The following is a 55,793-nucleotide window of genomic DNA, read 5'->3' on the forward strand; positions in this document are numbered from 1 at the left end:
TGTCGAGCCGGCGCAACAGCAACAGCGCGCTTTCGGGCGAATCGACACCGATCCACGCCGTCCGCCGGGCAGCCGCGGCGGGAACCAGATGCAGTGCGGCAGCCGTGACGATGCCGAGCGTGCCTTCGGCACCACAAAACAGGTGCCGCAGATCGTAACCGCGATTGTCCTTCTTGAGCGGGGCGAGGCCCTTGAAAATGCTCCCATCGGGCAGCACCGCCTCGATTCCAGCAACCAGCGCCCGCATCGTCCCATGGCGCAACACCTGCGTTCCCCCGGCGTTGGTCGATACCAGCCCACCAATGGTCGCCGACCCCTTGCCGCCCAGCGTGAGCGGAAAACGGAGCCCGCGCGCCAGAACGGCGTCATGGAAATTTTCCAGGATGACACCGGCTTCGGCAACTGCCATCCGGGCATCCACGTCGATATCGCGCACGCGGTTCATGCGGCGCAGGCTGATCAGCAGCTGGTCGCCGCTGGTATCGGGCGTGGCGCCGCCCACCATGCCGCTGTTGCCGCCCTGGGGGACGAGCGCAGCGCCCGCGTCGGCGCAAAGCCGCACGACAGCCGCCACCTCCTCGGTCGTCGCCGGCGAGAGCATCGCTGCGGCCGCCCCACGATATTTCCCGCGCCAGTCGGTCAGCCAGGGCGCCATGACGTCGGCATCGACGCTGAAACCCTTTGGTCCGAGCAGATCGGCGAGGCGCGCGAGCAACGTGGTCGACGGCCGGCGCGTCATCCCCTTTCGCCTTGGAAATCTCCGGCGCCATAACAGGGCAGGGGTCGACAGCAGTTCATTTGATGTTCAATCATCCTTGTTAGAAAGCGCGATGGACGAATAGCATATTTTCGTCCAGCGGGCATGAAAGCGGGAGCCACGGGTGAGCAGCATCTTCTGTCAGGACGCCGAGAGAGCGGCAACGCGGCTGTGCTGACGGCAACATTTCTGTGGATCGCGATCGCACCGGCAAGCGAAGCGACGGCGCCCGTCCCGCTGCCCGAACCGCTTGTCCCGATCTCGGCGCCGCTTCCCGAGCAAAGCGCATCCTTTTGGCAAATGGTGATCGAACAGCAGTTGATCATTCGTGTGCCCGCCCGGCGCTCGCCGCTCAACAATTTTGCCGCGGGCCCCGCGCCATCGCGGCGCGCGACCGAAATCCCGATCGTCTGGAAAGAAAAAAAGGCGCCGAAATGCATTTCGATGCGCAATATCATGGGCATGCAGGCGGTTCAGCGCGATAGCATCGACCTGATTACCCGGCATAATCAGCGGTTGCGCGCGCAGCTCAATCGCGGGTGCCGCGCGCTGGACTTTTATGCCGGTTTTTACATGCAGGGCAGCAAGGACGGGCAGCTTTGCGAGGATCGCGACCAGATCCACGCGCGGACCGGGGCCAAGTGCGAGATCGACAAATTCCGGCTTCTGGTACCGGTGCCCGACGAAGATTGATCGCGTTTATCGCGGCCTTTCCTTGACTTTTCCTCACCATTTGCCCTAGGCGCGCGGCAACGTTCGCCTGCGTGGGTGGCCGGACGCCACCTCTTTTTCCGGACATGCGATCTTATGAAATTTGCCGACCTCGGCCTTTCCGACGAACTTTTGCGCGCCATCGACGACGCGGGCTATAGCGAAGCGACGCCGATTCAGGCGGGAGCGATCCCGTCGGTACTGATGATGCGCGACATGATCGGCATCGCCCAGACCGGCACCGGCAAGACCGCATCCTTCGTGTTGCCGATGATCGATATTCTTGCGCACGGCCGCGCCCGCGCGCTGATGCCGCGGTCGCTGATCCTCGAACCGACGCGCGAACTCGCGGCACAGGTTGCGGAAAACTTCGAAAAATACGGCAAGCATCACAAGCTTTCGATGGCATTGCTGATCGGCGGCGTACAGATGGGCGACCAGGTCAAGGCGCTCGAAAAGGGTGTCGATGTGCTGATCGCCACCCCGGGCCGCCTGATGGACCTGTTTGAACGCGGCAAGATACTGCTCACCGGCTGCAACCTGCTCGTCATCGACGAAGCCGACCGCATGCTCGACATGGGCTTCATCCCCGACATCGAGAATATCTGCACCAAGCTGCCCGCGAATCGCCAGACCCTGCTTTTCTCGGCAACGATGCCGCCGCCAATCAAGAAGCTGGCCGACAAGTTCCTGTCGAACCCCAAAACGATCGAGGTCGCGCGACCGGCCAGTCGGAACGAGAATATCGAGCAATTCATCGTCAAGACGTCGGAACGTGGCAAGCGCGACATGCTCCGCAGCCTTATCGAAGCCGAGGATATCCATACCGCGATCATCTTTTGCAATCGCAAGACCACCGTACGCGAACTGGCCAAATCGCTTCAGCGTTATCGCTACAAGGCGGGTGAAATCCATGGCGACATGGATCAGTCGAGCCGCATTGCCGAACTCGACCGGTTCAAGAACGGCACGATCAACATCCTCGTCGCGTCGGATGTCGCCGCGCGCGGGCTCGACGTCAAAGGCGTCAGCCACGTTTTCAATTTCGACGCGCCTTGGCATCCCGACGATTATGTCCACCGTATCGGCCGCACCGGTCGCGCGGGCGCCAAGGGGCGGGCCTTCACGCTCGTCACGCCGTCGGACGACGAGGCGATCGACAACATCCAGAAGCTGACCGGATACAAGATCCCAGTGCACGCCGCCGATGAGTCGGGGGCGGAGTCGGCCGGCAACGAACAGAGCGACGACACCGACGAATCGCGGCGCGGCCGCTCGGTGCGTGGTGGACGCGGCAAGAGCGCGGCCAAGCCGGAAAAGACCGAAGCGCGTCCTGCAGCCAAGGCCGAGCCCAGGTCCGCAGCCAAGGCCGAGCCCAGGTCTGCAGCCAAGGCCGAGACCAAGCCGGCCAAGCCGCCCCGTGGCGACCGCAAGCCGGCGCCTTCAGCGCGTCGGGACGATCAGGATGGCCCAGACGACGGATGGAACGGCCCGATGCCGGACTTTCTGTCGGTGGGCTTCGGCAGCTGACATCCGGCTGCCGGCCTGGACCCGGTCAGAGCCTGACCAGCATCTTTCCGATGTTGCGCCCCGAAAACAGCCCGAGGAAGGCCTCGGGCGCCGATGCCAGCCCCTGGTGGACCGTTTCGCGGATGGTCACCGCGCCACTGGCAATCAAGCTGCCCATGTCGGCGTAAAATTCTTCCATGCAGTCGATGAACTGGTCCGTGTAGATAAAGCCTTCCATCTTTATCCGCGCGGGGATCGACCGGATCAGATATTTCATCTCCTGGGGCTTTCCGTCGTTATAGACGTCGATCATGCCGCAGATCGCGAAGCGTGCGAAATCGTTTGCGGTCGCAAAGGCGGCGTCGAGGTGCTCTCCACCGACATTGTCGAAATAGACGTCGATGCCCGATTTCCCGAGCCTTTCCAGCGCCGCGCCAAGTTGCGGCAGCACCGGCCCCGCCTTGTAATCGATGGTCGCGTCGGCGCCGAGGTCGTCAACCCACGCGCATTTGTCCGCCCCCCCCGCCGATCCGATCACGGTCATTTCGCGGGCCTTGGCGATCTGGACGACGGCCGAGCCGACCGCCCCTGCCGCAGCTGACACGAAAACCGTGTCGCCGGGCTTCGCCGCCGCGATGCGCAAGAGGCCGATCCAAGCTGTCCCGCCGGTCAGGCCCATGTTGTGAAGAAAGGTTTGCGGCGTCATGCCTGCCGCCAACGCCGCCGCCGGCAGCTTGTTCGGCATCATGTCGAGACCGATGACGCCGCCGTCGCGCCAGCCGCCCATGTGAAGGATCAGGTCGCCCGGCGCAAAGCCTTCCATTCGGCTTTCGATCACCTCGCCGATCGCGCCGCCGGTCATCGGCTGGTCGATCTGAAAACTGGCCGAATAGCTTTTGGCGTCGTTCATGCGGCCGCGCATATAAGGATCGACCGACAACCACAGGTTACGCACGCGGAGCTGGTCGGCTTCGAGCGGGCCGTCCGGCAATTCTCGCAGCGAAAAATTATCCATCGTCGGCAGCCCGTGCGGGCGGCTGGTCAAATGCCATGCTTTGGTCATCGGAATCCCCATTCCCATATTCGACGACGATCGCCAGAAAGCCGTTGCCACCGCCAAGCGGTGCCGTTAAGACCCCGCCCGTCGCGGGGCCGTAGCTCAGATGGGAGAGCGCTGCAATCGCACTGCAGAGGTCAGGGGTTCGATTCCCCTCGGCTCCACCAGCGACCTTTTGTCCCGCACCCCGTCGATGTTTGCGATCGCTAGCGGCAGGGTGTGCGCCAATCCCTCCCGAATTCCGTAAACCCGGCGATTACGATAAGGGCATTGGGCGTGAGCGTCGCTGGCCGATCCAGCCTGAACCGTGCAAACGACGCCCCCTTTACCTCAAACGGCGGCCGATGGCACCACATCGGCGGGGTTCACCACGCCGCGAAGCCATTGTCGCGCCGCGCGGATCGCCCGGGTTCGCCAAGCAACGAGCAGCAGCGCGAGGACCGCCGCCCACGGCAGCACGGCCGCGCCAAGGACGAGAATGAACGACAACATCGCGCTACCGCTGTGAAAGAGCATATTGAGCGCGTCGCTGAACGGGTTGCCATAACCGATCCCCGGCAAGCCGCCGGTACCGACATAATCGAATTGCACCGGGGTCGTGGCGAGCATCGCCTCGCCGGTGCGGCGTGTGTCGCGTTCGCCGTCGAGTTGCTGGCGCATTCCGATAATCTGCTGTTGCAATTCGGCGCCCTCGCGATCGCCAAGACCGCCTTGTCTGAGCCGGGCTTCGAGGCGCGCGATTTCGGCGTTCAGGTCGACGCTGCGTCGCTGCGACTCGCTGATCCGGGTTCCGACATCTTCGCCGCTGATCCGCGTCGCCGCGAGCACGCCTTCGGCCTTTTCGACGCTGGAAAGCGCGTCGCGGCCGAACTTGCGGGCGATCGCCGGATCGAGCTTGAACAGAAGCTGCGCCTCGACCTCATTCTCACGAACCAGCCGGTAGCTCATACCGGCGATGCGGCAGCGGTTGGTGCCCAGCGCTTCACAGGCGGCAGCATGGTCTTCCTGGACCTTGGCGATGCGATCGTCGTCGAGACGGAAAGTGTAGGAATAATTGAACGCAACGCCGGGCGCGGCGGTAACGCCGATATTGGGGCTGCGCATTGCGGAGGGAAGGGCGTCCGCTTGGACCGGAACGGCGCGAGCGGAGGGCGACACGGTTTCCGACGGTTCCATCGGCGCCATGTCATAGGACGGGGCATGGCTAACGGGTTCCGAGCTTTTTTCCGAACAGCCGATCACGGCGAGCGCCATCGCGCCCGCTAAGAGCTTGGTTTTCATGAAATCTCTCCCAACATACGACTCGCAGCCGCATGTAATGTCATATCACTATTGAAAGAGTAGACAATCCATTTCAGTCAGGCTTGACGAAGCTGTCCAGCACCCGTTTGCTACCGGCCTGATCGAACTCGACTTCGAGCTTGTTGCCGTCGATGTCGATAATTTCGCCATAACCGAATTTTTCGTGGAAAACGCGCATCCCGATGGCGAGGTCCGATCGAGGCTTGGCTCCGACCGACGCTGCCGGTCCCTTCTCGCTGGGCGCGGGCGCGCGCGTAATCGTCGAGGATGAGGCGAGGGCGCGCTGCCACGCTGGGCCGCGGGTCATCGTGCGGGCGGGCTGACGCTCGGCAACATGGGCGAATGGATCGCCCTGCGCCGACCAGTTGGCGCGCCAAAGGCTCTGGCCGCCGCCGAAGCTGTTTTCACTGTCGACATGTTCGGGCGGGATTTCGGCGATGAAGCGGCTGGGGATACTGCTCATCCACTGGCCATAGATGCGGCGGTTCGCCGCATGATAGATGCTCGCCCGCTGCCGCGCGCGCGTGATCGCAACGTAAGCGAGGCGGCGTTCTTCCTCGAGGCTGGCGGTACCGCCTTCGTCCATCGACCGCTGCGACGGAAAAACCCCGTCCTCCCAGCCCGCGAGGAAGACATGGTCGAATTCCAGCCCCTTGGCGGCGTGGATCGTCATGATCGTCACCGTCTCGGTCTGGTCGTCATTGTCGCGGTCCATGACAAGGCTGACGTGCTCAAGAAATTCCTCGAGCGTTTCATATTCCTCCATCGCGCGGACGAGTTCGGAGAGGTTTTCGAGGCGGCCGGCGGCCTCGGCGCTGCGGTCGGCCTGCAGCATCGCGGTATAGCCCGACTCGTCCAGGATCAGCTGTGTCAGCTCGGGGTGCGACAGCTCGTTTGCCTTCGTCTGCCAATTCCGCATCTGCGCGACGAAATTGGCGAGCTGGCGGCGCGCCTGCGGGGTCAATTCGTCGGTTTCGGTGATCCGCGATGCCGCGTGGAACAGCGGCGCGCGTTCGTGGCGCGCGAACTGATGGATGCGTTGCAGCGCCTTGTCACCGAGCCCGCGTTTGGGGACATTGACGATGCGCTCGAACGCGAGGTCGTCGGCGGGCGACTGAACAAGGCGCAGATAGGCCAGGGCGTCGCGGATTTCGGCGCGTTCGTAGAAGCGGAAACCGCCGACGATACGATAGGGCATGCCGATCGCGATGAACCGGTCTTCGAACTCGCGCGTCTGGAACTGCGCGCGGACGAGGATCGCGGCGTGGTCGAGGCTGATCTTGCGGTGCTGGAGCGTCTCGAGCTCCTCACCGATCCGCCGCGCCTCCTCGGGCCCATCCCACACGCCGACGACGCGCAGCTTGTCGCCCGGTTCGAGTTCGGTCCAGAGCGTCTTGCCAAGACGGTCGCTGTTCTGCGCGATCAATGCCGATGCCGCCGCCAGAATTTGCGGGGTCGAGCGATAATTTTGTTCGAGCCGGATCACCGTGGCACCGGGGAAATCCTTCTCGAAGCGCAGGATGTTCGCCACCTCGGCGCCGCGCCACGAATAGATCGACTGGTCGTCGTCGCCGACACAGCAGATATTCTTGCGCGCCTGCGCAATCAGGCGGAGCCAGAGATACTGGCTGGCGTTGGTGTCCTGATATTCGTCGACGAGCACATATTTGAAGCGCTCCTGATATTGTTCGAGCACGTCACGGTGCGTCTTCAATATCACGAGCATGTGGAGCAAAAGGTCGCCGAAGTCACAGGCGTTCAGCGTCTTCAGCCGCGCCTGATAAAGCGCATAGAAATGCTGCCCCTTGCCGTCGGCATAGGCGTCCTTGTCGGCGGCATCGAGGTCGGCGGGGATCAGCCCGCGATTCTTCCATTTGTCGATGAGTCCCGCGAGCTGGCGCGCCGGCCAGCGCTTCTCGTCGAGCCCTTCCGCCTGGATCAGCTGCTTGAGTACGCGAAGCTGGTCGTCGGTATCGAGGATGGTGAAATTGCTCTGCAATCCGACCAGCTCGGCGTGGCGGCGGAGCATCTTCGCCGCGATGCTGTGGAAGGTGCCGAGCCAAGGCATGCCCTCGACCGCATCGCCGATCATTCGCCCGATCCGCTCGCGCATCTCGCGCGCTGCCTTGTTGGTGAAGGTTACGGCAAGGATTTCGGATGGCCAGGCCCGGTGCGTCGCGATGATATGGGCAAGGCGCGCGGTCAGCGCCGCGGTCTTGCCGGTGCCCGCCCCCGCGAGCATCAGCACCGGTCCCTCGGTTGTCAGCACCGCCTGCCGCTGCGGGCCATTGAGGCCTTGCAGATAGGGCGGGTCCGACGGATCGGGGCGGGTCAGGTCGGGCGTCGAGGGAGGCGGCATGTTCACGCGCGAACGATTAGGGAACAGCGGCCGCGCTGTCCAGCATGGGCGATGCGCTTTTCGCCTTGCGCGCGGCACCCCATCGTGCCCAAAGCGGGCCGAGCCAAAACCGGGAAGGGCCATCGACCTTGGATCTTGCACCCTATCGCACGCATCGGCGTATCCTGACCGCGAGCCTCGTCGGCACCGCGGTCGAATTTTATGATTTCTATATTTACGGCACCGCGGCGGCGCTGGTCTTCGGACCGCTGTTCTTTCCGGAAAGTTCGGATTCGGCGCAGCTGATGTACAGCTTCATGACTTTCGGGCTCGCGTTTTTCGCGCGGCCGGTCGGCGCGGTCGTGTTCGGCCATTATGGCGACCGGATAGGACGCAAGTCGACTCTTGTCGCATCGCTGATGCTGATGGGCGCGTCGACTTTGCTGATAGCCTTCCTGCCCACCTATGCGATGGTCGGGTGGGTTGCGCCGCTCCTGCTCTGCATATTGCGCTTTGGGCAGGGTTTTGGCCTGGGCGGCGAATGGGGCGGCGCGGCCCTGCTGGCGGTGGAGAATGCGCCGCCGGGATGGAAGTCGCGGTTCGGCATGTTCCCGCAATTGGGTGCGCCTGTGGGCTTCATTGCGGCCAACGGCCTGTTCCTGCTGCTCGGTCTGGGGCTGAGCGACGCCGATTTCACGGCATGGGGCTGGCGCATCCCGTTCCTTCTGTCGGCGATCCTCGTCGGGCTGGGGCTGTGGGTGCGGCTCAAGATCGGCGAGACGCCCGATTTCGCCGCGGCACTCGATAAGAAGGCGCCGGTGGCGATGCCGCTCGGCGACCTGCTCCGGCACCATCTGGTCGCAACGCTTGCCGGGACTTTCGCGGTCGTCGCCTGCTTTGCCATCTTCTATCTCGCGACGAGCTTCGCGCTCGGTCACGGGACGATGGCGCTGGGATATCCGAAGGAGCAGTTCCTGCTGGTCCAGCTCGGCGCGATCCTGTTCATGGCGATCGGTATCGTCTTCGCGGGCTATTGGAGCGATGCGTCGAGCGAACAAAAGGTCCTGACATGGGGCTGTGCCGCAACGATGCTCGTCGGCTTCCTGTTCGGCCCCGCGCTGGGCTCGGGAAGCTGGCCGCTCGTCTTCCTCGGCCTCGCGTCCGCGCTGTTCGTCATGGGCCTCGTTTATGGGCCGCTGGGCAGTTGGCTGACGGGACTCTTCCCCGTCCAGCTTCGCTACACGGGCGCGTCGGTGGCGTTCAACGCCGGCGGCATATTGGGCGGCGCTATGGCGCCGATCATCGCGCAGGCGCTTGCCGAACGCGGCGGAACCGCGACGGTCGGGCTGTACCTCGCGCTCGCAGGCGTGATAAGCTGGCTAGGCCTGCTGATGGTTCGCCGGGCCCCTAAGCCGGCCTGAGCAGCGTCAGTTTCGCCTTGCCGACCTTGCGGGTCGCGTCGATCTCGAAGCCTGCGATATCCACGCCCTCATCGTGCGCAGTCTCGATCGATATCCAGCTGTCGGGGCCGATCCAGCCAAGGCGATTGAGCTTGTCGAGCGCGACGCTGCCCGCGCCCGTGTCATAGGGAGCATCGATCATCAGCAGGTCGTAACTGCGCCGCGCCGGGCCAAGGCCCAGGACCGAGCCGGCACGAATATCGGCGCGCGCCGCGGCGCCCAGCGTCCCGAGATTCTTGCGCAGCGCATCGAGCGCATCGCGGTCCTGTTCGGCGAACAGGCATTGTCCGGCACCGCGCGACAGCGCCTCGATGCCGAGCGCGCCCGAACCCGCGAAGAGATCCGCGACGACGAGCCCCTCGAAACTGCCGAGGCGGCTCGTCAACATGGAGAACAGCGTCTCGCGGGTCCGGTCCGCGGTCGGGCGTGTCGCATCATTTTTGGGCGCGAGCAGTTTGCGGCCGCGCCATTCCCCCGCGATAATCCGCATCACCCCATCTGCCGCCGGAATTTGAACAATTCGTCGCGCGGTACGACATCGACGGCGCCGATCGGCATGCCGCCCAGTTCGAAAGCGCCATAGCGCGTCCGGATGAGCCGGCTGACCTGCAGGCCGAAATGTTCGAGCACCTTGCGGACTTCGCGATTCTTCCCTTCGGTCAGCGTCATTTCGATCCATTGGTTGCGCCCCGTCCGGCGTTCCAGATTGGCATCGATCTTGCCGTAACGGACCCCGTCGATCTCGATCCCCATCGCAAGCTCCTCGAGCTCCGCCTGGCTGATATCGCCGAAGGCGCGCGCGCGATAGGTACGCTCGACCCCGCTCGCAGGCAATTCCAGCCGCCGCTTGAACTCGCCGTCATTGGTGAGCAGCAGTAGCCCCTCCGTATTATAGTCGAGGCGCCCGACCGGCATGAGGCGCGGCAGATCCTTGGGCAACAGGTCATAGATCGTCTTGCGCCCCTTCGGATCGCGCGCCGCGGTGATGCAGCCCGCGGGCTTGTGGAAGCGATAGAGGCGCGTCGACACGGGCTTCGCAACTGGATTTCCATCGACCGTCAGCCCGTCGAGCGACGCGAGCAGGGGGGCGGGCTGGGCGACCGTCTCGCCGTTCAGCGCGATCCGGCCTTCTTCGATCATCCGTTCGACGTCGCGGCGCGAACCGACACCCGCGCGCGCCAGCAGCTTCGCGATCCGCTGCGGCCCGTCCTCGCGTTCGGCCTCGGCCGGTTTCGGTTTGAGCACGGATGCGGCGCCGCGCGCGGCGCGGCGACCTTTCGGAGCGTCGCGATCGCCGGCGGATTTGGGCGCCGGGCGCGATGCGGTACGGGGTGGGCGGCGGGTGTTCATGGGAACGGATGCGGCTTTCTTGTCGTTATTGTCGGAGAATAGTGTTGCCTTGTGAGCACGCTCATAGCCGGAAAAGTGTCGCTTCGTCGATGGCAAGCAGAAGCAATCTTGCACGGAGGAACGGAGCGAGTCATGGCGACGTTAAAGGGAGTCCTCATGCTCTTTGGCCACCGCCCGACCTGCATCAAGCGCCTGCTGATCATCGAAGATGATCCGCTGACGGCTTTCGACAATGAGCATACGCTGAAAATCGGCGGGTACGACATTGTCGCGACGGTCGATTCGGGAGAGGCCGCGGTCGCAATCTTGGCCGCAGAGGCAGTGGATGCGGTGGTTCTCGACCTTGGTCTTGCCGGGCATATGACCGGACGCGAAGTGGCCCGGCTCGCGCGCGACCGAGGGATTCCGGTGCTGCTGGTGACGGGGCAGTGTCCCGCCGACGCCGAAGAGATCGCGATCGCCTGTCTCGGCAAGCCGCACAGCGCATCGGCGCTCGTTTCGGCGCTGAAGGCGGTCGAGACAATGGCCTGCAAGAATCAGGCACCGCGCAAGGTGGCCGGGCTGACGACCTTCTGGCGTCCCGCCGCGGCCTGAGATGCGGCGGGGCGAGCGCAGAGGACCGATCGACGGCGATTTAGCCGCTTCCAATTTATCCCCGAAGCTTTAGGCCGTTGGTAAAACCGGCGATGACCGATCGGCGCGCGGCAAAGGGGAATATCATGTCGACAGATGCGGCGATGCCGGCACCGAAGAGCTGGCGCGACAGTTTGCGCCCCTATCTCGAGCCAGCCCCGCTCGCCGCGCTGTTCCTCGGCATATCGTCGGGTTTCCCGTTTGCGATGATCGGCGCGACGCTGACGACGCGCCTCGCGCAGGACGGGATCGAGAAATCGTCGGTAACGGCCTTTGCACTGACCTTCCTGGCCTATAATCTCAAATGGGCGTGGGCGCCGGCGATCGACCGCTTTCGCATTCCAGTCCTCGGGCGCATCGGCCAGCGGCGGTCGTGGCTGATTCTCGTCGGCGCGTTGGTCTTCCTCGCGGTCACGGTGCTGGGCAACCTAGATCCCACGGCGTCGCTCGCGGTCGTGGCGCTGGCCGCGATCTCGGTAGGTCTGGCCGGCGCGACGTTCGATATCGTCATCGACGCCTATCGCATCGAACTGCTTGCGCCCGAACAATTGGGGACTGGGTCGGGCATGTCGCAATATGGCTGGCGTATCGGCGCGGCAGTGGCGGGCGCGCTGGCGCTGGTCGTTGCCGAGCGCGCGGGCTGGGGCGTCGCCTATATGGTGTGCGCCGCTCTGGTCCTGCCCGCGATCATCACCGGGTTGGTGATGGGCGAACCCGAACGCAAGATCGAGCGTCATTGGCCGGCTTATCTCTCGCGCAGATATTACGCGATCTTCATCCTCAGTTTCCCGATTGCTTTCCTCGTCGCGCGGCAGGTCGATCAATGGCTCGATGTCGACATCCTCACGCTGATGGTGCTTGTCGGCTATCTGTTCCCGCTGTTCGACCTCTCGGCCCGCCGCGCGCGCGATATCGGGCGGAGCGGGCAGGTGAACTGGATCATCGCGCTGCCGGCGCTGGCGCTCGCCGCCGTGCTGGCGATCGACTGGGCGACGATCGCCGCCTATGTCGGCGCGACGCTGCTGGGCACCGCACTGGCCGTCGGCGCGCTCGTCATCGCGGCGCTCGTGGTTCTGCCGACCAGGTCGCGCGAAGGGCAGGCGCCCGACAAGGGCGCGGTCGGCCCGCTCGCCGAGTTCTTCTCGCGCGAGGGCGCGATCCTGATCCTCTTCTTCCTGCTGCTCCACAAGATTGGCGACACGCTCGCCAATTTGACCTTCCGCCTGCTGTTCGAAGATTTGGGCTATACCAACGACGAAATTGCCTTCTACGACGTCGGCCTGGGCTTTTGGGCACTGCTCGCCGGGGTGTTCGTCGGCGGCATTATCTATGCCCGGCTCGGCATGAAGCGGTCGGTGCTGCTCAGCCTTGTCCTGATGGCGATTTCCAATTTCAGCTTTGCGGGGCTGGCCGCGGCGGGGCACTGCAATTGGGGGATGGCCGGCGCGATCGGATTCGAGAATTTCGCAAGCGGGATCGGCGGCGTTTGCGTCGTCGCCTATCTGTCGGCGCTTGCCGACCTGCGCTTCACCGCGACCCATTTCGCGCTCTTTTCTGCGGCGGCGAGCATTCTCGGGCGCTTCCTGACCGGGACCAGCGCGGGCAAATTGATCGAAGCGTTCGGCTATGTGGACTTTTACCTGCTGACGACTGCGCTAGCAGTTCCCGGTATCCTGATCTTCTGGTGGATGATGCGCTCGGGGCTGGTCGATCGCTCGATCGGGACCGCGGGGGAGGTCGAGGTACCGGAAGCTTCGGCGCAGGCCGTCAGTCCGGAAACTGCCGGTTCGCGCTGAGGACTTCGCCGGCGAGATAGAGCGAGCCGGCGATCAGGACGACATCTCGCGCCGGATCGGCGTCGAGCCCGCGCAGCGCGTCGGCGACTGATGCGGCGGCTTTTGCGCCGGCGCCAAAAGCCTCGGCGGCATGATACGCGTGCCCCGGCACGGGAACGACCGTGACGCTGGCGAGATGGGCCGCCAATGGCGCGACGATCGCGGCGGGATCCTTGTTCGCGAGCATGCCCGTGATCAGGTGGATACGCCGCGTCTCGCCCGCGAACTGGCGCGCGAGCGCGAGGCCGGCGTCGATATTGTGCGCGCCATCGAGCCAGATATCCGTGTTTCCGCGAAGCAGGCTGGCGAGGGGACCGGCTTCGAGGCGTTGCAGGCGGCCCGGCCAGAAGGCGTCCGCGACGCCGCGCGCGATCGCTTCGTCGCTCGGTTGCGGACCGGGCGCCAGGCGCAGCATCGCAATGGCAAGCCCCGCGTTGTGCATCTGGTGCCCGCCCGGCATCCGCGGGTGCAGCAGCGATGCGATCGAGCCCAGTTTCGACGTCCAGCGAAACCGATCGCCGTCGGCCTCGACTGCCCAGCCTTCGCCTTCGGGAAAGATCGTCGCACCGACCTCGGCAGCTTTCGCGGCGATGATCCCCTGCACGTGCGGGGGGTAAGCGAGCGTTGCCACCGGTGTGCCGGCTTTGACGATGCCCGCCTTTTCCCATGCGATGCGCAAGGCGGGATCATCGGGGGTCCCCGCCTCGGGCGCGAGCAGGAAGGCTTCGTGATCGATACCGAGCGAGGCGATGCCGGCGGCCGAAGGGGGCGGGATGATATTCGTCGCATCGAGCCGTCCGCCCAGCCCGACTTCGACGATGCAATCGTCGGCGGGGATACGCGCAAAGGCGAGAAAGGCGGCGGCAGTGGTGACTTCGAAGAAGCTCGCGCGAAGATCGGCGGCTTCGTCGAGCACCTCCTCGAGGAGAACGGCAAGCAGGCCATCGTCGATCAGCGTCCCGGCGAGACGGATGCGTTCGTTAAATCGCACAAGATGCGGGCTGGTATAGGCGTGAACGCGGCGGCCCTGTGCTTCGAGGATCGCGCGCAGGAAGGCGCAGGTCGATCCCTTGCCGTTGGTCCCCGCCACGTGGAAGGTGCGCGGAAGCTGATTCTGCGGATTGCCGAGGCGGGCGCAGAGTTCGGCGATGCGTTCGAGACCGAGGATGTCGCGCCCCGGCGACAGCGCGGCGAGGCGATCGAGCTGTGCCTGGACCGCGGGGTCCGAGGAGTGGGCGTGGTCGGGCATTGTTGAGCCTTTGTCGTCGAGCCTCTCGCCTTCGTCATGCCGGACTGATCCGGCATCCATTTCCGCGCCGTCCAATGGTCCCCGAATCAAGTCCGGGGCGACGAAAAACTTGTCCCGGTTGCGCTTGCCTAAGCCGCCTTCTCGGGCGCCAAATAACCGATCAACCGCCCCAGCGTTTCGGGCAGATCCTTGCGATGCACCACCATGTCGATCATGCCGTGATCGAGCAGATATTCGGCGCGCTGGAAGCCTTCGGGCAGCTTTTCGCGGATCGTATTTTCGATCACGCGCTGGCCGGCAAAGCCGATCAGCGCCTTGGGTTCGCTGATCTGGATGTCGCCCAGCATTGCGTAGCTGGCGGTGACGCCGCCCGTCGTGGGATCGGTGAGCAGCACGATATAGGGCAGGCCCGCACGGCGCAGGCGCGCGAGCGCCACCGTCGCACGCGGCATCTGCATCAGCGACAGCGTGCCTTCCTGCATGCGCGCGCCGCCCGCGGCGGTGATCGCGATATAAGGAGTGCCGCGCTTGATCGCCTGCTCGACCCCGGCGACAAAGGCCTCGCCGACGGCGACCCCCATCGACCCGCCCATGAAGGCAAAGTCCTGCACGCCGATCACGACACCCTGGCCCGAAATGCGACCGAAGGCGTTCTGATAGGCGTCGCGGTCGCCGGTCTGCGCGCGCGCCGCCTTGATGCGGTCGACATATTTCTTGGTGTCGCGGAACTTGAGCGGATCCTCGGGTGCGGCGGGGGCGGCGATCATCTCGTGCAGCCCGCCGTCGAACAATTGCGCGAAGCGTTCCTTCGCGCCGATGCGGTCGTGATGGTCGCAGCGCGGGCAGACGTTCAGATTATCTTCCCATTCCTTGACGAACACCATCTGCTGACACTGGCGGCATTTGTGCCACAGATTATCGGCGGTATCGCGCTTGGCGGTGAAGGGCAGGGCGTTGCGAACGCGGTCGAGCCAGCTCATGCGGCGATCTCCTTGGCGCTATGGATAGCATCGGCGAGGGTGCGGGTGAAGGCTTCGACGTGCGGCGCCGCGGCGTCGCCATGCTCGGCAATGATGTCGATGAAGGCCGATCCGACGACGACGCCATCGGCAACGCGCGCGATCTGCGCGGCCTGATCGGGGGTGCGGACGCCGAAGCCCACCGCGACCGGCAGGTCGGTCGCGGCCTTGAGCCGTGCGACGGCTTCCTCGATGCTCGCCTGCGCGGCCTGTTGCTGGCCGGTGATGCCGGCGACCGAGACATAATAGAGAAACCCGCCCGCTCCGTCGAGCACGGCGGGCAGCCGCGCGGTGTCGGTGGTCGGGGTCGCGAGGCGGATCAGGTCGACGCCCGCGGCGCGGAGCGCGGGGCCGAGTTCGGGGTCTTCCTCAGCCGGAACATCGACGCAGATGACGCCATCGACGCCGGCTTTGGCGCATTCGGTCGCGAACCAGTCACCCCCGCGGATCGTCATCGGGTTGGCATAACCCATCAGTACGAGCGGAGTTTCGGGATGGCGGCTGCGGAAGGCGGCAGCGATGGCGAAGATGTCGGCGGTGGTCGTGCCCTTGGCAAGGCTGCGCAGGTTCGCCTGCTGGATCGCCGGGCCATCGGCCATCGGATCGGTGAAGGGCATCCCCAACTCGATCACATCGGCACCCCCCTCGACGAGCGCGTCGAGGTTCGCGGCGGTATCGCCGTCGCCGGCTGTGATGAAGGCGACGAGCGCGGGGCGCAGTTTGGCGAAGGCGGTGGTGAAGCGGGTCATTCGGCCCATCCTTCTTTACGCTTGGGCCACAAGCGGTCGAACTTCGGAAGAAGGAAGAACTGGACGGCGATAATGACTATGACCAGCATAAGATATCGATCAAGACGGTCAGGAAGCAGGTCGGGCAGTGATCGCTCCACCCAGACCCCAAAAAGCGCAAGCGCGATCACCACGCTCCATTTTACGAACGCGCGAATCACAATCTCACCCCCAGCGCATCGGCCACGGTGAAGATATCCTTGTCCCCCCGGCCCGAGCAGTTGACGATGATGATCTTGTCCTTGCCCAGCGTCGGCGCGATGCGTTCGGCGGCGGCGATGGCGTGCGCGCTTTCGAGGGCGGGGATGATGCCTTCCAGCTTGGTGAGCTTCTGGAAGCTCGCCAGCGCCTCGTCATCGGTGACGGGTTCGTAGCGGACGCGGCCGATGTCGTGGAGCCAGCTATGTTCGGGGCCGATGCCCGGATAGTCGAGGCCTGCCGAGATGCTGTGCGCCTCGGTGATCTGGCCGTCCTCATCCTGGAGCAGATAGGTCTTGTTGCCGTGGAGGATGCCCGGGCGCCCGCCCGCGAGGCTGGCGGCGTGCTTGCCGTCCAAGCCTTCGCCTGCGGCTTCGACGCCGACGATCTCGACACCTTCGTCGTCGAGGAAGGGATGGAACAGCCCGATCGCGTTCGACCCACCGCCGACGGGAGCGATCAGCATGTCGGGAAGGCGGCCCTCGGCTTCGAGGATCTGCGCGCGCGCTTCATCGCCGATCACCGACTGGAAATCGCGGACGAGCTGCGGATAGGGGTGCGGCCCCGCCACCGTGCCGATGATGTAGAAGGTGTCGTGGACGTTCGCGACCCAGTGGCGAAGCGCTTCGTTCATCGCATCCTTCAGCGTCTTGGCGCCGCTCTCGACCGCGACGACTTCGGCGCCGAGCAACTTCATGCGGAACACATTGGGTTGCTGCCGCGCGACGTCGACCGCGCCCATGAAGATGGTGCAGGGGAGACCGAACAATGCGGCGACGGTCGCGGTCGCGACGCCATGCTGGCCGGCGCCGGTCTCGGCGATGATCTTGGTCTTGCCCATCCGCTTGGCGAGCAGGATCTGGCCGATGCAATTGTTGATCTTGTGCGCGCCGGTGTGATTGAGGTCCTCGCGCTTGAGGTAGATTTTCGCGCCGCCGAGATGGTCGGTGAGGCGCTGCGCCAACCACAGCGGGCTGGGGCGGCCGACATAGTTTTTGAGCAAGTCATCGAATTCGGCCTTGAACGCCGGGTCGGCCTGCGCCGCACGATAATGGCGTTCGAGGTCGAGGATCAGCGGCATCAGCGTTTCGGCGACATAGCGGCCGCCGAACTGGCCGAAATGGCCGCGGTCGTCGGGCCCCGAGCGAAGGCTGTTGGGCAGGGTGGGGGCGTCGGTCATCGTCATATCCATCGGTTACGGGTGGGCATTCACTTGGAGAGCAGGTCTCAAGCGATCAGCGCCATCGGTTCCCGATGCGCAGGACGAGGGATTGCAACGTCGTCATCGGCCGACCGCTTTAAGGAAAGCGGCGATCTTGTCCACATCCTTGACGCCCGGTGCGCTTTCGACCCCCGAGGAGACATCGACGAGCGGCGCGCCGGTTTCGGCGATCGCTTGCGCGACATTGGCCGGGGTCAGGCCGCCCGCGATACCCCAATCCATTATATGCCGGTGATGTTTGAGCAGCGACCAGTCGAAGCGCGTTCCCGTGCCGCCGGGCAGCGCCGCAGCGGGTGCGTCGAACAGGATGCGGTCGGCGATGCCACGATATTGCTGCATCCGTTCGAGCGTGCCTGCGTCCTTCAGCCCCACCGCCTTCCATATCTCGGCGGGAACCAGTCGCTTTACGACCGCAAGCCATTCGGGCGTCTCGCTGCCGTGGAACTGGATGATGTCGGGCCGCACCATGCCCAGCGCCTCGCCGGTCAGCTTTTGCGACGCGTTGACGAGCAGCAAAGCGACTTTCACGCGCGAACCGGCGTGCTTGCGGAGGTCCGCCGCCGTTTTCAGGTCGACGTGGCGCTGGCTCGGCTCATAATGGACAAGGCCGATATGGGTGGCGCCCAGCCGAATGGCGTCATCGACGCCTTGGGGCGTGGTCAGCCCGCAAATCTTCACCAAAGGAGGCATAAAAGCTCCTAAAGCGTCGCTTCGATCTCGCGCGCGGCGAGATCGGGATCGGCCGACTGGCTGATCGGGCGACCGACGACGAGGATCGAGGCTCCGTCCGACATAGCCTGCGCGGGCGTTACGACCCGCTTCTGGTCGCCGATTTTGCCGTTCGCGGGGCGAACGCCGGGGACGACGAAAAAGCCGCCGGGCCATGCCTTGCGCGCGGCCTTCACTTCCTGTCCCGAACAGACGATGCCGTCACATCCGGATTCGCGAGCGAGAGCGGCGAGGCGCACGACCTGGTCGTGCGGGGTGCCGCCGACGCCGATGTCATCGAGATCGGGGGCGTCGAGGCTGGTCAGTACCGTGACCGCGACGACCTTTGTGTTGAGGCCGGCGACCGCCTTCGCTTCTTCGAGCATCGCGCGGCCGCCCGCGGCGTGGACCGTCAAAACTGCGGGTTCGAGCGGGCGAAGCGCCTGGATCGCCTTGGCGACCGTGTTCGGTATGTCGTGGAGCTTGAGATCGAGGAAGATCGGCAGACCAAGCTTTGCCATTTCATGCACGCCATGATGCCCGTTGGCACAAAAAAATTCGAGTCCCAGCTTCAGCCCGCCGACGTGGCGCCGTACCTTTTGCGCCAATGTCAGCGCAGCATCGAGATGCGGGGTATCGATGGCGAGATAAAGCGGAGAGGTCATGGCTTGTCCGATGGAAAAAGGTCGGTGGGGGCGGGCGGGATATCATTCACCGGCGCCGTCGCGGGCGTAACCTCGACGGGGCGATTGGCGAGCGCGCGGAGGTCCGCCGCCTGCCGCTCGCTGGCGTCGAGACGGCGCTTCAGCGACCAGCGCGTCGTGCGGAGCGCGATCCACATCGGCACGCTCCCGATCAGGAAGCTTGCAAGGATGACGAGGGGCAGCTTGGTTTCGGCTTCCCAGCCGGGCCAGATCGTGACGGTCACAACGCGCCAATTGGCCATCGCGAAAATGACCAGTACGGCAGTCAGCAAAATCCAGATGATCGTCCGCAGGATTCCCACTTGTCTCGCTCCTTCACTGGTCCCGCGCCGATCCTAAGACAGATCAGCGCGGGATTCCAGCGCCACTATGCCGCGCCAAAGACCCGATCGAAGATCGTATCGACATGCTTCATATGATAGCCCAGGTCGAACAGCGCGGTCAGGTCCTCGGCCGACAGCTTTGCCCCGACATCGGCGTCGGCCTTGAGCAGCTCGAGCAGCGAGAGCTGGCCGTCCGATTCCCAGACCTTCATCGCGTTGCGCTGGACGAGCGCGTAGCTGTCTTCGCGGCTCGCGCCCGCCTGCGTCAGCGCGAGCAGCACGCGCTGCGAATGGACGAGCCCACCCATACGGTCCAGATTCTTCTGCATCCGTTCGGGATAGACGAGCAATTTGTCGATGACGCCAGTCAGCCGCGCGAGCGCGAAATCGAGCGTGATCGTCGCGTCGGGACCGATGAATCGTTCGACCGACGAGTGGCTGATGTCGCGCTCGTGCCACAGTGCGACATTTTCCATCGCGGGGATGGCGGCGCTGCGCACCATGCGGGCGAGTCCGGTCAGATTCTCGGTCAGCACCGGGTTGCGCTTGTGCGGCATCGCCGACGAGCCCTTCTGGCCGGGCGAGAAATATTCTTCGGCTTCGAGCACTTCGGTGCGCTGAAGGTGGCGGACCTCGACCGACAAGCGCTCGATCGACGATGCGATGACGCCGAGCACGGCAAAGAACATCGCATGGCGGTCGCGCGGGATGACTTGCGTCGAGACGGGCTCGATGGACAGCCCAAGCTTTTCCGCGACATGCGCTTCGACGCGCGGGTCGATATTGGCGAAGGTGCCGACCGCCCCCGAAATGGCGCATGTCGCGATTTCGGCGCGCGCTGCTTGCAGGCGCTGCTTGCAGCGCGAGAATTCGGCATAGGCCTCGGCGAGCTTGAGGCCAAAGGTCACGGGTTCGGCGTGGATGCCGTGGCTGCGGCCGATCGTCGGGGTCAGCTTGTGCTCGTAGGCGCGGCGCTTGATCGCTTCGAGCAGCGCGTCGAGATCGGCGAGCAGAATGTCCGCCGCCTGACTGAGCTGGACTGCGAGGCAGGTGTCGAGCACGTCGCTCGACGTCATGCCTTGATGCATGAAGCGCGCCTCGTCGCCGACATTCTCGGCTACCCATGTGAGAAAGGCGATGACGTCGTGTTTGGTGACCGCCTCGATTGCGTCGATCGCGGCGACGTCGATAACCGGCTTTGTTGCCCACCAGTCCCATAGCGCCTTGGCGGCGGATGTCGGGACAGTGCCGAGTTCTGCAAGCGCGTCGGTCGCGTGCGCTTCGATCTCGAACCAGATGCGAAAGCGATTCTCGGCCGACCAGATCGCGGTCATTTCCGGCCGTGCGTAACGCGGAACCATTGAATTTCCTTCCTTTTCGGGCGGCTTGTCGCGGAATCCCCGCGTAACCGGGTCGGGGCGCCCCGTAGCAGGGACGGGGCGTTTCGCCAAACCCCGCGGATTCGCAACTCAGCCCGAACATGGCGGGTTGGTCGTTCGCCCCATCAAAAATGGCAACCGATCAATCAAGGTTGCCGATACAGGAGAATGAATGTGTTGAAACAAGTGCTTTTGATCGGCGCCGCCGCCATCAGTTTCCCCACTCTCGCCCAGACCACGCCCCCGGCGAACGAGGATCAGGCTCCGACGACCCAGACGCCGCCGGCTCCGGTCGATACCACCGCTCCGGCGCCCGACAGCACCCCCATGGACGAAACCAACCCCACCGACGAGGCACCCACCGAGGACGCCGTTCCCAGCGACACGCCCCCTGCGGCCGATCCGGCCCCGCCGGTCGATCAGCCCGCTCCGGACGACGAGGAAAAGCCTGAATCGGAACCGGAATAATCGCTAAACTGGAGATAAATCATGTTGAAACAGATGCTTTTGATCGGCGCTGCCGCCGCGAGCTTTCCGGCGCTGGCACAGACCACTCCGCCGGCTTCGGATCCGATGAACCCGACGACGACCCAGCCGGCCCCCGCGCCGGATACCGCGACCCAGCCGGCCCCGGTGCCGGATACCGCGAACCCGGCTCCCGCGCCCACGCCCGATACCTTGGCTCCGCCTGCGGCGAGTACGCCGGCACCGTCGGGCACCGCAGCGACGCCGACGCAAATCGCACAGATCGTCGAGCAGGAGTTCCCGACCTATGACGGGGACAAGAATGGCGATCTCAACGAGGCGGAATTCGGTGCGTGGATGAAAAAGCTTCGTACCGCGACCGACCCGAGCGTCGATCCCGAATCGGCCGACGTCACGTCTTGGATCGGACAGGCCTTTGCTTCGGCGGACGCCGATAAATCGGGCGGTGTGAACAAGACCGAATTGACCGGTTTCCTGTCGCGCGGCGCGTAAGCCAGGTCTCGCAGGACGATGCAGCCGCCGGTGCGATCCGGCGGCTGCATCACTGTTTGCGGGCGTCTATCCCGGCTGGTGTACCGCGACGATCGTAAGCCGATGTTCGGTTCCGCCTCGATCGGGCCAGTTGATCGATTGCCCGACGCTCAGGCCGATAAGGCCCGCCCCGACAGGGGTCAAAATCGACATTCGCCCCTCTGCGATATCCGCCTCGGCGGGATATACCAGGCGCACGGTGCGCTCGGCACCGCTCATTTCGTCGACGAACGTGACCCTCGCGCCCATGGTGACGACGTCGGAGGGGATTTCCGACCGCTCGCAAATCGCGGCGCGATCGATTTCGTCGAGGAGCAGGTCATAGAAGCGCGCCGACTCGCGTTGCTGTTGCAGCGTCAGTTCCGTCAGCGCGTCGGCCTCGCTGTCGATCATGCGGATATGGGGCATTGCCGCCCCCTTTTTCTTGGGACTCATGGCACGGACTTTCCGGTTTGCGCGCGGCGTCGGCCGCATGCGGTCAATCAAGTGGAAGGTGCCCCGGGGCCCGGGGCAATCACGCCGGAACCCGGGGCTGAATGCCCGCGAGAAGCTGTCCCCCATGATGGCGGAAGCGGAAGAGGCCGCATCGAATCTGCATGGCGGTGACGATGTCCAAGATGTCCGCCGAAGTCAAATATGCGGTCAGAGCAGTCCCATCGCCCGGAAGCTGCGATAATCCGATCCGCCTATGACGATATGATCGTGGAGCGCAATCCCCAGCTTCGCGGCGGCGCTCGCGATATCCTTGGTGATTGCTATATCCTGTCGGCTCGGCTCGGGGCTGCCGCTCGGATGGTTGTGAACGAGGATGATCGCCGAGGCGCCGAGTTCCAGCGCGCGTTTGATCACCTCGCGAACATAGATCGCCGATTGGTCGATCGATCCCTCGCTCGCCAACTCGTCGCGGATCAGCATGTTGCGTGAATTGAGATAGAGGACGCGGACACGCTCGATGTCGATCGGCCCCATGTCGGCGCGCAGCCAGTCGAGCAGCGCATCCCAACTCGAAAGGAGGGGCTTGTCGCGAAATTCGTCTTTCAGCAGCCGCAGACTCGTTGCCTGCGCTATCTTGAGTGCGGCGATACCGGTGTCGCCCAGCCCGTCGATCCGGCGCAGCGAGTCGGGATCGGCGCTGACGACCTGCGCCACCGACCCGAATTCGCGCAGCAAGGCTTTGGCCAAGGGCTTGGTGTCGCGGCGCGGGATCGCGAGAGCGAGGAGATATTCGATCAGTTCATAGTCGGCCAGGCCGCCCGGATCGTCGAGCAGACGCGAGCGCAAACGCGCACGATGACCCACATGATCCGGCATATCCCCCATGCGTTCGCAATAACCGCCTTGTGACGCGCACTCAACGCTCATAGGACAAGACGATGGCGAACCGGACCAATTTCCTGCATCGAAACGGGATTTCCGGCGTTCGTGCCTTGAACGGGATGCGGGTCGAGGGACAAGATTTGCTGCCATGACGTCATCGGCCAACGATCATGACTGAACCGGCGGACGGGATGGAACCGCGCCGGAAGCGCCGGACATTGTTGTTCAAGAAGCGCTGGATGACGGCCGGAGCGGTCGTACTGGTTGTTGCGGGTGTGTGGATCGCGCGCGAACCGATCGCCGACGAATTCATCCGCGACCAGCTCGGCAGCCGCGGCGTCCCGGCGCAATACCGCATCGACCGCATTGGCTTTCGCAGCGAAATCCTGTCGAACATCGTCATCGGCGACCCGAAACGCCCGGATCTCACCGCCAAGAAGGTCGAGGTGCTGCTAGGCTATGGCTGGTCGGGCCCCTATGTCTCCGAAATCCGCGCCGAGGGGGTCCGGCTCTACGGCCGCTTCGTCGACGGACGGCTTTCGTTCGGCGCGCTCGACAGGTTTCGCGATCCCGACAGCACCGATCCCTTCGCCTTGCCCGACCTGTCGGTCGCGTTGCGCGACGCGCGCGCGCGCGTCGAAACGCCGTGGGGCGATATCGGCGCGGCGCTGAACGGCCGCGGCAATCTGAGGCGCGACTTCGACGGAAAACTCGCGCTGGTCGCGCCCGAGGTGGCGGCCGCGGGGTGCAGCGGCAGCGGCATCAGCTTTTACGGCACCTTGCGCGTCCGCGCCGTCCGGCCGCAACTTGTCGGACCGCTGCGCGGGCGGACGCTACGCTGCGCCGGCGGCAGCGTCGCCGCATCGGCGCCCCAGATCGCACTCGACCTGTCGCTCTCCGAAGACCTGCAACGCTGGAAAGGCAGCGCCGATGCCAGCATCGCGCAGCTTGTCGCGGGTCCGTTGCAGGCCGAGCGCCTCGGCGTGGTGGCGCGTTTCGATGGCAGCGACGTCAAAACCGATCTCGACATCGACGCCGATATGGCGCGCCTCCGCGGAACCGATTTCGCCGCTGCCACGATCAGCCTCGACGCCAGGGGCAGCGTGGGCAGCGCCGCGCCCAAATTCGACGGTCGAATCAGCTTCGGGCGCGCAAGCGGCAGCGCGGCCCTCCGCCGTTCGATTGCGGACGGCGCGCGCGGACTTGCCGGAACGCCGGTCGGACCGCTCGCAGCGAAAGCTGTCGGTGCGCTGAGCCGCGTGCTGGCCGATGCGAGCGGCAGCGCCGGTTTCGAACTGGCGGGCGAGGGGCCGACGGCGCGCATCGACCTGATCGCTCCCGAACTGACGAGCGCGAGCGGCGCACATTTCGTGGGCAGCGCCGACAGCCGTGTCGGTTATCTCTATGGGGCCGACGAGCGTGCCGTGATCGCGACGGGGCGCTGGAGTATCGCTGGCGGCGGACTGCCATCGGGCACGCTGAGCCTCGATCGCAGCGCCAAAGGGAAGGTGACGGGACTGGCCAGTCTCGATCCCTACAGCGCCGGCACTGCGCGGCTCGCCATGACGCCGGTGCGTTTCTCGGGCGGCGCGGGCCACCCGATGCGCTTCGAAGCCGTAGCGACGCTGTGGGGTCCGTTTGCGGGCGGGCGCGTCGAACGGCTGAGCGTGCCGCTGCGCGGCTATCTTGCGCCGACCGGCACGTTCGCGCTCGACGGCGGGTGTAGCCGCGTTGCCGCCGACCGGATCGAGATCGGCGGCATTCGGTTGGTTCGCAACGCGGTCGACTTGTGCAGCCGGTCGGGGGCGCCCCTGCTTAGCGCCGGTCCCGAGGGGCTGCGCGGCGATATCCATATTCCCGGCATCGCCCTGCGCGGATCGAGCGGAAGTTCGCCATTCCGCCTGAAAAGCGGGCCGGCCGCCATCGACCTGTCCGCGATGCGCTGGTCGGCGTCGCGCGCCGACATCCGGCTGGGTGAGGGCGAAAGCGCGACATATTTTACTGCCGACGGCCTGACCGGGCGATCGACGCCGCAAGGAATGGCCGGCGACCTTCGCGGCGCGAGCGGCAAGATCGGTGCAGTACCGCTCGATATGCGCGAGATTACCGGGCAATGGCGCTTTACGGAGGGCGCGCTGACCCTCGATGGCAGGCTGCTGCTCACCGACTCGGCGCCAGAGCCCCGTTTCTTTCCGCTTGTAAGCGACGATGCGACGCTTCGTTTCGCTAATGGCGTCATCGAAGCGAAAGCAGGCTTCAACGAACAAAAGACGGGAACCAAGATCCTCGACGCGCTGATCCGGCACCGGCTGGCCGATAGCAGCGGGTCGGCCGACCTGACGGTGAAGGAACTGCGCTTCAACGAGGCGTTCCAGCCCGATCAGCTTACCGGCCTCGCGCTTGGCGTCGTCGCCAATGTACAAGGTTCGGTAGTGGGCGACGGACGGATCGACTGGACCGCCGAAGGCGTCACCAGCCGAGGGACATTCGCCACTGCCGATGCCAGCCTGGCGGCGGCGTTCGGCCCGGTAACCGGGCTGACGACGACGATCAGCTTCGACGACCTGATCGGCCTCCGGACCGTGCCGGGGCAGATCGCGAAGATTCGCGACATCAACCCCGGCATCCCGGTGCTCGACGGCGAGATCGAATATCGCCTGCTCGGCGACAATCGCGTGCGGATCGAGGGCGGAAGCTGGCCCTTTGGCGGCGGCAAGCTGCTTCTCCATCCGACGATGCTCGATTTCAATACGGACAATGCCCGCCGGTTGAGTTTCGATATCGTCGGGGTCGATGCCGCGGTATTCCTGCAGAGCTTCGGTTTCGACAATATCAATGCGACGGGCGTGTTCGACGGGACGCTGCCCGTCGAATTCGACGGGTTGGGCGGTCGCATCGTGGGCGGCCGCATCGATTCGCGCGCCGGCGGGGGCACGCTCGCCTATGTCGGCGAATTGTCGAACCGCAATCTGGGCACGATCGCCAATTTTGCCTTTGGCGCGCTGCGCAGCCTGAAATATGACGATCTGACGATCATATTGAACGGGGACCTCGATGGCGAAATGGTGACCGATATCCGCTTTGGCGGCGTGGGGCAGGGGGAAGGCGCGGCGCGCAATTTCCTGACCAACCAGATTGCCAAGCTGCCTCTCGTGTTCAACGTGAAAATTCGCGCGCCTTTCCGCCAGTTGCTGACGTCGGCCAAGGGGTTTTACGACCCCTCGCTGTTGATCGAGCAGAATCTTCCAACGTTGATGCGCGCGCAGGAAGAAGCGGACAAAGCAAAGGTCGTCCCCGTTCAGCCCCCAGAAAGCGAGCCCGTGCAATGATTATGACCAAGACTGGAGCAAGGAGGCTGGCCACAGGCGGTCGCTGTCTGGCGGTAATGACGGGAATGTCGGCCCTTGCGGGCTGCGTCCAGATCGATACGCCCGACAAGCCGATCGAGATCAATCTGAACATCAACATCCGTCAGGAAGTGGTGTACAGGCTGGATGGCGATGCCAAGAAGCTCATCGAGCAGAATAGCGAGATATTCTGATAGGGAAGAATGCGATGCGTATGACGAAGTGGAATCCGACCGGACTGGCCCTTGCCGCGATCGCGACGACGGCGGCGGTGGCTCTTGCGGTCCCCTCGGCGATGGCCCAGCGCGATCCGGCTTATGCCGCGGCGCGTGCCGCCGGCCAGATCGGCGAGCAACCCGACGGCTATCTTGGCTTTGCAACCGCGCCGACCCCCGCGATCCGCGCGCTGGTTCAGGACCTCAACATCAAGCGCAAGGCGGCCTATACCGCGAGCGCGCAATCGACCGGGAGCACGGTGGAGCAATTCGCCTTTACCAGCGGCTGCAACCTGATCGCAAAGACGAAGCCGGGTGAGAAATACCAGACCCCGGGCGGCGCGTGGAAAACGCGCGATGGGAGCGCGCCCGAGCGCGACGCGCGCTGCCCCTGATTCCAACGGGATAACGGAGCCCGAGGGCTCTCAGATGCCGCCGCGCCCCTAAACGCGGCGGCATTTTTGTGCGCACAAGCAGAGGCATTGACTTAATGGGGCCGCGTTCCTAAACGGACCGCGCCTTAGGGGTCCCCCGAATTTTCGGGCCTTTTTTTGCAGGCGGAATCGGGAGTTTCCGGTTCCGTTTCAGGAGGATGGCGCAAATGACGGGGAATGGCAGCGATCCGGAACTTGGCTCTGAGGATTCGCGCCTGGTCTCGCTCGAAGAGCGATTGGACCGGGCCGAAGCCGCAGAAGCAAGGCGGACCGCAGCGACCGCCGGACCGGAGACCGATGCGAATTACAAGCTCGGTAATCGCGTTCTGGCCGAGCTGCTGGGCGGGATCGGTGGCGGCGCGCTGGTCGGTTGGACGATCGACCATTTTGCCGGCACGTCGCCCTGGGGCCTGTTGGTGGTGCTATTCCTCGGAATAGTCGTCGCCTTCAGGAACATATTTCGGATTGCGAACGTCCGGCCCAAGAAGCCGGATTGATTGGATTTTAGGCGAGGTATCGCGTGGCGGATCAAGGCAAAGTGGACCCGATGCACCAGTTCGAGGTGCAGAAGATGTTCGACATGTTCCATGTCGGCAATCATGAGGTTGCCTTTACCACCAGCGCGCTCTGGATGGTGATCGCCGGCCTGCTGCTGTGGGCCTTCATGATCGGGGGAATGAAGCGCCAGCTCGTTCCGGGTCGCTGGCAGGTCGCCGTCGAGGGTTTCACCGGCTTCATCTCCAGCATGATGAACGCGAATATCGGTCCCGAAGGCCGTAAATATACGCCCTATGTCTTCTCGCTCTTCATGTTCATCCTTATGTTGAACGTGTTGGGCCTTATGCCCTTCGGCCTGTTCGGTTTGCATCCCTTCACCGTGACGAGTCATTTTGCGATCACCGGCGTGCTCGCGATTCTCAGCTTCGCGATCGTGTTGATCGTCGGTTTCTGGCGCCACGGCTTCCATTTCTTCTCGCTCTTCGTGCCGCACGGCACCCCGATCTGGCTCATGTGGCTGATCCCGGCGATCGAGCTGGTGTCGTTCCTCGTTCGGCCCTTCAGTCTCGCGCTGCGACTGTTCGTCGCGATGACCGCGGGCCACGTGCTGATGAAAGTGTTCGCGTCGTTCATCATCGACGGTATTGCCGCCGGCCCCGCGATCGGACTCGGCGTCGGTCTCCCCAGCATGGCGTTGATGATCGGGATCAGCGGTCTTGAGCTGCTGGTGGCGGGCATCCAGGCCTATGTTTTCGCGCTGCTCACGTCGCTCTATCTGAATGACGCGATCAATCTACACTGATTTTTCAACTGCATAATCTACGTTTTTCCCAAGGAGTATAAAATGGACGTTCAAGCTGCTTCGCTCATCGGCGCCGGTCTGGCCGCTATCGGTGCCGGTATGGCCGCCATCGGTGTGGGCAACGTGTTCGGTAGCTTCCTCGAAAGCGCGCTGCGCAACCCGGCGGCAGCCGACGGCCAGCAGGGCCGCCTGTTCATCGGCTTCGCGGCCGCCGAACTTCTCGGCCTGCTGTCGTTCCTGATCGCGATCCTGCTGTACCTCAAGGCAGCCTGATCCCGTTTGCGGGGCCGGCCCGGTCGGTTCGGCCCCGCGACTGAAATTTTCCTATTCGGTCGAGTATATCCATGCCTCAAATCAGCCAATTCGCTGAAAGCTGGTACGCCGCATCGCAGATATTCTGGGTGCTGCTGACCTTCGGCTTCGTCTTTTTCGTCATCGGCCGCGGCATGCTGCCGAAGATCGAGGCGACGGTGGACGCGCGCGACCGCAAGGTGGCCGACGATCTCGCGGCGGCGAAAGCCGCGCACGCGGCGGCCGACGGTCTCGAGGAAAGCTACCGGCAACAGAGCGAAGCGAGCCGTGCCGCAGCGCAGAAGGCGGTGACCGACGCCAAGGACAAGGCTGCAAGGGACGCCGAAAAGCGTCTGGCCAAGGTCGATGGCGAACTCGCCGACAAGCTGGCGGCGGCCGAATCCGAAATCGGTGCCGCGCGCACGTCGGCGATGGCGGAAATCGAGGCGGTCGCGGCCGAAGCGGCGGGCGACCTCGTCGCCAAGCTGTCGGGTGTGAAAGTCGCTGTAGCGGATGCTAGGGCGACGGTGAAGGCGGTGCTCCATGGCTGATTTCCTCATGATCCTGTCCGAAGCGGCGGCGGAACCGAAATCTTTCGGCATCCTCACGGCGACTTCTTGGGTCTCGATCGCGATGGCGATCTTCATCGCGATCCTGCTGTGGAAGAAGGTGCCGGCGATGATCGCGGGCATGCTCGACAACAAGATTGCCGAGATTTCGAAGCAGCTCAAGGAAGCCGAGCAGTTGCGCCTCGACGCCGAGTCGCTGAAGGCCGAATATGAGGCGAAACTGGCGGACGCCGCCAAGGAAGCCGACGAGATGCGCGCTCGCGCTGACGCCGAGGCCGAAGCGCTGGTCGCGAAGGCCAAGGCCGACGCAACGGCGCTGATCGCGCGCCGCAAGCAGATGGCCGAAGACCGCATCGCCGCGGCCGAAGCCGGCGCGCTTGCCGAAGTCCGTACCGCCGCCGCCAAGGCGGCGACTGAAGCCGCGGCAAAGCTGATCGCCGACAAGCATGACGCCGCCGCCGACAAGGCGCTGATCGACCGGGCTATCGCAGACGTCGCCAAGGCCTGAGCCTATTAGGCATCGCCCGAAACAGAACGCCCGCGGAAATCCGCGGGCGTTTTGTTTGCGGGCTTGATGATTGTCCGCTGGCGACCAGTTGCGGTCCTTAATCCTCCCTGTGCCGCAGGCATGGGGAAGTGGCAGCCCGCAGGGCTGACGGAGGGGCCAATGGCACACCGTCGCAGCCCCTCCACCACCGCTTCGCGGCGGTCCCCCTCCCCAAGGCTGCGCCACAGGGAGGATATTCCACGCCTCGTCATCCCGGACTTGATCCGGGATCCATCGCGGCGTCGAAGTCATGGACCCCGGATCAAGTCCGGGATGACGAGGGGGGCTGACTGTGACAGCTTCCCACGCCCGTGCGGACAACCGCCGCGCAAAAAAACACTGTCCTACATTATTCGGCTGTGCCAGCCTTCGTCCCGGCTCTTTCTATATGCAGGCACAGGCAGGCGCTGCCTCGTTTATGGATGCGGCAGGAACCCGCGCGGCATGGCTGCGGAGTGCGAAAAGCGAGGGCTGCACAAGGCTGACTTTTCCTGACCTTTGGATCGAGATGCGGTCCTGGCACCGCACCGATCCCGGATCAAATCCGGCTTAAGTCGCGCGGCTTCCCATCCCAGGCGGGCATGGCGAGGCCAATTAAAACCGGATCATGATCCGCCGCGCCAGTGCGGGGGAAATGCTGTGGACGAGCTGCAATATCTTGACCATCCCGGCGTTGACCTCGCTTTTGCCGGTGCGAATGCCGCGGACGATTTCGGCGGCGCAATCATGGGCACTCATCTTCTTGCCCGTACGGCCCGCTGTCATGTTCGTTGCGACGACCGGGGGCAATGCCTCGATCACGCGAACATTGCTGCCTTTCAACTGGTGCCGGATGGCCTGCGTATAGCTGCGCAGTCCCGCCTTGGTCGCGCAATAGACAGACCCGGCGGCGCGCGGCGCGATCGCAAGGCCCGAGGTAACATTGACGATAGCCGCTTCGGGCTGGGCGCGCAGGACGGGGAGCAGCCGGGTGCAGAGCGCGATCGGCGCGTCGAGGTTGGTGCGGATGCAATGCGCCGCGCTGTCCAGCGTTTCGGGCCGGTCGAGCTCATATTCGCTGCCCACCCCCGCGTTGTTGACGAGCAGCGCGATCGGTTTGCCCGCCACGCCGTTAACAAGCGCATCGACGCCCGCCGGCGTCGAGAGGTCGCTAATGATCGTGCCGAAACCAAGCCCTTCCATCGCCCGCAATTTGTCGGCCGACCGGCCCGTGACGATGACGTCGGCGCCCGCGCCCTGAATTTGCAGCGCGATCTCGCGGCCGATGCCGTCGCTTCCGCCCGTAACGAGCGCCAGTTTGCCGTGCAGTTCCATAAGACCCCCCATGTTCTGACCCGGACACTATGGCGGGTCGCATCGCCATCGCCTACATGCAAAATCATGGCCCGCCCGAACGCTCCTGACCGATTCAACGAAGAAAAAGCGACCTATGTGATCCGCGGCGGCGACGCGGAGGGCGACCAGCCCGATCTCGAACGCGGCGCCGAGGCGATCCGTAGCGTCGTGCGCAAGCTGCCGGCGCGTCCGGGCGTGTACCGGATGCTCGATGCGCGCGGCGACGTGCTCTATGTTGGCAAGGCGCGCGCGCTCAAGAATCGCGTCGCCAATTATACGCAGGTCGCGCGCCTGCCGCAGCGGCTCCAGCGCATGGTGTCGCAGACGCGCGCGATGGAGATTGTCACGACGACCAGCGAGGCCGAGGCGCTGCTGCTCGAGGCGCAACTGATCAAACGCTATCGCCCACCGTACAACGTCCTGCTGCGCGACGACAAAAGCTTTCCTTTCATCCTGCTGCGCACCGATCATGATTTCCCGCGGGTGCAGAAGCACCGCGGCGCGCGGCGGGCGAAGGGGCGCTATTACGGCCCCTTCGCGAGCGCGGGGTCGGTCGGCCAGACGCTCAACGCGCTGCAAAAGACCTTTCTCCTCCGCAGTTGCACCGACAGCTTCTTTACCAACCGCTCGCGACCGTGCCTGCTCTACCAGATCAAGCGGTGCAGTGCCCCGTGCGTCGATCGCATTTCGAAGGAGGATTATGCCGGACTGGTCAGCGACGCGCAGGACTTCCTCGAAGGCCGCTCGACCGCTGTGCAGAAACGGTTGGGCGACGCGATGACCAAGGCGGCCGACGCGATGGATTATGAGCAGGCGGCGGTGATCCGCGACCGGCTGAAGTCGCTGACCTTCATCCAGGGCAGCCAGTCGGTTCACGCCGACGGACTGGGCGACGCCGACGTCTTTGCGCTGGCCGCGAAAGGCGGACAACTGTGCATTGCGGGCTTCTTCATCCGCGGCGGGCAGAATTGGGGGCACCGCAGCTTTTTTCCGGCGCATATTTCGGGCGTGCCGGAGAGCGAAGTGATGGCGAGCTTCCTGATGCAATTCTACGAAGGCGTGCCACCGCCGAAGACCATCCTCGTCGACCGCGAACCCGACGAATGCGCGCTGCTCGCCGAAGCCTTGGGCGAGAGCGCGAACCGCAGGGTCGAGATCAGCGTGCCGCAGCGCGGCAACCGCCGCCGGCTGCTCGAACAGGCGGTGCGCAACGCGGGCGAGGAACTCGACCGGCGGCTCGCCGAAAGCAGCAGCCAGGCAAAGCTCGGACGCGAACTAGCCGAGCTGTTCGACCTTGAGAACCCGCCGCAGCGGATCGAGATTTACGACAACAGCCATATCCAGGGGACCAATGCATTGGGCGCAATGGTCGTCGCGGGGCCGGATGGCTGGATCAAGGGTGCGTATCGCAAGTTCAACATCAAACGCGCCGAGACGCAGCCGGGCGACGATTTCGCGATGATGCGCGAGGTGTTCCAGCGCCGCTTCGCGCGTGCGATCGAAGAAGATCCCGAGCGAACGAAGGGCGAGTGGCCGGACCTTGTGTTGATCGACGGTGGCAAGGGGCAGGTCTCGGCAGCAGGCGCTGTGCTTGCCGAACTCGGGATCGACGATCTCACCTATGTCGGCGTCGCGAAGGGCCCCGATCGCAACGCGGGACGCGAGACCTTCTACCACCCCGACGGGCGCGAATTCACGCTGCCGCCGAACAATGCGGTGCTTTTCTACATCCAGCGCCTGCGCGACGAGGCGCACCGCTTCGCGATCGGCGCGCACCGGCAAAAACGCGCGAAGGCGATGGGCAGTTCGCCGCTCGACGAGGTGCCGGGCATTGGCCCCGCGCGCAAGAAAGCTCTGTTGATGCATTTCGGCACCGCGCGCGCGGTGCGCGGCGCGAGCCTGGAGGATTTGCGGAAGGCGCCCGGGGTCAGCGCCGCAGTGGCACAGGCGGTGCATGATTTCTATCATTCAGGACGGTGAGGGGAGAGACAGGATGGATTTCGCGGCATCGATGCCATTGGCGGGGACGCTCGGCGTCACGATCCATGAAGGGAGCAGGGAGGGCGTCGTCGGCAGGCTGCCCGTGCGGGCCGAAATCTGCACCGCGGGCGGGATCGTCCATGGCGGGGCGATCATGGCGTTCGCCGACTGCCTCGGCGCCGTGGGCGCGTTCCTGACGCTCCCCGAGGGTGCAAGCGGAACGACGACGATCGAGAGCAAGACCAATTTCCTCGGCGCCGGCCCGGTCGGAGCGACGCTCGTCGGCGAGGCAACGCCGGTGAAAATCGGCAAGCGGCTGTCTGTGTGGCAGACGCGGGTCCGTACCGAGGATGGGGCCGAGGTCGCGCTGGTGACCCAAACCCAGTTGGTGCTTTGGCCAGCCTGACGGCCTCGGCGATCGTCTGCGCAGTGCGCGCGCATGGAGAACACGGCGCAATCCTGCGCGCGCTGACGCTCGAAGCCGGGCTGGTCGCGGGCTATGTGCGCGGCGGGCGCTCGCGGCGGCTGCGACCGGTCCTGATTCCGGGCAATCTCATCGCGCTCGAACTGCGCGCGCGGACCGAAGAGCAGCTGGGCGGGGCGACGGTCGAGCTGATGGAAAGCCGCGCACCGTTGCTCGCCGAACCTCTGGCGGCGAGCGCGATCGACTGGGTGACCAGCCTGACCGCGGCGACATTGCCCGAAAATCAGCCCTATCCGGCGCTTTATTCGGCGCTGGGTGCGGTACTGGAAGCGATTGGCGCCGCCCCGTCTGCGCGCATGTGGGCCGCAGCGCTGGCGCGATACGAGTTGTTGTTGCTTGCCGAACTGGGCTTCGGCCTCAACCTTGAAGACTGCGTCGTGACGGGCGTTTCAGCCGATCTCGCCTTCGTCAGCCCGAAATCGGGGGGCGCCGTCAGCGCGGGCGCGGCCGCCGGGTACGAGGAACGCCTGTTCCGCCTGCCGCCCTTTCTAAACGGACAGGACGCTGCGCCCGCGATGAGCGCGGTGCTCGACGGCCTCGTCATCACCGGCCATTTCATCGAGCGCGACGTCCTCGATGGCCGCAACCGCGATTTGCTGACCGTAAGGGAAAGATTGATCGACCGGCTGGGCAGGGCGGTTGCGTGACGCGCCGCCGCTGTCTAAGCGGCTGGCGAGATACGAAAGGGCGACGCATTGAACATCCTGCTGCTGGCTGGCGACGGTATCGGTCCGGAAATCATGGCGGAGGCCGAAAAGGTCCTGACCGCGCTCGCATTGCCGGTGACGCTCGACCGTGCGCTCGTCGGCGGAGCGGCTTACGAGGCGACCGGGCATCCGCTGCCGCCCGAAACGCTGGCGAAGGCGAAAGCCGCCGATGCGCTCCTCTTTGGCGCCGTCGGTGATCCGCGCTTCGACAATGTCGAACGCCATCTGCGTCCCGAACAGGCGATCCTCGGCCTGCGCGCCGAACTCGGGCTGTTCGCTAACCTGCGCCCGGCCAAGCTGTTCGCCGGGCTCGAGGACAGTTCGGCGCTGCGTCCCGAGGTCGCGTCGGCGATCGACCTTTTGATCGTCCGCGAACTTAACGGCGACGTCTATTTCGGCGAAAAGGGCATGCGCACGACGGCGAGCGGCGAGCGCGAAGGCTATGACATCATGTCCTATAGCGAAAGCGAAGTGCGGCGCATCGCGCATGTCGCCTTCCGTGCGGCTGAGGGGCGGGCAAAGCGGCTCTGCTCGGTCGACAAGGCGAATGTGCTCGAAACCTCGCAGCTCTGGCGCGATGTGGTGATCGAGGTTTCCGCCGATTATCCCGACGTCGAACTCTCACACATGTATGTTGATAACGCCGCGATGCAGCTGGTGCGCAACCCCGGCCAGTTCGATGTGGTGGTAACGGGCAACCTGTTCGGCGATATCCTGTCCGATCAGGCGTCGATGTGCGTCGGGTCGATCGGATTGCTTGCGTCGGCGTCGCTCAGTGAAGGCAAGCAGGGGCTGTACGAGCCGATCCATGGCAGCGCGCCGGATATTGCCGGCAAGGGCGTCGCCAATCCGCTCGCAATGATCCTGTCGCTCGCGATGCTGCTGCGCCACTCGGGGGGTGAAGAGGCAAGCGCGGCGCGGATCGAGGCAGCGGTGGCCAAGGTGCTGGCGGACGGCTGCCGGGGTGCGGATCTCGGCGGCAATATGGGAACGGCAGTCTTGGGCGATGCGGTCGTTGCAGCCCTGAAAAACTAGCGGGACGGATAAGAGAATGAAGAAGACGACGGGCCTCGACCGGAACAAGACACGCAACTGGCACCCTGCGACGCAGGCCGTGCGCGGTGGTACGTGGCGCAGCGAGCATGGCGAAACCTCCGAAGCGCTCTTCCTCTCGTCAGGCTACACCTATGACAGCGCCGAGGAAGTCGCGGCGCGCTTCGCCGGCGAAGAACAGGGCATGACCTATTCGCGGCTGCAGAACCCGACCGTGGCGATGCTCGAAGAACGCATTGCGCTGATGGAAGGTGCCGAGGCCTGTCGTACGCAGGCGACCGGCATGGCGGCGATGACCACGGCCTTGCTCTGCCAGCTGTCGGCGGGCGACCATATCGTCGCGGCAAAGGCGGCGTTCGGCTCGTGCCGTTGGCTTGTCGATCATCTCTGCCCGCGCTTCGGGATCGAGACGAGCGTGATCGATGGGCGCGATAACGACGCATGGGAAAAGGCGATCAAGCCGAATACAAAGGTCTTCTTCTTCGAAACTCCGGCGAACCCGACGATGGATATCGTCGACATGGAACATGTGTGCCGTCTCGCAAAGGCGCATGGTATCACGACCGTGGTCGACAACGCCTTTGCGACGAGCACGCTCCAGCGCCCTATGGATTTCGGCGCCGATGTCGTCGCCTATTCGGCGACCAAGCTGATGGACGGGCAGGGGCGCGTGCTGGCCGGTGCCGTTTGCGGGACCGAGAAGTTCATCAACGACGTCCTGCTGCCGTTTCAGCGCAACACTGGCCCCAATTTGTCGCCGTTCAACGCGTGGGTCGTGCTGAAGGGGCTGGAAACGCTCGACCTGCGCGCGCGACGCCAATCCGAAAACGCGCTCGCGGTCGGCAAATTCGTCGAAAGCCGCGTCCCGCGCATCTTGCATCCGGGGCTCGCGAGCCATCCGCAACATAATCTGGCAATGAGCCAGATGGCGGCCTGCGGGCCGATCTTCTCCTTCGTGCTTGAAGGACGTGAACAGGCGATGGGCCTGCTTAATATGCTCGAACTGGTCGATATCTCGAACAATATCGGGGACTCGCGCAGCCTGTGCTGCCACCCGGCGTCAACCACCCACTATGGCGTCAGCGCCGAGGCGCGCGCCGATATGGGCGTGGTCGAGGGTATGCTGCGGATCAATATCGGGCTCGAAGATCCGCGCGATGTGATCGCCGATCTGGACCAGGCATTGACCAAGGTCGGGCTTTGAGCGACGTTGGCATCTCGATGATCGACTCTTTCTTTCCCTTTGCGGCGACCACCGGGTCGATCACCGTGCGCGTGGCGGTCAGCTACCTGCCCGAACAATCGCATCCGGCGCTGGGCCGCTGGTTTTGGGCCTATCATGTCCGCGTCGAAAACCACGGCGACGATGCGGTCCAACTGATCAGCCGCCATTGGCGAATCAGCGACGGGCGCGGCCAGGTCAGCGAAGTCGAGGGCGAGGGTGTTGTCGGTGAGCAGCCGCTGATCTTGCCCGGCGGCGCCTATGATTATGTGTCGGGCTGTCCGTTGCCGACCCCTGAGGGATCGATGGTCGGCAGCTATGCGATGGAGATGGGCGATGGATCGCAGATGCTCGTCGCGATCCCCCATTTCCCGCTTCAGGCGCCCGCGACCGCGTCATGAAGCGCACGCACCTGCCCCTCAATGCGCTCCGCGTCTTCGACGCCGCTGCCAGGCATCTGAGCTTCACGCGCGCCGCCGACGAGCTGGCGGTGACACCCGCCGCGGTCGGACAACAGATTCGCGCGCTCGAGGATATGCTCGGCGTCGTGCTGTTCCGCCGCACGCCCAAGGGACTGGAGCTCACCGGCGAGGCCAATGCCGGGCTCGACGCGCTGCGCCAAGGCTTTCTGCAGTTCGAGGAATCGGTGCGCGCGATGCAGGCGGGCCAGTCGTCGCAGTCGCTGACGATTGCGGCGCCGCGCGACCTCACCGCCAAGTGGCTCGCGCCGCGGCTTGCGCGCTACAGCCAGCAGGCACCCGACGTACGCTTCACCCTCGTATCCGCCGACAGCGGGATCGACTTCACCGAAGCCAATCTCGACCTTGCGATCTTCTGGACCGATGGGGCCGGCGAGCATGAGGGCGTCGCGCTTTCCGATCCACTGATGGTTACCGTTGCCGGCCCGGGAAGCGAAAGCGAGACGCGCATCGCATGGCCGGGCTGCCCCGCCGACGAAGGCGAACCCGCGCTGCGGCTCGGCGATGCAGGGCTCGCGATCGATGCCGCGGCGAACGGCCTTGGGCAGGCGAATGTTCCAGCGATGCTTGCCGAGGCGGATATTGCCGCGGGCCGCGTCCGTCTGGTGCGCGAGGCGTTTGCCGTAAAACGCGGTTACTGGCTTGTCGCGCCGACCCCGCAATGGCGGCAGGCCAAGGTCAAGGCGCTCGTCTCCGCTCTGACCACCTGATCATTTCGCTGTAAGCGCCAGCAGCCGCGTGACCAGCCCGACCATCGTGTCGGTCGCCACTGCCGCGTCGGGATTGTTCCAGCTCGCGGTCACGACGAACCATTTGCCATCCGATTTGCGCTCGCCGAGCAAGCTCATCGATATCACACCGAGTTCGGACCCGCCCTTGTAGCCGAGATAGGACCAGGGTTCGGCGGGGCCAGCCCCGCCGACGCCGTTGTTGATCGCCATCGCGCCAAGCGCGGTATCGGAGCCGCGCGCCCTCAGGTCGATCATCACGCGGGCAATGTCGTTCGGGCTGGCGAACCATTCGAGACTGTCGATGAAGCGCGGGCCGCCCGAAAAGCTCACGCCATCGACGTTGGAGAGAACCAGCCGGTCGGCATTGCCGTCGATCAGCGCGCGCTGCGCCTTGTCGTCGCCCGCGATAAAGGCGGCGCGTTCGGGCGCGAAATTGTCGCCCTTGAGTGCGAAGGCTTCGACTGTGGTCAGGAAGGGAATGTTGCGCGACGCGGCGCTATGCCCCGCGGCACGCATCCGCGCCTCGATCTTCTCGCGGCCGAGCAGGTGGATCAGCGTATCGGTCGCGCTGTTGTCGCTGACCGATATCATCCAGTTGGCGAGGCTTTGTACGGTAACGGGCGTGTCTTTCGGCCAGTTCGCGGTCCCGGCGGACGAGAAGCTTTGGTGCGACAGCGGAACGACCTCGGACCATTGCCGCTTGCCCGCCGCGACCTGCGCCGCCAGCTCGTCGAGGATATAGAGTTTGAAGGTCGAACCGATCGCGAATTGCGTATCGGCGCGCGCCGCAGCGATCGGCCTGATCGCGTCGCCGTCGAGCTCGGCGACCAGGAAACCGGCGCGACCGGGAAGCGCCGCAATTTCCGCCGCGACCTTTTCGAAGCTGTCGTTGGCCGCCGCGAAGTTGGTGATGCGCAGACCGGTGACGCGCGCGTCGGGGCCGGGGCCGACCTCCAGCGCGATCGTCGCTACACCCTTTTCGAAGCGGAGCAGGACCGTGCCTGCCCGGCCGTTGGATGTCGTCACCTTTTCGACCGACAGCGGCTTGCCATATTGCGCGACGAGGCCCGCGGTGATCGCCTTGAACTGCGCTTCGGGTATGGCGGTCTGAAAGGTCGTATCGAAATAGTCGGCAAAGGCGACGTGCTCGGTAAGCAGGTCGACGAGTTGCGCTGCACGCCGATCGAAGGCGGTGTCGGCCGCCGCTACGGTTTCAGGCGGCTGAATCGCATGCGCGGCGGTCGGCCCCGTCAGCACGGTGGCCCACAGGGCCGCGAGCAGCATCTTGGTCATCGGCTATCTCCGTCGAAAATGATTGTATGATCGATCCTCACGATCCGCTCGCGCAATATGGCCGCAGCGCGGCGGTTGAGAATCCATATTCCGCCGAACACCAGCAGCTGGAGCGCGACGACGAGCAGGAATATGAGCGAGCCGCCCATTCCGCTTGCCTTGGCCTGTCCGAGCATGAAGACCAGCAGGCCGGGCACGAAAGGGGCAAGGTACCAGCGGCCGACGCGGGCGAGCATATGCTCCTCGCGTACCAGCCGTTCGCGGTAATAGCCGCTGATGTTCTGCGCCTCGGCGTTGGGATCGGGCCGCGACGTGCGACGGGCAAGCTGCCACGCGACGACCAGCGCGCCCGCGATGACGAGCAAGCTGCCGATCTTGATCAGCGGTTCGGCGAAGATCGCGGCGTACAGGGCAAAGACGACGATCACTAGCGCGGTTGCGGCATATTCGCGTCGATTGCGGCGGCGTATGGCGTCGCCAAATCGTGCCGCCTGACGCTTGATTTCTTCGAGCTCGAGGGGTTCGAATACGGGCTGGCTGTCGTGCCAGAGGGCGTGGAGCCCCTTGTCGGAAAAATCGGTCATCTTGCGTCTCCGGCACCGGCGAAGCGGCGTGTCAGCATGGATTTGAAACGATGGACCTTCGCCGCGACCACATCGGGCGACACGCCCGTAACCGTGCCGATCTCCGCCGCGGCAACGCCCTCGAGATAGAGAAGCAATATCTGGCGGTCGGGCGGATCGAGCCGGTCGATGATCGACAGGATCAGCGCCATCGCATGTTCGCTGTCGGCGCGTTCGAACGGCGTCGCGGCGGCGTCGGGAATCTCGACATCCTCGATCGACGACCAGCCGCGCTGCGCATGGCGTCTATTCGCGAGCATGTGCGAGGTGGCGCGGTTGTGCGCGACGCGCCACACCCAGGTGCTGAGCGAACAGCGGCCGTCGAAGCTGGCGAAACTCTGCCAAAGCGCGACCTGTAATTCCTGCTCGAGATCACGCCGCAACTCGGCATCGGCTTCATAGCCCCGCGCGAGCCGGGCCAGCGCGCCGCCGAAGCGGTCGATCGCTTCCGCGAAAAGCCGATCCTGATCCCCCTCGGCCACTCCATTCTCCCATCGTTCGTATCGCATATCCCTTTAGTCGGCAGGGCAGCGGCTTTCTGACGGGAGGAACGAAATTTTTTCGTCAGGCGTCGATCGCCGCCTCGTCGAGCGTCGCCGCATTGGCCTGGATGAACTGGAAGCGATGCTCGGGATGCTTGCCCATCAGCCTGTCGACCAGGTCCTTGACCTGGTGCCGCTCCTCATATTCCTGCGGCAGCGTAACGCGCAGCATGCCGCGCGTCGCCGGGTCCATCGTCGTTTCCTTCAATTGGCCGGGGTTCATTTCGCCCAAGCCCTTGAAGCGGCCGACATCGACCTTCTTGCCCTTGAACATCGTCGCCTCGAGCTCGGCGCGGTGCGCGTCGTCGCGCGCATAGGCCGAAATATTCCCCGCGGTCAGGCGATAGAGCGGCGGCTGCGCGAGGTAGACATGGCCCTCGCGCACGATGTCGGGCATTTCCTGAAAGAAAAAGGTCATCAGCAAGGTCGCGATATGCGCGCCGTCGACATCGGCGTCGGTCATGATCACGATCTTCTCGTAACGCAGCCGGTCGGCATCGCAATCCTTGCGCATCCCGCAGCCCAGCGCGAGCGCGAGGTCGGCGATTTCCTGATTGGCGCGGATCTTGTCGGCACTGGCGCTCGCGACGTTCAAAATCTTGCCCCGGATCGGCAGGATCGCCTGCGTCTTGCGGTCGCGCGCCTGTTTCGCGCTACCTCCCGCGCTGTCGCCTTCGACGATGAACAATTCCGTTCCTTCGGGGCCGTCGTTCGCACAGTCGGTAAGCTTGCCGGGCAGGCGCAGCTTGCGGCCGCTGGTCGCGGTCTTGCGCTTCACCTCGCGTTCGGCCTTGCGCTTCAGCCGCTCGTCCATGCGGTCGAGCACCAGCCCCAGCAGCGCACGGCCGCGGTCCATATTGTCAGAAAGGAAATGGTCGAAATGGTCGCGCACGGCATTTTCGGTGAGACGCGCGGCCTCAGGGCTCGAAAGCCGGTCCTTGGTCTGGCTCTGGAATTGCGGGTCGCGGATGAAAACCGACAGCATCATCTCGCCGCCGTTGAACACATCCTCGGCGGTGATCTGCGCCGCCTTCTTCTGCCCGATCAATTCACCGAACGCACGCAGGCCCTTGGTGAGCGCGGCCCGCAGCCCGGCCTCATGCGTGCCGCCCGCCGGGGTCGGGATGGTGTTGCAATACCAGCTGTACGAGCCGTCGGACCAGAGCGGCCAAGCGATGGCCCATTCGGCGCGGCCCTGGTCGCCGGGAAATTCCTGCCGCCCCACGAAAGGCTCGGCGGTTGCGCATTCGCGCGTACCGATCTGTTCCTTCAGGTGATCGGCAAGACCGCCGGGGAATTGGAACACCGCCTCGGCGGGGGTGTCGTCGCCGATCAGTTCGGGCGCGCATTTCCAGCGGATTTCGACGCCCGCGAACAGATAGGCCTTCGAGCGCGCCAGACGGTAGAGACGTTGCGGCTTGAACCGGCCATGTTCGCCGAAAATTTCGGGATCGGGAACGAAGCTGACGCTCGTCCCCCGCCGGTTGGGGGTCGGACCGAGTTCTTCCAGCCCGCCGCGCGGCATACCGCGCGAAAAGCGCTGGCGATACAAAAGCTTGTTGCGCGCGACTTCGATCACCGTATCGGTAGACAGGGCGTTGACGACGCTGACCCCGACGCCGTGAAGGCCGCCCGAAGTCGCATAGGCCTTGCCCTCGAACTTCCCGCCCGAATGAAGCATGGTCATAATGACCTCCAGCGCCGACTTGCCGGGGAATTTCGGGTGCGGATCGACCGGCATGCCGCGTCCGTTGTCGACGACGGTCAACCGGTTGCCGACATCGAGCGTGATCTCGATCCGTGTCGCGTGGCCGGCGACGGCTTCGTCCATGCTGTTGTCGATGATCTCGGCGGCCAGATGATGGAGCGCGCGCTCGTCGGTGCCACCGATATACATGCCCGGACGCCGCCGCACCGGTTCGAGCCCTTCCAGCACCTCGATCTGCGAAGCATTATAGCTCTCGGTGGCGGGGCTCGCGGTGTCGAACAAATCGTGACTCATTCCCCAGCTATAGGAGCGGGCAAAGGCGGCTGGCAAGGCCGCTGTTCCGCTATCGCTGCCCACTCGGCTCGTCCCGTTTCCGTGCAAAGGGGGAACTTTGAACGAAGGCGGCGGGTTGGGCAGGCGACTGCAAAGTCACTCAAAAAAGTGGAGTAAAAAATGAAAAACCTCTCTCTCCTCGCCGCGTTTATGGCCGGTGCGACGGCGATGCCTGCTATGGCCCAGGATAATCGCGACACTGCCCAGGATTTCGATGGCCCCTATGTCAGCATCGTCGGCGGCGCGACACTGCAAGGCAGCGATCGCGGCGAAACGCTTGTGTTCGACACCGACCGAGACGGCACCTATGGCGACCAGGTAACGACTTCGGGCGGCGCGAACGCCTTTTCGCCGGGTTTCTGCAACGGCGCCGCGACCACCAGCACACCGGGCGCCGGATGCAGGAACGACAAGGACGGTCCAGAATATTTCGGGCGACTGGGATATGACAAGCGCATGGGCAATTTCGTCCTCGGCGCAGTTGTCGAGGCCGGACGCAGTGAGGCGCGCGACAGCGTCAGCGGTTTTTCCACGACGCCTGCGCGCTACACGATGAGCCGCGAAGCCGACTGGCAGGCCGGTGCACGGCTCCGCGCCGGCTATACCCCCGGCGGCGGCGCGCTATTCTATGTGACCGGCGGCGGCGCCTATGCAAAGCTCGATAATCGGTTCACGACGAGCAACACTGCCAACAGCTTTGCCGACAACGGCCGGACCAATGCGTGGGGTTATGCCGCCGGCGGCGGCGCCGAAGTCATGGTGACCAAGAATATCGCGGTCGGGCTCGAATATCTTTACACCGACCTCAAGGACAACGACTATGTCGTGAATGTCGGGGCGGGCACTGCGCCGCCGACCAATCCCTTTCTGCTCGATGGCGGTGGCACCGACATCCAGCGTAGCAGCTCTCATTTCCGCACTCACAGCGTTCGCGGTTCGTTGAGCCTCCGCTTCTGACCTCTTGGGAGCGGAAACGGGAGGCGTCGGATCGAAAGGTCCGGCGCCTTTCGTGTGTCAGGAACCGGGCGCGGCAAAAATGGCGAAATTGCCGTTCGCGCTACTCACCAGGCGACCGTCCTGGTAAAGCTTCGCTTCGATGTTGGCGACACGCTTGCCGCGGTGCAGCACCTGCGCTTCGCAGGTCAGACGTCCTTCACCCACGCGTACGTGATAATTAAACTTGATTTCGAGCGTTGCGCACCACTGGTCCGCGGCGAGGAGGCTGGTCAGCGCACCGCCCATGGCCGTGTCGGCAAGCGAATAGGCTACTCCGCCATGCGCGGCGCCTTGCGGGCTGAAATGTCGTTGCGGCTCGATATCGATCGCCATCGTGCAGCGACCGTCCGCGCGCTCGACCATTTGCAGGCCTAGCGCGCGGGCGAATTCGAAATCCTGCCCGAAAGGCTTCACCGGTTGCGTCTCAGCGAACCCGGGGACCACCAAAGGGCGGGGGCGGGGGCGGACGGCGCGTGCCGCGCGGAAGCTGCGCCTGATAGGCGCGGCCGCAATGTTCGACGCAATAGGGGAAGCCCGGGTTCACCGCCTCGCCGCAGAAATGAAAATCGGGCTCGCCAGGATGCCCCATCGGCCAGCGGCAAATGCGGTCGTTGAGGTCGAGAAGGCTCGTCTTGTCGGCGATCTCGGGGCTCGGCTTCGCGGGCACCAGCCGGCGCGGCGGCGCAGGCGGGATCGGCGCCTGCTGGTCGCCGGGGCCCTGACGAATGAAGCCGCCGGGACCGATCGAAACGATGCGCGGCGCATCGGGCTTCGGCGGCGCATCGGCGCCACCTTCGTCCGCCGCAGCGACGGGCGGCCTCGACTCCATTTTCGGCGCCACCGCGACGGGCCGTTGCGCGACAGGCGCGGCGGGGCGGGTGGCCGCAACGGGCGGGGCGGACTTCGGCGCAGCGGGCGCGGCGGCAGGTCTCGACGGTTTCGCCGCCTTTTCGGTTGCCTTGACGGGCGACGGGCGCGATTTCAGGCCAAGGCGATGCGCCTTGCCGATTACCGCGTTACGGCTTACCCCGCCGAGTTCGTCGGCGATCTGGCTGGCGGTCAGCCCCTTTTCCCACATGCTGCGCAGGCTTTCGATGCGCTCATCGGTCCATGACATGTTCAATTCCTTATCATTGCCCGCCGCGGGCGATTTGGCGAATTGCCGGCCCATTTGAACCGGCAGCCGTCGCTGCCCAGCTTGCGGTAAGATCGGGGAGGCGATAGGCGAGAACGTCATGAACGACCAGCCCCAAATTTCGCGCCTCGACTCGACGAATCCCGACGCGACCGCAAGCTTTGCCGAACCCGGCGTGCCTCATATCCACACCCTGAACGTTCCGGGTATGCAGGCGCTATATGTCAAAGAGGTAAGGCGGTTTTTCAAGGTCCAGCTGCAAACAATCTGGGCTCCTGCAATTACCACCCTCCTGTTTCTCGTTATTTTTACTATCGCTCTGGGCGGTGCAGGCCGGACGGTCATCGGCGTCCCCTTCGCGGATTTCATCGCCCCCGGCCTCATCATGATGGCGATGCTCCAGAACAGCTTCGCCAATTCCAGCTTCTCGCTGCTCGTCGGCAAGATCCAGGGGACGATCGTCGATTATCTGATGCCGCCGCTCGCGGTCGGCGAACTGATCATCGCGCTGGTCGGTGCGGCGATCACGCGCGCGATCCTCGTCGGGCTGGCGCTTTGGCTTGCGATGCTTCTCTGGCCCGGCGTCCATGTCGGACCCGACCATTTGTGGGCGGTCGCCCTATTCGGCGTATTGGGTGCGATGATGCTCGGTTTTCTCGGCCTGATCACCTCGGTCTGGGCGGAAAAATTCGATCATGCGGCCGCCGTGACCAATTTCGTGGTGACCCCGCTCGCCCTCCTGTCGGGGACATTCTATTCGGTCGACAAGCTCGCCCCCTGGTTCCAGACGATCGCGCACGGCAACCCTGTCTATTATGCGATCATGGGTTTTCGCTACGGATTCATCGGCACGGTCGATTCGACGATCGCCAACCCGATCCTGACCGCGGTGCTGATGCTCGTCGCGGTCAATATCGTTCTCGGCGTCGTCACCTATCGCCTGCTCGCGTCGGGCTGGAAACTGAAGGCCTGAGCCGTTTGTTTAGTGGCGGTGGAGCGCGCGGACGCGGTAGCGTCCCTGGTCGAGCCCGTCGAACATCGCCTCGATCTGCGGATGATCGATGGGGCCGCCGTCGCCATCGGCGATCAGATTTTGTTGGCTGACATAGGCGATGTAGGACGAATCGCCGTTTTCGGCGAGCAGGTGATAATAGGGCTGCTCTTTCGAGGGGCGGATTTCTTCGGGAATGGCTTCATACCATTCGTCGGTATTCGCAAAGACGGGGTCGATGTCGAACACGACGCCGCGAAAGTCGAACATGCGATGGCGCACGATGTCGCCCGGCGCGAAGTGCGCGCGGCCGATAAGCGGTGCCGTAACGGTTATGGGAAGTTCGGAAGAGGACTCGGGTGTCATAGAGTCAATCTATGGCGGTTTACGCCTGTTTCAAGTCCGTTACATTCGCAGGCGCCGCGCTTTGCCGAATCGGCTGTGATCAGCGTTACAGATGGACTGGCCAATCGGGCTAAATTGCTCCTCTGGCTTGTGCATTTCCCGTTCGGGTTGCGGGCCGCATCTTCAGGGGAGAAGCATTATGGCTGAGATTCCACCCAATATATCCGGACCCGCATCGGGCATCGTCCAGCGCGCGAAAGATATCCTCCTCAAGCCCAGGGAAACATGGCCGGTCATCGCAGCCGAACCGGCGACGACGCAGTCGATCTATGTCCCTTATGTCGTCGTTCTCGCAGCGATCGGGCCGATCGCGCAGTTTATCGGCGGGCAGGTTTTCGGTTTTACCGCTTTCGGCGTCACCTATCACCCGCCAATTGGAGCCGCCCTGGGCTCGGCGATTTTATCCTACGGCCTGACGCTCGCGACTGTCTTCATCCTCGCCCTCGTCATCGACGGGCTGGCATCCAATTTCGGCGGGCAGAAGGATCAGACCCAGGCGCTGAAGGTCGCCGCCTATTCTGGAACCGCGGGCTGGGTGGGCGCCATTTTCGGGCTTGTTCCGGCACTCGGGCTGATCGGCGCGCTGTTCGGCCTCTACGGCCTCTATCTTCTCTATCTGGGGCTTCCGGTGCTGATGAAGTCGCCCGAAGACAAGGCGCTGGGCTACACCGCCGTCGTCGTCATCGTCGCGATCGTCCTGTTCTTGATCGTCGGGGCCGTCGTCGCATCTTTGACGGCACCGTCGCTGCTCAGCATCAGGGGCTGAACGATCATCCGGCCGTCCCGGCGCAAGCCGGGCGGCGCTTGCCAGTGGTCGAATTCAGGGAAAAATGGAGGAGAGTGAGGGATTCGAACCCTCGGTACCGTTGCCGGCACTTCGCATTTCGAGTGCGACGCTTTCGACCACTCAGCCAACTCTCCTCGCTGAGAGGAGACGCCCCTAGCGGCGGTCCGCGAGACTTGCAACCCTCTCGTCACAATTTCGCAGGTCCGCCGCCGGAAGGGTGCGCCGGTCAGGGCTTGTCGGCCTCCCACCAATAGGGCTGGCGCTTGCGGTCGCCCGTCTCGGCTTCGTTCATCGTCAGCGGATCGTAGAGCCGCCCACCCAGCATCACGCGATGGATTTTCTCGGTATTGCGGATGTCCTGGGTCGGGTCAGCATCGAGGATCAGCAGGTCGGCGAGTTTGCCCGCCTCGATCGATCCGACATCCTTGCCATAGCCCAATGAGGTGGCGGGCATGATCGTCGCCGCGCGCAGCGCGTCGATATTGCTCCAGCCGCCGCGGACGAACGACCAGATTTCCCAATGCGCGCCCAGGCCCGCCTGCTGGCCGTGCGCGCCGATCGAGACCATCCGGCCCGTCTGAGCGATCTTCCACGACTGGCGGGCCGAATCATCGTCGACATAGTCGCCTTCGGGCGCGATCACGCGGCGTTTGTTGTTCGCGGCCAATTCGGCTGGCGGCGCGTGCCGCGACAGGATCGGTTGCTCCCACACATTGGTGTGCGCGCGCCAATAGGGATCGCCCGCCGGCCCGCCGTATGTGACGACGAGTGTGGGCGTATAGTCGACATTGGTCTGGCCCCAGAGCTGGACGAGATCATTGTAGAAAACATGCAGCGGAACATTATGCTCGACCGTCGAATTGCCGTCCTGGATCAACGATACGTCCTGCGTGAAGAGCGATCCGCCCTCGGGCACGACCTCCATACCCTCGGCCTGCGCGGCCTTGACGACCATCTGGCGCTGTTCACGGCGTGGCTGATTGTAGTTTTTGACGCTGTGCGCCCCCTGCGCCTTCAACCGGCGCACATGCGCGAGCGCGTCCTCGTAGCTTTCGATTTCGGCATAAATGCCCGCCGCTTTCGCGCCATAGATGACTTCACCGGTCGAAAAGATGCGCGGCGCAAGGATCAGGCCCGCACGCTGCATCTCGGAGGAGACGAAGATTTCCGATGCGCGCGATGATGGATTGTGGCTCGTGGTCGTTCCCATCGCGAGATTGGCGATTTCGGACCAATTCTGCTGGGGCACCAGTTCGTCGTCGCCGTGCGGCCCATGGGCGTGCGCATCGACGAAACCAGGGACGATCGTCTTGCCCGTCGCGTCGACCGTGGTCGCGCCGGCTGGCACCGCGATGGCGCCTGCCGGCCCCACCGCGGTAATGCGATCCCCCTCGATCACGATTGCCCCATTGTCGATGATGCCGCCATCCTTTGTTGCCATGGTGACGATCCTGGCTCCGGTCACGACCACCGTGCCCTTGGGCTTGGCCGAAGCCTGCGTCATCGCCAGCGACACGCCCTCAGTCGGCGGGGCGAATTTCGGCGCCTTGTCGTCGGGCGGCGCGCTGGTGAAAAAGCTCGCGAGGTCGGCGCTGTAAAGCGTTGGCCCGCGACTCCAATGCAGCTTGCTCCCGCCGTTGGACCAGTGGACATAATCGGCGCCGCTGCCGCTGACGCGAGTTACCGGAAGCGCCGCGCTCTTGGTGCTCAGCGTCACATCCTGTCCACCCGGCATAAGCGGGGTGACGTAAGCGTCGTAATTCTGCCGAAAAGCGAGGGTGCGGCCATCGGGCGAGATCTCATAATCGCTGACAAGCTCTCCGCTGGCGTGGACGCGCTTGTCTTGCCCGTGCAGATCGGTGCTGACCAGCTGGCTCTTTCCGTCGGCGCTCGCGACCATGAAGATCCGTTCGTTGTCGGCGCCGAATTGCGGCTTGGCCCCATTGTCGCTGACGCGCTGCGGGTCGCCGCCCGCCGCGGCGACGCGGTAAATGCCCGGATTCTCGCCCCAGCGTTCGGACCGCAGGCCGCCGCCGCCGCGTTTTTCGAAGGCGATCGTCTTTCCATCCGGCGAGAAACGCGGTTCGGCAAAATGGCCGGGCGTCGCCGTGACCTTGCGCGAAGCACCGCCACCGGCGGCGACGACGTGGACCTCGCCCAGCCCGGAATCGGTCCAGCGAACGAAGGTGACTTGCCGCCCGTCGCGCGACCAGCTCGGCCACAGCTCGAAGGAGCCGTCCTTGGCGTCGGTCAGGCGCCGCGCCGCGCCGCCGGTCGCGGGTTTCACCCACAGTTTGCCGAGCGTTTCGAACACGACACTCCGCCCATCGGGCGACACTTCGGCCCAGCGCGGCATTTTGGTCGTAAAGCTGTCGGGGGCGACATCGACGGTGGGGTGCGTCGCGTCGATGATGACGCGGTCGTCGTCGATCGCGAATGGGATCACGCGCGCCTCGCCGCCATCGCCGCTGACGCGCCGCAGCTTGCCGCCCGCCCAAAAGACGATGTCCTTGCTGTCAGGGGTCCAGCTCATGTTCGGATAGACGCCGGTGACCGCCCAGGTTTCCTGCACATCCTGGTCGAGCGCATCGTAAACCTTGCGCTCGGTGCCCGACGCGAGATCCTTCACATAGAGTTTCGACTGGGTCGCTTCGCGGCGGACATAGGCGAGGCGTTTGCCGTCGGGGGAGGGCGACGGCCGGACCGCGCCGCCCGGGCCGCCGGCGACCGTGGTCACTTCGCCATCGTTCAGATCGTAGCGTTCGATATGAAAGAGGTCGGTGTTGCTGTCCTGCGCATATTCGAAAATCGGGCCCGGCGTTACATTCCGCGTGTAATAGACGCCCTTGCCATCGGGCGCGAAGGTCGGCTCGCCGAGTTCCTTCTGGTGACGCTCGTTCGGCTTCTTGACCAAAGGGACCCCGGCGCCGCCCGAGACGTGATACATCCACACCTCGCCAGTGCCGAGCGAGCGGCCGGTCGTGAAATGCTTTTTCGCCACGATGAACTGGCCGTCCGGGCTCCAGCTCGGCTGGTTGAGCAGGCGGAAATCCTCCTTCGATATCTGGCGTTTGTCGCTGCCGTCGCGGTTCATCAGCCAGATATTGTCGCCGCCACCGGCATCGGAAACGAAGGCAATGCGCGTGCCGTCGGGCGAGAATCGCGGTTGGTGCTCGTAGGCAAGGCCCTCGGCGATACGCGTCGGCGTGCCGCCCGCGATCGGCATTGTGTAAATATCGCCCAAAAGATCGAAGGCGATAGTGCCGCCATCCGGCGCCACGTCGACGTTCATCCAGCTGCCCTCGTCCACCGCGATCGGTACCTTGCGCGTCACCATGCCGGGCGGCGCATTGACGTCCCATTTCTCAGGTTTGGCGTCCGGGGACGGGGGGGCCGTCTGAGCCCAAGCCGAGGTCGAACAAGCCAAAGTCGCCGCGAGAGCGAGAGCGAAGCGCGTCATGAAGCATCCCCTGTTTGAATTTTCGTATACCATATGCTCTGGCGGCGAACATGCAAGCGACAGGTTTCGACGAAGAACTGGTAGCGTCGACGGGCGACTGCTAGCCCGGTCGAAAGAGCGATATAGGGAAGGGGACAGGCGTGCCGTTAAAGGGAATTAGGGTAGTCGACTTCGGCCGCTATATCGCCGGCCCTTACTGCGCCGCGCTTCTCGCCGATTATGGGGCCGACGTGATCCGGATCGAGGCCCCCGGCGGCAATGACGATCGCTTTACCGTACCGGTGGCCGAGGACGGGTCGGGGGCGATGTTCATGCAGATGAACCGCGCCAAGCGCTGCCTGACGCTGAGACCGGGCAGCCCCGAAGGCCGCGAGATCGTGCGCCGCCTTATCGAAACCGCCGATGTCGTCGTCGCCAACCTCCCGCACGATGCGCTCGTCAAACTCGGGTTGGACTACGACAGCCTCGCCGCGATCAACCCGCGCGTGATCCTCGCGACCGCGTCGGCGTTCGGCAGCGAAGGCCCGCTTTCTAGCCGTGTCGGATTCGATGCCGTGGGGCAGGCGATGTCGGGCACGGTGCATCTCACCGGAACATCTGACCAGCCCTATCGCGCGCAGGTCAATTATGTCGATTTCGGCACCGCGCTCCACTGCGCGTTCGGCGTGATGCTCGCGCTGCGCGAGCGCGAGGCGACGGGGAGGGGGCAATGCGTGTCGGGATCGCTGCTCGGTACTGCGCTGGCGCTGTCGAACGCGCTGACGATCGACCATGCGCTAAACGGCATCGACCGCCAACCGATCGGCAATCGCAGCTTCAGTTCGGGGCCCACCGACCTGTTCCGCACCCGCGACGGCTGGATTGTCACGCAAATCGTCGGCAGCGGCATCTTCGCGCGGTGGGCGACGCTGGTCGGCCATCCCGAACTGGTGGACGATCCGCGCTACGCCAGCGACATATTGCGCGGCGACAATGGCGAGCAACTGAGTACGATTATGCAGCGATGGTGCGCCGATCGCACGAGCGCCCAGGCGATCGCCGAGATGGGGGCGGCGCGCATTCCCGCCGCGCCGGTCCTCCGGCCGGGCGAAGCACTCGCGCAGCCGCAGGTGGCGGCGATGGGGTTGGTCGAGCCGGTGGACTATCCGGGCGCGAACGCGCCTGTTCCCATCATCCGTGCGCCCATGGTCCTTTCCGGCAGCGAGAAGGCCGATCCGGTGCGCGCGCCGAAGGTCGGCGAGCATAGCGACGCGATCCTCGCCGAACTAGGCTATGACGCCGACGCGATCACGGCTCTGCGCGCCGCGAAGATAATTTGAGCGGGGAAGGGTGGACAAAAGGCCGCCACCCATTAAATTACCGGTCAGTATAAAAATCAGCCCAGGAGCCTCCGATGATCGACAACAGCGAATATGTGCCGCCCAAAATCTGGACATGGGACAAGGAAAGCGGAGGACGTTTCGCCAACATCAACCGCCCGATCGCCGGGCCGACGCACGACAAGGATTTGCCGGTCGGCAAACATCCGCTGCAACTCTATTCGCTCGGCACGCCCAATGGCGTGAAGGTCACCGTCATGCTCGAGGAATTGCTCGCGGCGGGGCACAGCGGGGCCGAATATGACGCCTGGCTGATCAATATCGGCGAGGGCGACCAGTTTTCGAGCGGCTTCGTCGGCGCCAACCCGAACAGCAAGATTCCGGCGCTTGTCGACCGGAGTGGTCCTGACCCGATTCGCGTGTTCGAATCGGGCGCGATCCTGATCCACCTCGCCGAAAAATTCGGCGCTTTCCTGCCGGCCGAACCCGCGGCGCGCGCCGAAACCCTGTCGTGGCTGATGTGGCAGATGGGCAGCGCGCCCTTCCTCGGCGGCGGCTTTGGCCACTTCTTTGCCTATGCGCCCTTCAAGCAGGAATATCCTATCAACCGCTATGCGATGGAAGTGAAGCGCCAGCTCGACGTGCTCGACCGGCGCCTCGCGGATAATGAATATATCGCCGGCACCGATTATTCGGTCGCCGACATGGCGATCTGGCCTTGGTATGGCGCGCTGGCCAAAGGGCTCGTCTATGACGCCGGCGAGTTCTTGCAGGTCGACGACTATAAGAATGTCCAACGCTGGACCGACCAGATCGCCGCGCGTCCGGCGGTAAAGCGCGGCCGGATGGTCAATCGCGTTACGGGCGATCCCGCAAGCCAGCTCCATGAACGTCACGATGCGTCGGACTTCGACCTCAAGACGCAGGACAAGTTGCAGGACGCCGAATGATGCGCATTTTTTGCGCAATGGCCGCGCCGGACAATTAGCCCTCTCTTAAGCCCTGCCATCGACCTGCCGAAATCGGGGCGATCGATGCCGGCGACAAATATGTAAAATATGCAAAAGCGGCGCCGAGTTTTCTCGACGCCGCTTTTATTTCGCCGCGCCATGCTTGCGGCATGACAGGTTCGATCAGACTTGCGCGGCGCGTCCGCAATCCCGCCTCAAGCGGCCTTACCCTGGCGCGCGAGGAGCGTGGCGCCGCCATCGTCGAAATGGCGCTGGTGCTGCCGCTGCTCCTCGCGTTGCTGATGGGCGTCCTCGTCTACGGCCAATATTTCATGCTCGCGCACAGCGTCCAGCAGGCGGCGAACGACGGCGCGCGGGCTTCGATCGCCGGGCTGGACGCCGCCGACCGCCGGGCCGTCGCGACACGGGCGGTGGGGCGCAGTCTTGGGGCTGTGACTGGAACGCACGCGGTTGCCGTTTCGGAAACCGCGGGAGCGATCACCGTCGCCGTCACCTTTACCGTTCCCGAAGACAGTTTCCTGCGATCGGCGTTCGTGCCGTCGCCGGGCAACATCATCCGCGCCCGCGCGACCTTCGAACTCCCGGTGGACTGAACATGGCCAAGGCTTTCCCTCTTCGCCGATTGATCGGTAATCGCCATGCGGGCGTCAGCATATCGGTCGCGTTCGGGATGACGATGCTGATCGGATCGGCGGCGCTTGCGGTCGATGTCGGCTCGCTCTATCTCGACCGTCGGAAACTGCAGGGCATTGCCGATGCAGCAGCCCTCTCGGCAGCCGCGCGGCCCGGCGAGGAGCGTGCGGCCGCAGAGCGCATAATCGCCGCGAATTGCGATTGCGACATCCGGATATCCGCGCTTACGCCCGGCACCTATGTCGCCGACCCCGGGATCCCGGCCGAACAACGGTTCGCCGAGGGGGGGGCTTCACCCAACGCCGTGCGGATCGTCGTGACGCGGAACCGCCCGCTCTTCTTTGGCAGCTTCTTGACGGGACGAAACGACACCCTCATTCGCGCCACCGCGACCGGTGCGCGGCGTGGCTATGCTGCATTCTCCCTCGGTTCGCGGGTGGCGGCGGTCAACGGCGGACTGCCCAATGCCCTGCTCTCGGGGCTGACGGGCAGCCAGCTCAGCCTCTCGTTGATGGACTATAACGCGCTCGCGAGCACCGACATCGATCTGCTTGCCTTTTCCGATGCGCTCCGCACCGAGATTGGCGCCGATGTGCTGACCTTCGGCCAAACGCTCGATACGCAGGTGACGTTGCCGCAAGTCGTCTCGGCCCTCGCGCGCGCCTCGGACGGCCGGACAGCTTCCGCACTCGAACATATTGCCGACCGCGCCCTGCCGCGTGCCCTGCTGCCCTCCCGGGCGATCGATCTCGGGCCGCGATCGTCGGGCATTCGCGTCGATGCGGCAAATCCGGTCAAGGTTAATGCGCTCGGCTTGCTGCGCACGATGTTGCTGCTCGGCAACGCCAACCGACAGGTCGATCTGTCGGTCGAAAGCAATTTGCCGGGCGGATCGGGAATCGATATCGCGTTGATGATCGGCGAACCGCCCGCCAACGCGCCGCTGATCGCGGTGACCGATACCAACGATGTGGTCGTGCGGACCGCGCAGGTGCGGCTCATGCTCGATACGCGCATTGCGACGCCGCTCGCGAGCATCCATCTGCCGGTTCTGGCGGAACTCGGATCGGCCTCGGCGCGGATTTCGGATATCGACTGTGCGCCGAACAGCAGTGCGGCGGTATCGCTCGCGGTCGTCACGTCCCCCGCAAAGGTGGCGCTCGGGACGGTCGCCGAGGCGGATTTCCAGGACATGCAACGCCCACTCGATCCGCAACGTGCGCGCGTCGTGAAATTGCCGCTCGTCAGCGTCGATGCCGAAGCCGAACTGGTCCTGTCCGATCTGAACGAAAAACAGGTCGATTTCTCGCGTAGCGACATCGAGGACGGGAAGGTCAAGACCGTATCGAGCACCGGGCTCGTGGCGGGCGCGGCGAAGTCGCTGGCGGACCGGATGGAACTGCGGGTCAATGCACTCGGTCTCGGGCTGGACCTCAAGGCGCTGACGGGAGTGGTCGGCGAAACAGTCGGCCTCGCCGCGCCGGCAATCGACGGCGTGTTGTCCGACCTCACGGGATTGCTCGGCGTCCAGATCGGTCAGGCCGATTCGCGAATCAACGCGTTGCGTTGCGGCAAGGCAAAACTGGTTTGACGCCGGTTCGGCACCAGAACGGCGACGTCGAGCCAAATCGGGCGAAGCTGCCATGCGACCCCGTCACGATATCGCCCATAATATCCGTACCATCCGCAGCGTTCGGGACAGGATCATGGCGACAGCGCACGAGCCGCAAAGGGTATCGGCCGCAGAATTCATACGGGGTTTCGCAAACTGGCGGCTTCAATCTGCACGCAAACCCGTGGTCGTGACGCATCACGGCAAGGATGCGCATGTCCTGATATCGCTCGACGATTATCGCCGTCTCGGCGGCGATAGCCAAACCGGCCCGGCGCCGGCGGGCAATCTGCAGGACTCGCTTGCGTCGATCGTCGATTGTCTGCGCGACGGCGCAATCGTGATCGATCGCGAATGGCGCATCCTGTCCGTCAATCCGGCAGCCAGCGACATGGCCGAGCGTCCCGCCGCCTCGCTGATCGGCGACCATCTTGCATCGGCATTGCCGCAACTGGCAGAAAGCCTGCTGTTCCAGCGCATCATCCGGCTGATCGATCATCGCGAGCGCTTTTCGGGGGATGTCCCCGGCATCCTGCGTCCGCGCCAGTGGCTGCACATCGACCTCGTCCCCCTGCCGGTTGGCGGGGCCATTTTGTTGCGCGACGTCAGCGACGCGATGGAAAGCTTCGCATCGGCCGACATGCGGCAGGCGCTTGCGACCGCGGTGGATATCGATGGCGCGATCGGACACGCCCGGCTTTCGGTGCGCGAAACGATCGAAGCAGCGAACGACACCTTGACCGGGATGGTCGGCGTCGACGCCGTCGCGATCCGCCGGGTCCGGTTTTCCGCGCTCCTCGCGCTCGGCCGCCGCGCGGCGTTTGCCGAGGCGATAGAGGGCGTTTTCCGCAGCGGCCAACCCGTTCGCGTCGCGTCGCAAATCGTGACGCGCGAGGGGGAGGCGCTCGACGTGGTCCTGTCGATCGCCGAAATACGCGGCGCCTATGCAAGTGAAGGCGCCATCGTCCTCGTCACCCGCGCGCGCGCAGACTGACAATCATCCCCGAAAGCCTTTTACTCACTCCGCCTGCGCGGGGGCGCGTCGACGTGCTGGACAAGGGGCTGGAAGTTGGCGAGGTTGCCGCGCAGTGCGTAGCGAAATACAACTTACCTTTACGTAAGCGTGAACCGATAATATAAGGGCGCAATTGCCCAAGGGAGAATCGTCATGGACATGGAGTTCAGCCCCGAAGACCTGGCCTTCCAGCAGGAAGTGCGCCAGTTCATCGCCGAAAATTACCCCGCGGAACTCCGCGGAAAACAGGATGAAGGCGAGGAGCTGTCCAAGGAAGACTTCCTTGCCTGGCACAAGATCCTGCACAAAAAGGGCTGGATCGCGCCCGCGTGGCCGGTCGAATATGGCGGCACCGGCTGGACGCCGACGCAGCGCTTCATCTGGTCGGAGGAAACCGCGC

Annotated in this window: 57 protein-coding genes and 2 tRNA genes (2 of these 59 running past the window's edge); 32 read left to right on the forward strand and 27 right to left on the reverse strand. The window is 64.5% G+C overall.

The window, feature by feature from the left end; translation table 11 throughout:
- Positions 1-739, reverse strand: partial view of an FAD-binding oxidoreductase gene (locus HDC35_RS00760; RefSeq protein ID WP_184642977.1) — the 5' portion only. The gene continues 686 nt to the left of window position 1, outside the view; 739 of the gene's 1,425 nt are visible here — the first part of the coding sequence; it begins with the start codon at positions 737-739; the stop codon falls past the left edge of the window.
- A gap of 189 nt (positions 740-928) precedes the next feature.
- On the opposite strand from HDC35_RS00760, the gene HDC35_RS00765 reads away from it, so the two are divergent.
- Positions 929-1,450, forward strand: a complete 522-nt coding sequence (locus tag HDC35_RS00765) for a hypothetical protein (protein WP_184642978.1) — start codon at positions 929-931, stop codon at positions 1,448-1,450.
- A 114-nt stretch (positions 1,451-1,564) separates the two neighbouring features.
- The gene (locus tag HDC35_RS00770; protein WP_184642979.1) at positions 1,565-2,998 is read left to right on the forward strand and encodes a DEAD/DEAH box helicase; all 1,434 of its coding nucleotides are present in this window, start codon (positions 1,565-1,567) and stop codon (positions 2,996-2,998) included.
- 25 nt (positions 2,999-3,023) lie between these two features.
- Here the strand turns inward: HDC35_RS00770 and HDC35_RS00775 are convergent, their stop codons facing one another.
- Positions 3,024-4,040, reverse strand: a complete 1,017-nt coding sequence (locus HDC35_RS00775; protein WP_184642980.1) for an NADP-dependent oxidoreductase — start codon at positions 4,038-4,040, stop codon at positions 3,024-3,026.
- 85 nt (positions 4,041-4,125) lie between these two features.
- On the opposite strand from HDC35_RS00775, the gene HDC35_RS00780 reads away from it, so the two are divergent.
- A tRNA-Ala gene (locus tag HDC35_RS00780) sits at positions 4,126-4,201 on the forward strand.
- Positions 4,202-4,364: 163 nt separating this feature from the next.
- On the opposite strand, the gene HDC35_RS00785 is transcribed toward HDC35_RS00780, so the two are convergent.
- Positions 4,365-5,315 carry a DUF4349 domain-containing protein gene (locus HDC35_RS00785; protein ID WP_184642981.1) on the reverse strand — a complete coding sequence of 317 codons (951 nt, stop codon included), beginning with the start codon at positions 5,313-5,315 and terminating at the stop codon, positions 4,365-4,367.
- A gap of 73 nt (positions 5,316-5,388) precedes the next feature.
- Entirely contained in the window at positions 5,389-7,695 is a 2,307-nt protein-coding gene (locus HDC35_RS00790) for an ATP-dependent helicase (protein ID WP_184642982.1), read from the reverse strand.
- Between the two features lie 128 nt (positions 7,696-7,823).
- Between HDC35_RS00790 and HDC35_RS00795 the strand changes: the two genes are divergently transcribed.
- Complete coding sequence (locus HDC35_RS00795) at positions 7,824-9,095, forward strand: MFS transporter (RefSeq protein WP_260397389.1); 1,272 nt, start codon at positions 7,824-7,826, stop codon at positions 9,093-9,095.
- On the opposite strand, the gene rsmD is transcribed toward HDC35_RS00795, so the two are convergent.
- Positions 9,082-9,624 (reverse strand): 16S rRNA (guanine(966)-N(2))-methyltransferase RsmD, encoded by a 543-nt coding sequence (gene rsmD / locus HDC35_RS00800; protein ID WP_184642984.1) that lies wholly within the window; start codon positions 9,622-9,624, stop codon positions 9,082-9,084. The two genes, HDC35_RS00795 and rsmD, sit on opposite strands and share 14 nt — an antisense overlap.
- Positions 9,624-10,379 carry a pseudouridine synthase gene (locus tag HDC35_RS00805; protein WP_311770693.1) on the reverse strand — a complete coding sequence of 252 codons (756 nt, stop codon included), beginning with the start codon at positions 10,377-10,379 and terminating at the stop codon, positions 9,624-9,626. Before HDC35_RS00805 ends, rsmD begins: the two co-directional genes overlap by 1 nt.
- A 237-nt stretch (positions 10,380-10,616) precedes the next feature.
- Here HDC35_RS00805 and HDC35_RS00810 point away from each other — a divergent pair, with 237 nt between their 5' ends.
- Positions 10,617-11,078: a response regulator gene (locus tag HDC35_RS00810; protein WP_260397390.1), complete on the forward strand. Its 462-nt coding sequence runs from the start codon at positions 10,617-10,619 to the stop codon at positions 11,076-11,078.
- A 125-nt stretch (positions 11,079-11,203) separates the two neighbouring features.
- Positions 11,204-12,913 carry an AmpG family muropeptide MFS transporter gene (locus HDC35_RS00815; protein WP_184642986.1) on the forward strand — a complete coding sequence of 570 codons (1,710 nt, stop codon included), beginning with the start codon at positions 11,204-11,206 and terminating at the stop codon, positions 12,911-12,913.
- On the opposite strand, the gene HDC35_RS00820 is transcribed toward HDC35_RS00815, so the two are convergent.
- The 9 genes from HDC35_RS00820 to purB all read right to left on the reverse strand — a co-directional run bounded on the left by HDC35_RS00820 (position 12,885) and on the right by purB (position 20,524).
- On the reverse strand, positions 12,885-14,201 hold the full coding sequence (locus HDC35_RS00820) for a folylpolyglutamate synthase/dihydrofolate synthase family protein (RefSeq protein ID WP_184642987.1): 1,317 nt from the start codon (positions 14,199-14,201) through the stop codon (positions 12,885-12,887). The two genes, HDC35_RS00815 and HDC35_RS00820, sit on opposite strands and share 29 nt — an antisense overlap.
- Before the next feature lie 128 nt (positions 14,202-14,329).
- Positions 14,330-15,181: an acetyl-CoA carboxylase, carboxyltransferase subunit beta gene (accD, locus tag HDC35_RS00825; RefSeq protein ID WP_184642988.1), complete on the reverse strand. Its 852-nt coding sequence runs from the start codon at positions 15,179-15,181 to the stop codon at positions 14,330-14,332.
- Positions 15,178-15,969, reverse strand: coding sequence for a tryptophan synthase subunit alpha (gene trpA / locus HDC35_RS00830; RefSeq protein ID WP_184642989.1), 792 nt, complete (start codon positions 15,967-15,969; stop codon positions 15,178-15,180). The genes accD and trpA overlap by 4 nt, the downstream gene beginning before the upstream one ends.
- The gene (locus HDC35_RS00835) at positions 15,966-16,169 is read right to left on the reverse strand and encodes a hypothetical protein (RefSeq protein WP_184642990.1); all 204 of its coding nucleotides are present in this window, start codon (positions 16,167-16,169) and stop codon (positions 15,966-15,968) included. The genes trpA and HDC35_RS00835 overlap by 4 nt, the downstream gene beginning before the upstream one ends.
- Positions 16,166-17,386, reverse strand: a complete 1,221-nt coding sequence (gene trpB / locus HDC35_RS00840; protein WP_184642991.1) for a tryptophan synthase subunit beta — start codon at positions 17,384-17,386, stop codon at positions 16,166-16,168. The genes HDC35_RS00835 and trpB overlap by 4 nt, the downstream gene beginning before the upstream one ends.
- 102 nt (positions 17,387-17,488) lie before the next feature.
- Positions 17,489-18,118, reverse strand: a complete 630-nt coding sequence (locus HDC35_RS00845) for a phosphoribosylanthranilate isomerase (RefSeq protein ID WP_184642992.1) — start codon at positions 18,116-18,118, stop codon at positions 17,489-17,491.
- A gap of 8 nt (positions 18,119-18,126) precedes the next feature.
- Positions 18,127-18,801 (reverse strand): orotidine-5'-phosphate decarboxylase, encoded by a 675-nt coding sequence (gene pyrF / locus HDC35_RS00850; RefSeq protein ID WP_184642993.1) that lies wholly within the window; start codon positions 18,799-18,801, stop codon positions 18,127-18,129.
- Positions 18,798-19,142 (reverse strand): LapA family protein, encoded by a 345-nt coding sequence (locus HDC35_RS00855; RefSeq protein WP_311770694.1) that lies wholly within the window; start codon positions 19,140-19,142, stop codon positions 18,798-18,800. Before HDC35_RS00855 ends, pyrF begins: the two co-directional genes overlap by 4 nt.
- Positions 19,143-19,207: 65 nt before the next feature.
- Positions 19,208-20,524 carry an adenylosuccinate lyase gene (gene purB / locus HDC35_RS00860; RefSeq protein WP_184642994.1) on the reverse strand — a complete coding sequence of 439 codons (1,317 nt, stop codon included), beginning with the start codon at positions 20,522-20,524 and terminating at the stop codon, positions 19,208-19,210.
- A gap of 192 nt (positions 20,525-20,716) precedes the next feature.
- Between purB and HDC35_RS00865 the strand changes: the two genes are divergently transcribed.
- Positions 20,717-21,010, forward strand: a complete 294-nt coding sequence (locus HDC35_RS00865; RefSeq protein ID WP_184642995.1) for a hypothetical protein — start codon at positions 20,717-20,719, stop codon at positions 21,008-21,010.
- 21 nt (positions 21,011-21,031) lie between these two features.
- The gene (locus HDC35_RS00870) at positions 21,032-21,520 is read left to right on the forward strand and encodes a calcium-binding protein (protein ID WP_184642996.1); all 489 of its coding nucleotides are present in this window, start codon (positions 21,032-21,034) and stop codon (positions 21,518-21,520) included.
- Positions 21,521-21,586: 66 nt separating this feature from the next.
- Here HDC35_RS00870 and rnk read toward each other — a convergent pair whose 3' ends face one another.
- Both rnk and radC read right to left on the reverse strand, forming a co-directional pair.
- A complete protein-coding gene (rnk, locus tag HDC35_RS00875; protein WP_260397393.1) occupies positions 21,587-21,967 on the reverse strand; it encodes a nucleoside diphosphate kinase regulator in 381 nt (126 codons plus the stop codon).
- Between the two features lie 234 nt (positions 21,968-22,201).
- A complete protein-coding gene (radC, locus tag HDC35_RS00880; protein ID WP_184642997.1) occupies positions 22,202-22,879 on the reverse strand; it encodes a RadC family protein in 678 nt (225 codons plus the stop codon).
- A gap of 167 nt (positions 22,880-23,046) precedes the next feature.
- On the opposite strand from radC, the gene HDC35_RS00885 reads away from it, so the two are divergent.
- The 8 genes from HDC35_RS00885 to HDC35_RS00920 all read left to right on the forward strand — a co-directional run bounded on the left by HDC35_RS00885 (position 23,047) and on the right by HDC35_RS00920 (position 29,540).
- Positions 23,047-26,205, forward strand: coding sequence for a YdbH domain-containing protein (locus HDC35_RS00885; RefSeq protein ID WP_184642998.1), 3,159 nt, complete (start codon positions 23,047-23,049; stop codon positions 26,203-26,205).
- A gap of 65 nt (positions 26,206-26,270) precedes the next feature.
- On the forward strand, positions 26,271-26,417 hold the full coding sequence (locus tag HDC35_RS00890) for a YnbE family lipoprotein (RefSeq protein ID WP_160327990.1): 147 nt from the start codon (positions 26,271-26,273) through the stop codon (positions 26,415-26,417).
- Between the two features lie 14 nt (positions 26,418-26,431).
- Entirely contained in the window at positions 26,432-26,833 is a 402-nt protein-coding gene (locus HDC35_RS00895) for a YdbL family protein (RefSeq protein WP_260397400.1), read from the forward strand.
- 206 nt (positions 26,834-27,039) lie between these two features.
- The gene (locus HDC35_RS00900) at positions 27,040-27,369 is read left to right on the forward strand and encodes an AtpZ/AtpI family protein (RefSeq protein ID WP_184642999.1); all 330 of its coding nucleotides are present in this window, start codon (positions 27,040-27,042) and stop codon (positions 27,367-27,369) included.
- Positions 27,370-27,419: 50 nt separating this feature from the next.
- Complete coding sequence (locus tag HDC35_RS00905; protein WP_184643886.1) at positions 27,420-28,172, forward strand: F0F1 ATP synthase subunit A; 753 nt, start codon at positions 27,420-27,422, stop codon at positions 28,170-28,172.
- A 42-nt stretch (positions 28,173-28,214) separates the two neighbouring features.
- A complete protein-coding gene (locus HDC35_RS00910; RefSeq protein ID WP_037515205.1) occupies positions 28,215-28,445 on the forward strand; it encodes a F0F1 ATP synthase subunit C in 231 nt (76 codons plus the stop codon).
- 71 nt (positions 28,446-28,516) lie between these two features.
- Positions 28,517-29,014 carry an ATPase gene (locus HDC35_RS00915; protein WP_184643000.1) on the forward strand — a complete coding sequence of 166 codons (498 nt, stop codon included), beginning with the start codon at positions 28,517-28,519 and terminating at the stop codon, positions 29,012-29,014.
- Positions 29,007-29,540: a F0F1 ATP synthase subunit B gene (locus tag HDC35_RS00920; protein ID WP_184643001.1), complete on the forward strand. Its 534-nt coding sequence runs from the start codon at positions 29,007-29,009 to the stop codon at positions 29,538-29,540. Before HDC35_RS00915 ends, HDC35_RS00920 begins: the two co-directional genes overlap by 8 nt.
- 633 nt (positions 29,541-30,173) lie before the next feature.
- Here HDC35_RS00920 and HDC35_RS00925 read toward each other — a convergent pair.
- Entirely contained in the window at positions 30,174-30,893 is a 720-nt protein-coding gene (locus HDC35_RS00925) for an SDR family oxidoreductase (RefSeq protein WP_184643002.1), read from the reverse strand.
- Positions 30,894-30,959: 66 nt separating this feature from the next.
- Between HDC35_RS00925 and uvrC the strand changes: the two genes are divergently transcribed.
- From uvrC to HDC35_RS00960, 7 genes are read left to right on the forward strand one after another with little or no spacing between them, the layout of a single operon-like run.
- Positions 30,960-32,894, forward strand: a complete 1,935-nt coding sequence (gene uvrC / locus HDC35_RS00930; RefSeq protein WP_184643003.1) for an excinuclease ABC subunit UvrC — start codon at positions 30,960-30,962, stop codon at positions 32,892-32,894.
- 13 nt (positions 32,895-32,907) lie between these two features.
- Complete coding sequence (locus tag HDC35_RS00935) at positions 32,908-33,300, forward strand: PaaI family thioesterase (RefSeq protein ID WP_184643004.1); 393 nt, start codon at positions 32,908-32,910, stop codon at positions 33,298-33,300.
- Positions 33,288-34,025 carry a DNA repair protein RecO gene (gene recO, locus HDC35_RS00940; RefSeq protein ID WP_184643005.1) on the forward strand — a complete coding sequence of 246 codons (738 nt, stop codon included), beginning with the start codon at positions 33,288-33,290 and terminating at the stop codon, positions 34,023-34,025. Before HDC35_RS00935 ends, recO begins: the two co-directional genes overlap by 13 nt.
- 48 nt (positions 34,026-34,073) lie before the next feature.
- The gene (gene leuB, locus HDC35_RS00945; protein ID WP_184643006.1) at positions 34,074-35,120 is read left to right on the forward strand and encodes a 3-isopropylmalate dehydrogenase; all 1,047 of its coding nucleotides are present in this window, start codon (positions 34,074-34,076) and stop codon (positions 35,118-35,120) included.
- 16 nt (positions 35,121-35,136) lie between these two features.
- Complete coding sequence (locus HDC35_RS00950) at positions 35,137-36,342, forward strand: PLP-dependent aspartate aminotransferase family protein (protein WP_184643007.1); 1,206 nt, start codon at positions 35,137-35,139, stop codon at positions 36,340-36,342.
- A gap of 17 nt (positions 36,343-36,359) precedes the next feature.
- The gene (gene apaG / locus HDC35_RS00955; RefSeq protein ID WP_184643008.1) at positions 36,360-36,761 is read left to right on the forward strand and encodes a Co2+/Mg2+ efflux protein ApaG; all 402 of its coding nucleotides are present in this window, start codon (positions 36,360-36,362) and stop codon (positions 36,759-36,761) included.
- The gene (locus tag HDC35_RS00960; protein WP_184643009.1) at positions 36,758-37,549 is read left to right on the forward strand and encodes a LysR family transcriptional regulator; all 792 of its coding nucleotides are present in this window, start codon (positions 36,758-36,760) and stop codon (positions 37,547-37,549) included. The genes apaG and HDC35_RS00960 overlap by 4 nt, the downstream gene beginning before the upstream one ends.
- Here the strand turns inward: HDC35_RS00960 and HDC35_RS00965 are convergent, their stop codons facing one another.
- From HDC35_RS00965 to parE, 4 genes are all read right to left on the reverse strand, one after another.
- Positions 37,550-38,863, reverse strand: coding sequence for a serine hydrolase (locus tag HDC35_RS00965; protein ID WP_184643010.1), 1,314 nt, complete (start codon positions 38,861-38,863; stop codon positions 37,550-37,552). It abuts the gene before it with no gap.
- A complete protein-coding gene (locus HDC35_RS00970) occupies positions 38,860-39,447 on the reverse strand; it encodes a hypothetical protein (protein WP_184643011.1) in 588 nt (195 codons plus the stop codon). The genes HDC35_RS00965 and HDC35_RS00970 overlap by 4 nt, the downstream gene beginning before the upstream one ends.
- A complete protein-coding gene (locus HDC35_RS00975; RefSeq protein ID WP_221438061.1) occupies positions 39,444-39,968 on the reverse strand; it encodes an RNA polymerase sigma factor in 525 nt (174 codons plus the stop codon). Before HDC35_RS00975 ends, HDC35_RS00970 begins: the two co-directional genes overlap by 4 nt.
- Positions 39,969-40,050: 82 nt before the next feature.
- On the reverse strand, positions 40,051-42,030 hold the full coding sequence (gene parE, locus HDC35_RS00980; RefSeq protein WP_184643013.1) for a DNA topoisomerase IV subunit B: 1,980 nt from the start codon (positions 42,028-42,030) through the stop codon (positions 40,051-40,053).
- A 159-nt stretch (positions 42,031-42,189) separates the two neighbouring features.
- Between parE and HDC35_RS00985 the strand changes: the two genes are divergently transcribed.
- A complete protein-coding gene (locus tag HDC35_RS00985; RefSeq protein ID WP_184643014.1) occupies positions 42,190-43,026 on the forward strand; it encodes an outer membrane protein in 837 nt (278 codons plus the stop codon).
- A 57-nt stretch (positions 43,027-43,083) separates the two neighbouring features.
- Here the strand turns inward: HDC35_RS00985 and HDC35_RS00990 are convergent, their stop codons facing one another.
- Together HDC35_RS00990 and HDC35_RS00995 are read right to left on the reverse strand one after the other, a co-directional pair.
- Complete coding sequence (locus tag HDC35_RS00990) at positions 43,084-43,509, reverse strand: PaaI family thioesterase (RefSeq protein ID WP_311770695.1); 426 nt, start codon at positions 43,507-43,509, stop codon at positions 43,084-43,086.
- Positions 43,490-44,182: a GcrA family cell cycle regulator gene (locus HDC35_RS00995; RefSeq protein ID WP_184643016.1), complete on the reverse strand. Its 693-nt coding sequence runs from the start codon at positions 44,180-44,182 to the stop codon at positions 43,490-43,492. Before HDC35_RS00995 ends, HDC35_RS00990 begins: the two co-directional genes overlap by 20 nt.
- Positions 44,183-44,300: 118 nt before the next feature.
- On the opposite strand from HDC35_RS00995, the gene HDC35_RS01000 reads away from it, so the two are divergent.
- Positions 44,301-45,173 (forward strand): ABC transporter permease, encoded by an 873-nt coding sequence (locus tag HDC35_RS01000; RefSeq protein WP_184643017.1) that lies wholly within the window; start codon positions 44,301-44,303, stop codon positions 45,171-45,173.
- 9 nt (positions 45,174-45,182) lie between these two features.
- Here HDC35_RS01000 and hspQ read toward each other — a convergent pair whose 3' ends face one another.
- The gene (gene hspQ / locus HDC35_RS01005) at positions 45,183-45,557 is read right to left on the reverse strand and encodes a heat shock protein HspQ (RefSeq protein WP_184643018.1); all 375 of its coding nucleotides are present in this window, start codon (positions 45,555-45,557) and stop codon (positions 45,183-45,185) included.
- 178 nt (positions 45,558-45,735) lie between these two features.
- Between hspQ and HDC35_RS01010 the strand changes: the two genes are divergently transcribed.
- Positions 45,736-46,362, forward strand: coding sequence for a Yip1 family protein (locus tag HDC35_RS01010; protein ID WP_221438062.1), 627 nt, complete (start codon positions 45,736-45,738; stop codon positions 46,360-46,362).
- 65 nt (positions 46,363-46,427) lie between these two features.
- Here HDC35_RS01010 and HDC35_RS01015 read toward each other — a convergent pair.
- Positions 46,428-46,517, reverse strand: a tRNA-Ser gene (locus HDC35_RS01015).
- Positions 46,518-46,609: 92 nt separating this feature from the next.
- Complete coding sequence (locus HDC35_RS01020) at positions 46,610-49,843, reverse strand: amidohydrolase family protein (RefSeq protein WP_184643019.1); 3,234 nt, start codon at positions 49,841-49,843, stop codon at positions 46,610-46,612.
- A 140-nt stretch (positions 49,844-49,983) separates the two neighbouring features.
- On the opposite strand from HDC35_RS01020, the gene HDC35_RS01025 reads away from it, so the two are divergent.
- The 6 genes from HDC35_RS01025 to HDC35_RS01050 form a co-directional block, all read left to right on the forward strand.
- Positions 49,984-51,162: a CaiB/BaiF CoA-transferase family protein gene (locus HDC35_RS01025; RefSeq protein WP_184643020.1), complete on the forward strand. Its 1,179-nt coding sequence runs from the start codon at positions 49,984-49,986 to the stop codon at positions 51,160-51,162.
- 74 nt (positions 51,163-51,236) lie between these two features.
- On the forward strand, positions 51,237-52,112 hold the full coding sequence (gene yghU, locus HDC35_RS01030) for a glutathione-dependent disulfide-bond oxidoreductase (protein WP_184643021.1): 876 nt from the start codon (positions 51,237-51,239) through the stop codon (positions 52,110-52,112).
- A 170-nt stretch (positions 52,113-52,282) separates the two neighbouring features.
- Positions 52,283-52,726 (forward strand): TadE/TadG family type IV pilus assembly protein, encoded by a 444-nt coding sequence (locus HDC35_RS01035; RefSeq protein ID WP_184643022.1) that lies wholly within the window; start codon positions 52,283-52,285, stop codon positions 52,724-52,726.
- A gap of 2 nt (positions 52,727-52,728) precedes the next feature.
- The gene (locus HDC35_RS01040) at positions 52,729-54,357 is read left to right on the forward strand and encodes a TadG family pilus assembly protein (protein WP_184643023.1); all 1,629 of its coding nucleotides are present in this window, start codon (positions 52,729-52,731) and stop codon (positions 54,355-54,357) included.
- Positions 54,358-54,472: 115 nt separating this feature from the next.
- Complete coding sequence (locus tag HDC35_RS01045; protein ID WP_184643024.1) at positions 54,473-55,372, forward strand: PAS domain-containing protein; 900 nt, start codon at positions 54,473-54,475, stop codon at positions 55,370-55,372.
- Between the two features lie 174 nt (positions 55,373-55,546).
- On the forward strand, positions 55,547-55,793 hold the 5' end (the start) of the coding sequence (locus HDC35_RS01050; RefSeq protein ID WP_184643025.1) for an acyl-CoA dehydrogenase family protein. The gene runs 947 nt beyond the window's last position; the window shows 247 of its 1,194 coding nt (coding positions 1-247); its start codon is at positions 55,547-55,549; its stop codon lies beyond the right edge, outside the window.

Source organism: Sphingopyxis sp. JAI128 (assembly GCF_014207235.1).
GTDB lineage: Bacteria > Pseudomonadota > Alphaproteobacteria > Sphingomonadales > Sphingomonadaceae > Sphingopyxis.

Excerpts from the sequence above, each read along its gene's own strand:
- HDC35_RS00845 (WP_184642992.1), bottom strand. The coding sequence starts at position 18,118 with ATGCCTCCTTTGGTGAAGATTTGCGGGCTGACCACGCCCCAAGGCGTC.
- HDC35_RS00790 (WP_184642982.1), bottom strand. The coding sequence starts at position 7,695 with ATGCCGCCTCCCTCGACGCCCGACCTGACCCGCCCCGATCCGTCGGAC.
- hspQ (WP_184643018.1), bottom strand. The coding sequence starts at position 45,557 with ATGACACCCGAGTCCTCTTCCGAACTTCCCATAACCGTTACGGCACCG.
- HDC35_RS01035 (WP_184643022.1), top strand. The coding sequence starts at position 52,283 with ATGACAGGTTCGATCAGACTTGCGCGGCGCGTCCGCAATCCCGCCTCA.
- HDC35_RS00785 (WP_184642981.1), bottom strand. The coding sequence starts at position 5,315 with ATGAAAACCAAGCTCTTAGCGGGCGCGATGGCGCTCGCCGTGATCGGC.
- trpB (WP_184642991.1), bottom strand. The coding sequence starts at position 17,386 with ATGACCGACGCCCCCACCCTGCCCAACAGCCTTCGCTCGGGGCCCGAC.
- HDC35_RS01020 (WP_184643019.1), bottom strand. The coding sequence starts at position 49,843 with ATGACGCGCTTCGCTCTCGCTCTCGCGGCGACTTTGGCTTGTTCGACC.
- apaG (WP_184643008.1), top strand. The coding sequence starts at position 36,360 with ATGATCGACTCTTTCTTTCCCTTTGCGGCGACCACCGGGTCGATCACC.
- yghU (WP_184643021.1), top strand. The coding sequence starts at position 51,237 with ATGATCGACAACAGCGAATATGTGCCGCCCAAAATCTGGACATGGGAC.
- HDC35_RS00895 (WP_260397400.1), top strand. The coding sequence starts at position 26,432 with ATGCGTATGACGAAGTGGAATCCGACCGGACTGGCCCTTGCCGCGATC.
- HDC35_RS00960 (WP_184643009.1), top strand. The coding sequence starts at position 36,758 with ATGAAGCGCACGCACCTGCCCCTCAATGCGCTCCGCGTCTTCGACGCC.
- uvrC (WP_184643003.1), top strand. The coding sequence starts at position 30,960 with ATGGCCCGCCCGAACGCTCCTGACCGATTCAACGAAGAAAAAGCGACC.
- rnk (WP_260397393.1), bottom strand. The coding sequence starts at position 21,967 with ATGCCCCATATCCGCATGATCGACAGCGAGGCCGACGCGCTGACGGAA.
- HDC35_RS00890 (WP_160327990.1), top strand. The coding sequence starts at position 26,271 with ATGTCGGCCCTTGCGGGCTGCGTCCAGATCGATACGCCCGACAAGCCG.
- HDC35_RS00920 (WP_184643001.1), top strand. The coding sequence starts at position 29,007 with ATGGCTGATTTCCTCATGATCCTGTCCGAAGCGGCGGCGGAACCGAAA.
- HDC35_RS00970 (WP_184643011.1), bottom strand. The coding sequence starts at position 39,447 with ATGACCGATTTTTCCGACAAGGGGCTCCACGCCCTCTGGCACGACAGC.
- HDC35_RS00815 (WP_184642986.1), top strand. The coding sequence starts at position 11,204 with ATGTCGACAGATGCGGCGATGCCGGCACCGAAGAGCTGGCGCGACAGT.
- HDC35_RS00950 (WP_184643007.1), top strand. The coding sequence starts at position 35,137 with ATGAAGAAGACGACGGGCCTCGACCGGAACAAGACACGCAACTGGCAC.
- trpA (WP_184642989.1), bottom strand. The coding sequence starts at position 15,969 with ATGACCCGCTTCACCACCGCCTTCGCCAAACTGCGCCCCGCGCTCGTC.
- rsmD (WP_184642984.1), bottom strand. The coding sequence starts at position 9,624 with ATGCGGATTATCGCGGGGGAATGGCGCGGCCGCAAACTGCTCGCGCCC.
- HDC35_RS00985 (WP_184643014.1), top strand. The coding sequence starts at position 42,190 with ATGAAAAACCTCTCTCTCCTCGCCGCGTTTATGGCCGGTGCGACGGCG.
- HDC35_RS01000 (WP_184643017.1), top strand. The coding sequence starts at position 44,301 with ATGAACGACCAGCCCCAAATTTCGCGCCTCGACTCGACGAATCCCGAC.
- HDC35_RS00925 (WP_184643002.1), bottom strand. The coding sequence starts at position 30,893 with ATGGAACTGCACGGCAAACTGGCGCTCGTTACGGGCGGAAGCGACGGC.
- HDC35_RS00910 (WP_037515205.1), top strand. The coding sequence starts at position 28,215 with ATGGACGTTCAAGCTGCTTCGCTCATCGGCGCCGGTCTGGCCGCTATC.
- HDC35_RS01010 (WP_221438062.1), top strand. The coding sequence starts at position 45,736 with ATGGCTGAGATTCCACCCAATATATCCGGACCCGCATCGGGCATCGTC.
- radC (WP_184642997.1), bottom strand. The coding sequence starts at position 22,879 with ATGGGGGATATGCCGGATCATGTGGGTCATCGTGCGCGTTTGCGCTCG.
- HDC35_RS00770 (WP_184642979.1), top strand. The coding sequence starts at position 1,565 with ATGAAATTTGCCGACCTCGGCCTTTCCGACGAACTTTTGCGCGCCATC.
- pyrF (WP_184642993.1), bottom strand. The coding sequence starts at position 18,801 with ATGACCTCTCCGCTTTATCTCGCCATCGATACCCCGCATCTCGATGCT.
- HDC35_RS00810 (WP_260397390.1), top strand. The coding sequence starts at position 10,617 with ATGGCGACGTTAAAGGGAGTCCTCATGCTCTTTGGCCACCGCCCGACC.
- HDC35_RS00775 (WP_184642980.1), bottom strand. The coding sequence starts at position 4,040 with ATGACCAAAGCATGGCATTTGACCAGCCGCCCGCACGGGCTGCCGACG.
- HDC35_RS00915 (WP_184643000.1), top strand. The coding sequence starts at position 28,517 with ATGCCTCAAATCAGCCAATTCGCTGAAAGCTGGTACGCCGCATCGCAG.
- parE (WP_184643013.1), bottom strand. The coding sequence starts at position 42,030 with ATGAGTCACGATTTGTTCGACACCGCGAGCCCCGCCACCGAGAGCTAT.
- HDC35_RS00935 (WP_184643004.1), top strand. The coding sequence starts at position 32,908 with ATGGATTTCGCGGCATCGATGCCATTGGCGGGGACGCTCGGCGTCACG.
- HDC35_RS00820 (WP_184642987.1), bottom strand. The coding sequence starts at position 14,201 with ATGCCCGACCACGCCCACTCCTCGGACCCCGCGGTCCAGGCACAGCTC.
- HDC35_RS01045 (WP_184643024.1), top strand. The coding sequence starts at position 54,473 with ATGGCGACAGCGCACGAGCCGCAAAGGGTATCGGCCGCAGAATTCATA.
- HDC35_RS01040 (WP_184643023.1), top strand. The coding sequence starts at position 52,729 with ATGGCCAAGGCTTTCCCTCTTCGCCGATTGATCGGTAATCGCCATGCG.
- purB (WP_184642994.1), bottom strand. The coding sequence starts at position 20,524 with ATGGTTCCGCGTTACGCACGGCCGGAAATGACCGCGATCTGGTCGGCC.
- HDC35_RS00995 (WP_184643016.1), bottom strand. The coding sequence starts at position 44,182 with ATGTCATGGACCGATGAGCGCATCGAAAGCCTGCGCAGCATGTGGGAA.
- HDC35_RS00900 (WP_184642999.1), top strand. The coding sequence starts at position 27,040 with ATGACGGGGAATGGCAGCGATCCGGAACTTGGCTCTGAGGATTCGCGC.
- HDC35_RS00965 (WP_184643010.1), bottom strand. The coding sequence starts at position 38,863 with ATGACCAAGATGCTGCTCGCGGCCCTGTGGGCCACCGTGCTGACGGGG.
- accD (WP_184642988.1), bottom strand. The coding sequence starts at position 15,181 with ATGAGCTGGCTCGACCGCGTTCGCAACGCCCTGCCCTTCACCGCCAAG.
- HDC35_RS00870 (WP_184642996.1), top strand. The coding sequence starts at position 21,032 with ATGTTGAAACAGATGCTTTTGATCGGCGCTGCCGCCGCGAGCTTTCCG.
- HDC35_RS00905 (WP_184643886.1), top strand. The coding sequence starts at position 27,420 with ATGCACCAGTTCGAGGTGCAGAAGATGTTCGACATGTTCCATGTCGGC.
- HDC35_RS00885 (WP_184642998.1), top strand. The coding sequence starts at position 23,047 with ATGACTGAACCGGCGGACGGGATGGAACCGCGCCGGAAGCGCCGGACA.